The organism is Moritella sp., assembly GCF_013215705.1.
Lineage (GTDB): Bacteria > Pseudomonadota > Gammaproteobacteria > Enterobacterales > Moritellaceae > Moritella.
The window spans coordinates 1-57,671 of the sequence record NZ_JABSQR010000031.1; the positions used below are offsets into that span (position 1 = coordinate 1).

Sequence of the window (57,671 nt, forward strand, 5' to 3'; positions counted from 1 at the left end):
AACATAATAGAATCCTCTAAATCAAAAGCTCATCCATAAGTGTAGATGGGCGAAGGAGGTGTGGATTCCATACATCAGCTTAGAGTTTCTACTCATTTCATAATATACTCATATCGGCTTGCCATAGATTTTATCATGCAAAATTTACCAACTGAGTTGATCATATTTATGTATCAAGAAAACGGTTCGATAGAATGATTTTATATAGTGTTATTGGTATTTTCGTCTGCCGCTAACACTTTGTTAACACTTAGATTACAGTAATTTTTGTGTTTTTATAACACATTGTAATTTAAGATATTACAGTGGTGACAACAGATAATTGGAACAGAGCAAAATTGCAAAACTAAAAAAATAATGTACAGAACGGTTCGATTCCCGAGAAATAGGAAATAAAATAATTTCGAATATAATCTTATTCTTCAACAGATTAATTGCCCTTTGTAATGGTGAATTAATTTGGAAAAAATTGAGACGTACTACTATTTATTGTTCATGATTATATCGCGACCGGTTTGCAGCAGATTACTGAAAAGCCGAATGATATTGATGGTTGCTGCCATGGAATATTAAGCGTAGCTAGGTGTCATTGCCCAAACGCTTACTCTACACTGAGTGATGGATTGTAGGTGTACAGTTATACCTGTAAACTAGTTATGTAAGGAATCTATTTTCATTAGGCGGTTTTGATGGTATTTAATAAAAATTGGGAAGATTATTTTGACGAAAATGACTATGATGATCATAAGATTGCCTCTAGTGAACGGGAGTATCTTAGACAATTGAACTCTTCTATTAACTGGATTTATATTGGATTAATGACAAATGAAAAAGGCATAGCAAAGGTTGGGTTAACTACGGGGAAGTTAGGGACGAGAGCCAGTAGTAGTCAAAATCCATATTATACTTTATTGTGCGCTTTCAAAGTTAAAGACGGAGTAACTTCTAACAAAATTCATGAAATCGAAAGTGCTACGATTAAAATGCTCGAGAATGAGTACTCACGTATTGATCATAAGTCTTCTGATAGACCGTCAGAGTGGTTTAAGGCCGATCCTTCAGAAATGAGAGGATTGGTGGATGATTTTCTTGGCCGACACTATTCACCTTATATGCATTGCTATCATGATTCTCATGAAGTAGTAATTAGCACCTGGGTGAATAATAAATATCTTCATGGTAACACTAAGCAATCTTATTATACTCGTGATTTAAGTAATCTTTCGGTTAACTCTCAATGTCTGATGCCTGGTGGTTGTGGTAATTGTGATTGTGATTTTTGGGATTGATTTTGAAAATATAGGTTTATCAGTGTGTGAGCTATTTCTCTTATAATAGACACTGAGTTTAGCATATCTTCTGGCAGGTTTTTACCCAACGGTAAGCCCGCACAAAACGCTTTCTGCCCGCCTCCTTTTGTTCGCAAATATCATCAGACTTCACCGCTTAACCACGCACTTACGTAGCTAGCGGCAACTACACCTATAACTGTCCTTAATATCTATATAGCAGTACCATTAAAGGCAACTGGTGACTGCTAAGGACAAAGTTATTGTACCTCTCTGTACCACATACGTTGGACCTTATTTTCCACTGGCAAGTGGTAACTTATGAACAAAACAAATCACACAAAGCAATCAGTATTATTAGCAAAATCTTTCAACAATGCGTGGACTACGCTTTATAAAAAAATTGAGAGTGACAACATACCTTTTGATTTTATAACTATGGTATGTAGTTGTATTTAATATTAATTTACAATGTTCCGCATGTAAAGCCAGGAGAGGGTACAGACTTTATGGCTCATTGGTTTAACACTCAAAATGCAGCATTAAATGATATACCTTCAATAATTTAAAAATCAAAAGATGGATTGCTTAAAATAAAAAGCTACTTAGAGTCAACTTTAAAATAGCTCACATTGAAGTGATTCTAGATCTGTACTCTTTATTGGTACAGTGAATTTAGCCATTTTCGTCGAAGTTTCCAATACAAAACCTTATCTGAATAACTATAAATAGAATAAGTGTTCTAACAAGGTTTTGTCCAATTGTGAGTTACAGTGTCCTGTTTTTACTTGTGGACACCAAGGGACTCTGTCGTACCATAACTACCAAGCGACTCTGTCGTTTTTATAATTACCAAGGGAAATTGACGGATCGAATTTTTAAGTAATCCTCTGAGTATCACCGTGTACTTTTCAGAGGTTACTAAGGATGATCGTGATGAATTCCCAATCCCAGCTCATTGTTGATGTGATTACTAAGGTTGCTGAAGGTAAAATTAGCATTCTTAATGCCTCAAAATTACTCAATAAGTCCAGTCGAACCATTGAACGTTATCTCCGTCGATATAAAAAAAATGGCATTCGTTTTGTTGTCCATGGCAATACTGGTAAAACGCCAACCAACAAGATCCCCGACTCATTAAAAAGACAAGTTCAGTCACTTATTAAAGATAAATATTATGATTTCAACATGTTGCACCTCATTGATATCTTAATGGTGAGAGACGGAATTCAAGTGAAGCGTGAAACGCTTCGCTCTTGGGCTCATGCTATTCACCATGTGAAACGGGCTAAGCATCGTCGTTCAAAAGTGAGAAGAAGGCGTGAACGTATGGAATCATCGGGATTAATACTGCAAATGGATGGTAGTCCACACCTGTGGTTCGGTCAGAAGAAGTCTTGCTTGATCGCCATTATCGACGATGCAACCAGTGATATCCATGCTGAGTTTTTTCCGTCCGAGACTACCGATGGCTGCATGAAAGTAATGAAGGCTTATATCGAGAAGCGAGGGCTGTTTAAGACGCTTTACGTTGATAGAGCAGGCATCTTTGGTGGGCCGAAGCGTTGTAACTTCTCACAAATGCAAAGGGCATGTGAAGAGCTCGGGATCGAGATCATCTTTGCCAACTCGCCTCAAGGTAAAGGTCCGGTTGAACGTGCATTCGATACCTTTCAAGATCGCTTGGTGCCAGAGCTCCGCCTGGCAGAAATAACGGACATGGACAGCGCTAATCATTATCTGCAAAATACATTTATTCCAGATTATTGGTTGAAACAACTCACTGTCCATGCAAAGAATATCCATTCGGAATTTAGACCAGTCCCAGCGTACATCAACCTTGATGCTGTCTGCGTTCAGAAGGAATACAGAAAAATCCGTCGTGATCATACCTTCAGTTACAACAACACCATGTACATAATAGATTCCCCCTTAAGGCATTCAATCGTGAGCCATAAAGTAGAAATACGGAAACAGTTGGGTGGCGGCTTTGCCGCTTATTTTGCCGATCGTAAGCTCACCATCGCTGAAATAAAGGAACCATGCAAACTCACGGAATATGGAGAGGAAGTACATAGGAAGCTTGATACCCTCAAGCTTGCTGAAGAGCTTGGCAACCTATCTGAAGCAGCTCGGATCAGCGGTTGCTCAAGGGAAAGCATCTACAATAATCGACGCTTACTTGAAACTCAGGGGCCTCTGGCGCTCAAAAGGATGTATGGTATCCCTCGTAATACCAATCGTATCGACCAAGATGTTGAAGATAAAGTCATCGAGCTGACATTAGAAAAACCTCACCTGATCCAAATCCCTATCAGTAGTGAAATGATGAAAAGGCACGACATATCAATCAGTCACTCGACAATCAGAAACATCTGGGTAAGAGAAAAACTGAATACTAAGGTGTTACGGATCGAGCGTGCAGAAGCATTAGCGAAAACCCCATAGTGAAAATGAGGGGGTGGACTAAACTTAACAGTGTAAATGACAAAGTCCCACGGTAATTACTCCGTCACACTCCCTCGGTAATCACAGTGTCCTGTTTTTACTTGTAGTCAAGTCGTCTCATCGACAGCGTCAGATCGTGTCTGAGCTAGTACAGGTTAGGCAATAACATTAAAATTTATGGAATATAATCACTATTCCTAAATTGGTATCTCAAACTCATTAATTTGTAAGTAATTATAATACCCTTTTAGGGTGAATAATTTCATTCACTACAAGTTAAAGGTGACAAGATGTCTTTTGATACGAGATTACGCGCTATTATTCAAGAAGAGCGATATAGTAACCAACAACTCGCTAATGCGTTAAGTTTTAATCTATCCGCAACAGCGAACTATGTTACTGGACAAAAGGAACCATGCTGCCAATTTTTAATGAAATTTAGCCGACATGACTATTTAAAAAAATACACAATATGGCTATTAACCGGAAATATTGAGCCACGTTCAGGTCAAGTTTGTCCGGTTTTCTCAACTCAAGAGCCATGCGTTTAAATCAAAAGGAGGTGAACTCAACTACAATAAAAACGTTAGCAATACAATTTTACCCTAGGGAGGACAACTAGATGTCTATTAAATCTATTCCTAACGGGTATGAGGTCGATTGTCGTCCGCAAGGACGAAGTGGTAAACGATACAGAAAGAAGTTTAAAACGAAAGGCGAAGCGCAACAGTATGAACGCTGGTTATTATCAACTCAGAACCAAAAAGGCTGGGTAGAGAAATCAGCAGACAAACGGCCGTTACGCGATTTAATTGATCTTTGGTATCACTACCATGGTCAACAGTTAAAACGCCCTGAAAAGGAGCTAAAACACCTGTTATCCATCGATAAAGATTTAGGGTACCCAAGAGCTGACCAAGTAACAAAACAACGCTTCATGCAATTCCGAGCCGACAAGATGGCTAAAGGAAATAAAGCAACTACGATTAACCGGAGCCAAGTTAGACTAAGTGGCGTTTTTACCGTACTGATAGATGCTGGTGAGTATCATAACGAACACCCATTAAAAGGGATTAGCAAACTAAAGTTGCGAGCATCTGAAATGGGCTTTCTGAATAAGATAGAAATAACTCAATTATTGAATAACCTAAGTGGCGATGAACTTCACGTAGCTAAGTTATGTTTATCTACCGGCGCGCGTTGGAGTAAAGCAGCAGAACTACGGGGAAATGATATTATTCATGGGCGAGTTACATTCAATGATACCAAAAATGGTAAAAACAGAACTGTACCTATAACGCCAGAATTAATGAATGAGATCTACAATGGGAAAACAGGTCGGTTGTTTAATGGTTCATACATGGAGTTTTATGATGTGCTGAAAGCCCAGGGCTTTGATTTACCTAAAGGTCAGGCAACGCATGTTTTACGACATACTTTTGCGAGTCATTTTATGATGAACGGGGGCAATATTTTAACGTTGCAAAAAATCCTAGGTCATTCAACGATTATGCAAACAATGACTTATGCTCACCTTGCTCCGGATTATTTGAATGAAGCAATTACGCTAAACCCAATGTCCACATTGTGACCAAACTCGTAGTATATGATACATATCGTAGTATCAATCTAAACAGTTAAAGCTATGTTTTAAATAGAAAAACCACCTTAGAGCAGCTTACAAGAAGTCGCCAGAAGGTGGTTTATTATAATTAAAACAGATATTAACCTAATTTAGCACGTAATGCCGAGCCAATATCAGCTAATGAACGTACAGTTGATACACCTGCATCTTCGAGTGCTGCAAATTTCTCATCCGCAGTACCTTTACCGCCAGCGATTATTGCGCCAGCATGGCCCATACGCTTACCTGCTGGCGCTGTAACACCGGCAATGTAAGAGACAACAGGTTTAGTTACATTCGCTTTAATATAAGCTGCTGCTTCTTCTTCTGCGGTACCACCAATTTCACCAATCATAACGATTGCTTCAGTTTGCGGATCATTTTCGAATAATTCAAGTATGTCAATAAAGTTTGTACCGGGGATCGGATCACCACCGATACCAACACATGTGGATTGACCGTAACCTTCATCCGTTGTTTGTTTTACTGCTTCGTACGTAAGCGTACCAGAGCGTGAAACAATACCAATTTTACCCGGTTTGTGAATGTGGCCAGGCATAATACCAATCTTACTTTCACCAGGAGTGATAACACCTGGACAGTTAGGGCCGATCATACGCACATTTTGTTGATCAAGTTTAACTTTAACTTCGATCATATCAACAGTCGGAATACCTTCTGTAATACAAACGATAAGTTCGATACCAGCATCAATCGCTTCTAAAATCGCATCTTTACAGAATGGAGCAGGTACATAAATAACAGAAGCTGTTGCGCCTGTTGTTTCTACTGCATCACGTACTGTGTTAAATACAGGTAAGCCTAAATGTGTAGTGCCACCTTTACCAGGAGAAACACCACCAACCATTTGTGTTCCGTAATCAACAGCTTGCTCTGAGTGGAAAGTACCTTGACCACCCGTGAAACCTTGACAGATCACCTTCGTATCTTTATTAATTAAAATGCTCATTTATTTGCCCTCCGCTGCTGCAACAACTTGCTGCGCGGCATCCGTTAGGCTAGATGCTGCAATAATATTTAAGTCAGATTTAGCTAAAACTTCACGGCCTAATTCTGCATTGTTACCTTCAAGACGGACAACAACTGGCACTTTTACACCCACTTCTTGTACTGCTCCGATAATACCTTCGGCGATCATATCACAACGCACGATACCACCGAAAATGTTAACAAGTACGGCTTTAACATTGTCATCAGAAAGAATGATTTTGAATGCTTCAGCAACACGTTCTTTTGTTGCGCCGCCGCCTACGTCAAGGAAGTTAGCTGGTTTGCCGCCATGGATGTTAACAATATCCATCGTGCCCATCGCTAGACCAGCGCCGTTTACCATGCAACCGATACTACCGTCTAATGCAACATAGTTTAACTCAAATTTAGCAGCGTGAGCTTCACGTGCGTCTTCTTGAGTAATATCTTGCATTGCACGTAGTTTAGGTTGGCGATAAAGTGCGTTTGAATCGATAGTAATTTTACCATCTAAACAAACAAGATCACCGGCACCAGTAACGATAAGTGGGTTAATTTCAAGTAGCGCCATATCGCAATCAGTGAACATTTTAGCTAGACCCATAAAGATCTGTGTAAACTGTTTGATTTGAGCGCCTTGTAAACCAAGTTTGAATCCAAGTTCACGCGCTTGGAAAGGTTGTGCTCCAACAAGCGGATCAATCGTTGCTTTGTGAATTAACTCAGGAGTTTGTTCAGCAACCGTCTCAATATCAACGCCACCTTCAGTTGATGCCATAAATACAACTTTACGAGAACCACGGTCGATAACAGCACCAAGGTAAAGTTCATTAGCGATATCACCTGCAGCTTCAACAAGAATTTGTGAAACCGGTTGGCCTTTCGCATCGGTTTGATAAGTAACTATGTTTTTACCTAACCAATGCTCAGCGAATGCGGTAATTTCTTCTTTGGAAGTTACAAGCTTAACACCACCTGCTTTACCACGCCCACCGGCGTGAACTTGACACTTAACAACCCATTTATCGCCGCCAATTTTATCAGCGAAAGCTGCAGCTTCATGAGGTACGTTTGTTGCGTAACCTTCAGGAACTGGCAAACCATATTCAGCAAAAAGTTGTTTTGCCTGATACTCATGCAGATTCATGCTCGTATATCCATGTTAATAGCCACAAGGGCTTGTCCCGAGAACTTACGCCTCAAGATAAGGCGTAAGCAATTAAATACTTAAACTAAACATTACTAAACATTACTAAACTAAAAATTACACATCTAAAAGAAGACGAGTTGGGTCTTCTAATAATTCTTTGATTGTTACTAAGAATCCTACAGACTCTTTACCATCAACGATACGGTGATCGTAAGAAAGAGCCAGATACATCATTGGCAGAATGACAACTTGACCATCGACAGCCATTGGACGATCTTGGATTTTATGCATACCCAAGATTGCGCTTTGTGGCGGATTGATGATTGGTGTTGACATTAATGAACCAAATACACCACCGTTAGTTACCGTGAAGTTACCACCAGTAAGGTCTTCAATTGACAATTTACCATCACGACCTTTAAGCGCTAAATGACGAATGTTCTTCTCGATATCAGCAAGGCTCATCGTGTCACAATCACGTAGTACTGGCGTAACCAGACCACGAGGTGTTGAAATAGCGATACTTACATCAAAGTAGTTATGATAAACAATATCAGTACCATCAAGTGACGCATTCACTTCTGGATAACGTTTTAACGCTTCAACAACCGCTTTCACGTAGAAAGACATGAACCCTAAACGAATACCATGACGCTCTTCAAATATATCTTTATACTGCTTACGAATATCCATGATAGGTTTCATGTTAACTTCGTTAAACGTGGTCAGCATTGCCGTTGAGTTTTTAGCTTCTAATAGACGTTCAGCAATACGCTTACGTAAACGCGTCATAGGAACACGTTTTTCGCTACGACCAGGTTGAAGTTCAACTGGAGCAACAACAGGTGCAGCTGCTTTTGCAACTGGCGCGGCAACAGGAGCTGCTAATGCTTTTTCGACATCTTCTTTTATGATCTGCCCATTTTTTCCAGTACCAGTAATCTTAGAAGCATCTAAACCTTTTTCTGCAATAAGACGACGTACAGCAGGGCTTGCATCGACACTTTCCTCATTCACTTCTGCTGGTTTATCTTTTGTTTCTTCGCCAGCGACAGCGCCGACTTTCAGCTTACCAATCACTTGCTGACCAAGAACGGTTGCACCGTCATCTTCAATAATTTCAACAAGCACACCCGCTTCAACAGCCGGCACTTCTAAAATAACTTTGTCAGTTTCAATCTCTACAATAATATCATCGCGCTCAACAGTATCGCCAGGGCGTTTATGCCATATTGCAATAGCTGCATCTGCTACAGATTCTGGCAGTACAGGTACCAAAATTTCAATTGTCATTTTCATAATTCCTTTAATAAACTATTTCTGTGCAACAGTTAAAGCATCTTCAATAAGTGCTAGCTGTTGTTTTGTATGTACAGACATGTAACCGACTGCAGGAGATGCTGATGCAGCTCGCCCAGCATAACTTAACTTCGCGCCTTGCGGGATTGCGCCCCAGAAATTATGCTGACTTGAATACCAAGCACCCTGATTCTGAGGTTCTTCTTGACACCAAACAAACTGGTCTACGTGTTGATATTCTGCAAATACAGCTGCAATTTCCGCATGTGGGAAAGGATAAAGCTGTTCAATACGTACAATAGCAACATCCGTCTGACCCGATTTACGACGCGTTTCCAATAAATCGAAATATACTTTACCACTACACATCACCACACGTTTAACTTGTGCTGAGTCGAGCGTATCAATTTCACCAATTATATTTTGGAACGTGCCATCTGCTAATTCAGATAAACTAGAAATAGCTAATGGGTGACGTAATAACGATTTAGGTGTCATCACGATCAATGGACGACGCATTGGGCGTACTGTTTGACGACGCAGCATATGATAAACCTGCGCAGGAGTACTAGGTACACACACTTGCCAGTTGTGCTCAGCACACATTTGCATATAACGTTCTAAACGTGCAGATGAATGCTCAGGACCTTGCCCTTCATAGCCATGTGGTAACAATACTGTTAAGCCACACATACGACCCCACTTCTGTTCACCAGAAGAAAGGAATTGATCAAATACAACTTGTGCGCCATTGGCGAAATCACCAAACTGTGCTTCCCAAATAGTTAAACCACTTGGTTCAGTCGTCGCATAACCATATTCAAACGCTAATACCGCGGCTTCAGACAATACTGAATCGTGAATAGTTAGCTCACCTTGTTCAGGTTTTAAGTTAGCTAATGGTGTGTAGGTACTTGCGTCATCTTGATTGTGTACAACGGCATGGCGATGGAAGAAAGTACCACGACCAACATCTTGTCCAGTGAGACGAACTTTGTAGTTGTCGTCAAGTAATGTTGCATATGCAAGCGTTTCAGCAAAACCCCAATCACATGGTTTCTCGCCTTTTGCCATTAAAATACGGTCTGAATAGATCTTTTGAACACGAGATTGGATCTTGTGCCCTTCTGGTACAGCCGTCATTTTCAATGCAAGGTCAGATAATTTATCTTGAGGCACTTGTGACTGATAAGGCATATCCCATTCGTGTTTTAAGTATGGGTTCCAATCAACTGAGTGCTTTTGCATTGGGCGCCATTCTTTAACAACACATTCACCATGATCAAGTTGATCACGATATTCGTTAATATAGCCTGTTGCTTCAGCAGCATCAATAACGCCTTCATTTACAAGTTGATCTGCATATATTTTACGTGGCGTTGGGTGTTTTTTAATTTTCTTATACATTAATGGCTGTGTTGCACTTGGTTCATCAGCTTCATTATGGCCGTGGCGACGATAACAAACTAAATCAATCACAACATCACGCTTAAATGTATTACGGAAATCAAGTGCGATTTGTGTTACCAATACAACAGCTTCAGGGTCATCTGCATTAACATGGAAGATGGGAGCCTGAACCATTTTTGCGATATCCGTACAGTATTCTGTAGAACGCATATCTTTCGGGTTTGATGTTGTAAAACCAACTTGGTTATTGACAACAATTCGAATTGTACCACCAATGCCATAAGCACGTGTTTGCGACATATTGAATGTCTCAGCAACAACACCTTGACCAGTAATTGCAGAATCACCATGAATTGTAATTGCCAGTACATCATCACCGTTAGTGCTACCATAACGTTCTTGACGTGCACGAACAGAACCCATGACTACTGGGTTAACAATTTCTAAATGCGATGGATTAAAAGCAAGTGCTAAATGTACATTACCGCCTGGCGTACTAAAATCAGAACTGAAGCCCTGATGATATTTAACATCACCCGCACCCCATGCGTCACCGTGTTTACCAGCAAATTCATCAAACAGGTCATTCGGTTTTTTACCAAGCACATTCACCAGCATATTCAGTCTGCCGCGATGCGCCATACCAATAACGGTTTCTTTGATACCTTGTTCACCACTACGACGAATTAATTCTTTCATCATTGGAATCAGTGCATCACCGCCCTCAAGCGAGAAACGTTTTGCACCAGGGAACTTAGCACCAAGGTATTTTTCCAGACCTTCAGCTGCGGTTAAGTTATCTAAAAATCGTAATTTATCTTCTTTTTCAAACTCAGGCGTGCTTTCAACTGATTCTAAACGGCTTTGGATCCAACGTTTTTCTTCAGTAGAAACAATATGCATATACTCAGCTGCAATTGAACCACAATAGGTTTTTTGTAACGAAGTATAAAGCGCACTAAGTTTCATGCTTTCTTGGCCAATTGCATATGAACCAACATTAAAACTGGCATCAAAATCAGCATCAGAAAGGTTGTGATATGCAGGGTCTAGATCTTGTACACGATCACGTTTCCAAAGACCTAATGGATCTAAGTTAGCATGTTGATGACCTCGAAAACGGAAAGCATTGATTAACTGTAATACTTTAACCTGTTTCGCATCATTATGTGGGTCGCTTACTTGAGCAGCATATCGAGAGGTATCTTTCGCTAGGCGAATGAAATAATCCTTTACAGGACCATGTGGAACTTCTTTAGTATTATCAACTTTAGGTAGCTCTAAAAATACAGTTTGCCATTCTTCGCTAACTGTATCTGGATCTGCCAAAAATTGCTCATATAGATCTTCAATGTATGTCTGGTTCGCACCGGCTAGATGAGAGGATTCTAACCAGGCTTTCATGACGTTATTCTGCATTCTCTGCCCTTTTCACTTTAAATGTCCACCGCGCCAGAGATGGTAGCAAAGATTTTAAATTACTTGGCCATTCCCAACGGAATGACCATTGTAACTAAAAACTAACAAAAAATATTGCTACACCGCACGTTGTAGTAACATAGATTTAATATTACCGATTGCTTTTGTAGGATTTAGACCTTTAGGACACACGTTTACACAGTTCATAATACCATGACAACGGAATACACTAAACGCATCGTCTAATTCTGATAAACGTTGCTCCGTTGCTGTGTCACGACTATCGATTAAGAAACGATAAGCCGCTAATAAGCCTGCAGGACCAACGAACTTGTCAGGGTTCCACCAGAATGATGGGCATGACGTTGAACAACATGCACATAAGATACACTCATACAGGCCATCTAACTTCTCACGTTCTTCAGGAGACTGAAGGTATTCGCGAGCTGGTGGGATAGCACTGTCGTCTGTAATTAAAAACGGTTTGATACGTGCATAGTTATCATAGAACTGCGTCATATCAATCACGAGATCTCGGACCACTGGCAAACCAGGTAACGGTCGAATTACAATCGTTTTGTTCATGTTCAGATCAGATAGAGGTGTGATACACGCGAGGCCATTTTTGCCATTCATGTTAACACCATCAGATCCACATACACCTTCACGACAAGAACGACGGAAAGCTAATGTCGCATCTTTTTCTTTTAACAAGATAAGTGCATCAAGCACCATCATGTCTGAACCTTCAGGAATTTCTAGGCTCATTTCTTGCATTTTTGGCTTGCTATCAACATCAGGGTTATAGCGGTAAATTGAAAATTTAACTTGCATCTTGATCCCTTATGTTTAGTAAACGCGTGGTTTCGGCACAAAGTGCTTCAACTGTTCGTCAGTTAACAAATTCGGTGAAAGATTCACTTCACGCGTTGCCATTTCTTCATTTTCAGGCAAGTACAGTGAATGGCATAACCAATTCTCATCATCACGATCTGGATAATCAAAACGACTGTGCGCACCACGGCTTTCTTTACGGAAATTAGCCGCATGAGCGGTTGCAAATGCAGTTTCCATCAGATTATCAAGCTCTAGACATTCGATACGCTGTGTATTGAACTCTGTTGAGTTGTCATCTAAACGTGCATTTTGTAAACGCTTACGTATGGCTCTTAGTTGCTCAAGGCCTTCGGCCATTGACTCACCTTCGCGGAATACGGAGAAGTTAAGTTGCATACATTGTTGTAGATCTTTACGGATTTGAACAGGATCTTCACCGTCTTTGTTGCTTTCCCAGCGATTTAAACGCTCAAGAGATGCATCGATGTTAGCGTCTGTCGCTTCTGTCGGCTCAGGAATTGTATCAAGTACTTTACCTAAGTAGTTACCGGCAGCACGCCCAAATACAACCAGATCAAGCAGTGAGTTACCACCTAAGCGGTTGGCACCATGCACAGATACGCAAGCGATTTCACCAACAGCAAATAGACCTGCAACAACTTCCATGCTGCCATCTTCTTTACGTGTTAATACTTCACCGTTAATATTTGCAGGTAAACCACCCATCATATAGTGACAAGTCGGAATAACAGGAATAGGTTCTTTAACTGGGTCTACGTGGGCAAATGTACGTGATAACTCACAGATACCCGGTAAACGAGATTCAAGTACGTCTTCACCTAAGTGATCAAGTTTAAGTTTTAGGTGCGGACCCCAAGGACCATCACACGCACGACCTTCACGGATTTCAGTCATCATTGAACGAGCAACAACGTCTCGACTGGCAAGATCTTTCGCGTTTGGCGCATAACGTTCCATGAAACGTTCGCCGTCTTTATTTAGAAGGTAACCACCTTCCCCACGACAACCTTCAGTTACAAGTACACCAGCGCCAGCAATACCCGTTGGATGGAACTGCCACATTTCCATGTCTTGTACTGGAATACCTGCACGAATAGCCATACCAATACCGTCACCAGTATTAATGTGTGCATTCGTTGTTGAAGAATAGATACGACCAGCGCCACCCGTTGCAAATACCGTTGCTTTGGTTTTGAAGTAGCAGATTTCGCCCGTTTCAATATCAATTGCAGTACAACCAGTGATGATACCTTCGTCATTTTTAACGAGGTCTAACGCATACCACTCAGAAAACACTTTGGTTTCGTTTTTAATATTTTGCTGATACAGCAAATGTAATAACGCATGACCAGTACGGTCAGCAGCAGCTGCTGTACGAGCCGCCTGTGCGCCGCCATATTCTAATGACTGGCCACCAAATGGACGTTGGTAAATAGTACCATCTTCAAAACGAGAGAATGGCAGACCCATGTGCTCAAGTTCTAAAATTGCTTCTGGGCCTGTTTTACACATAAATTCGATAGCGTCTTGGTCACCGATATAATCAGAACCTTTAACAGTATCGTACATGTGCCATGTCCAATCATCTTCATGTGAATTACCTAAAGCAACGGTAATGCCACCTTGAGCAGATACGGTATGTGAACGAGTTGGAAAAACTTTAGATAAAAGTGCACAACTTTTACCTGACTTAGATATTGATAGCGCAGCACGCATACCAGCACCACCGGCACCAATTACTACTGCGTCAAATTCGCGAACTGGAATACTCACTTATAACCCCCAAAGAGTAACAAAACCAACAAGCGCATAAATAAATGCGGTGGTCGTTAAAATAAACTGTAATGCACCACGTAAACCGGTTGGTTTAACATAGTCAGTTAATACCTGCCATACACCAATCCACGCATGGATGACGATTGCGATAAGGGTAAGAAGAGTGAATACTTTATTGCCAGTACTTGCAAAGAAATCAGACCATACTTGATAAGTAAGATCATTAAATGCAACGAAACCAACAAAATAAAATGTATAAAGTGCCATGATGATAGCAGTTGCACGGATCATGATAAAATCATGAGTACCACTACGGCCATAGCTTGCTGCGTTAGTTACCATACCATTATCCCCGCTAGGATTGATAAAACAACGGTTGCAACAAAAGATACTTTCGCACTTAATGCACCCGATTCAAGTTCTTCGAAATAACCCATGTCCATCAATAAATGACGGATACCACCAGCAATATGATATGCAAGTGCGGTTAGGATTCCCCAAAGAATGAATGTACCAAAGAAACCAGACACTATTTCTTGTGCATTTTGGAAACCTTGTTCTGAAGATATTGATTCTGTCAGTAACCACAATAGAATACCCACTGCAAAGAACATTATTACACCTGATATTCGGTGTAGGATAGATGCGATTGCGGCGATTGGCATGCTAATAGTCTGCAGATCTAAATTTACAGGTCTTTGCTTTTTCACGATATTGCTCACTCAGCTCCATTGAGCATAGTTATTATTATATTGACACAGATCACAGAATTGTATTATTTCCATAACAAATTCCTTTCAAATGAAAGCCCTTGTTTGTTTCTTGTTCAAATCGCAAATAAAACAATAATTATAAGCACTTACATAAAAAGAACAAAATTAAAACAAGGACTCTTGATCCGGCAATAAGTATACCTATATCACAATTTATTTACAATTATAAAAACCCTTGTAGCAACATTTACCTTAAAATTGAAACATAGCTTAACCTTTTAGTGCTTTTTCATTGATTATTTTGTAACAAAATTGACATTAGTAATTATTAAAGGTAGCTTTAGCTTCGAATTTCATGAAGAAATCTAATTATAAATAAGCAAAGGAGACGTGCTATGGCTAATCTAAAGGCCACGTTAAACCTACCCGGCCAAGAGCCAGTTGAACTTCCGATTTTATCTGGTACAGCTGGTCACGATGTTATCGACATTCGTACCCTAGGTAGTAAAGGATATTTCACCCATGATCCCGGTTTTATGGCAACGTCATCGTGCGAGTCTAAAATCACTTATATTGACGGTGAAGAAGGTATCCTACTACATCGCGGTTACGCTATTGATGACTTAGCATTTAATGCAGATTATTTAGAAGTTTGTTATATTATTCTTTATGGTGATGCACCATCTAAAGAACAATATGAACAATTCAAAGCGACAGTACATAAACACACCATGGTGCATGAGCAATTTGCATCTTTCTTCAAAGGTTTCCGCCGTGACTCTCATCCAATGGCGATCCTTTGTGGTGTTTCAGGCGCACTTGCAGCCTTTTATCATGATTCGCTAGATGTGACTAATCAACGTCACCGAGAAATTTCGGCATTCCGTTTATTGTCTAAAATGCCGACAATTGCTGCAATGTGTTACAAATATTCAATTGGGCAACCTTTTGTATACCCTGACAACAGCCTTTCATACGCAGGTAACTTCCTTAAAATGATGTTTTCTGTACCGTGTGAAGAATATGTCGTTAATCCGGTGATAGAAAAAGCCATGGACCGTATCTTTACGCTACATGCAGATCATGAACAAAATGCATCTACATCTACAGTTCGACTAGCTGGTTCGTCAGGTGCTAACCCATTTGCATGTATCGCAGCGGGTATTGCATCACTATGGGGTCCTGCTCACGGTGGTGCAAATGAAGCTTGTCTAGCAATGCTTGAAGAGATCGGTAGCGTTGAGCGTATTCCTGAGTTTATCGCTCGTGCGAAAGACAAAGAAGACCCGTTCCGTCTAATGGGCTTTGGTCATCGTGTTTACAAGAATAAAGATCCACGTGCGACAGTGATGCGTAAGAGCTGTCACGAAGTGCTAAAAGAGCTAAGCATTAGTGATCCGCTATTAGATGTAGCGATGGAACTTGAGCGTATTGCGCTTGAAGACCCTTACTTCATCGAGAAGAAACTCTATCCAAATGTAGATTTCTATTCAGGTATTACATTACGTGCTATTGGTATCCCTATTTCTATGTTCACGGTTATTTTTGCATTGGGGCGTACTGTAGGTTGGATTGCGCACTGGAACGAAATGTTAAGTCAACCTGGACAGAAAATTGGTCGTCCTCGTCAGTTATATACTGGTGAAGCACACCGTCCATTTAAAAAGCTTGACGATAGAGATTAGCTACTAGACTTAGTTACAAACCTAAAGACGAGTTAAAAAAAGGCTTCTGATTTATATCAGAAGCCTTTTTTATCTCCACACAATAGTTTGAACAATAGCTGTTGGGCTCTAAGTCAGCACCATTAATCGGCTAATCAACTGTATTATTGACGGCTAAACTGTGTTTGCAGTGTTTCCGTTAATTGTGCGCTCATCATCGCTCTGAGTGATGCAGGTTTAACTAATTTACGTAATAAACCGACTTTAGCGGCACCAGCCTTATCAGCAATCCCCGCCTCTGTTGTCGCCGTAATAAGAATCGCCGGTATCGCAGGGTTTATTTCTCTTAACGCTGAGATTAATGCTAAACCATCCTCACCATTATCTAATTGATAGTCCACCAACAAGATATCGAAATCACACTGTTTAAATAATGCCTTCGCACTGGCGATTGAATGAGCGCCATAAACCTCACAGTCCCAACTGCTCATGAGTTCTAACATGCCCTCCAAAATAGCTGGGTTGTTGTCGATGCAAAGCACCGCGGTTCCAGTAAGGTCCGTTGGTACCATAATGGGCGTAGAATTATCTTGTTGTAGTGCCGTCGCTTCACAGAGTTGTAGACTAAATCGACAACCTCTGCCTTCAATTGAATCAAGACTCAGTTGATGCTGTAATAATACCGCTAAGCTATTACAAATACTAAGACCGAGTCCTAATCCATCATTCGAGCCATTATTGTCTTTTAATTGGCTAAATTGCTCGAACACTCGGGTTTGGTCTTTTGCCGCAATACCTGGGCCATTATCTAATAATTGAATGCTTAACTGACCATTTTTACGGCGACAACCGAGCAATACTCGTCCAGGACTGGCATAGCGAAATGCGTTACCAATTAAATTTTGTAAAATGCGACGTAGCAGGTGTTTATCGGTATTAACCCAATGCTTTGTCGGCATAATAGTAAAGGTAACGCCATGTTGTTTAGCGGCGGCTGAAAACTCATTCGCGAGCTGAGTAAATAAATCATTTAACGCAAATGTCTCTATATGTGGCTTGATGCTGCCACTCTCTATACGTGCAACCTCTGCTAGGTTAACAATCATTTCATTAGCGACTTTAAGTGATAGATCGATACTACTCACTTGTCGTTGTTGATTTTCATTTAAGGTCGACTGACTGGCAAGTGCCGATGTAAACAAACGTGCAGCTTCAAGTGGTTGTAACAAATCATGACTGCACACTTGTAAATAATGACTTTTCTTACTCAGCGCCTCATCGGCAATCACCCTCGCCTTCGCTAGCTCTTTATTGGCTTTCTCGAGTTTTTTAGTTCGCTCTGCGACACGGGTTTCTAGATCTTGATTAGCTTCTTTTAATACTTGTTCCGCTTGCCTGAATGCAGTGATATCTGAAAAGACCATTAGAAACCCGCCGTCCGGTAATGGATTCCCTTCGATGCGGATGACCTTGCCATCTTCGCGTAACCGTTCCGAGTTATGCGACTGTCTTAAACGCAGAAAATTGATGCGTTTTTTTACATGCGCTTCAATATCACCCGCACCACACAAACCGCGTTCAGCATTAAATCGAATTAATGATTCAATCGGGCAGCCGACACGGAGAATACTCTCAGGATAATTAAACAATACTGCGTACTGTTTATTCCAGGCAACAAGTTCGAGTTCGTCGTTAACAATTGAGATCCCATCTCTGGTGTTTTCAATCGCGCTTTTTAGCTGGTTCTGACTAAACTCTTGTCGATGACTAGATGCGTTACCGACTAAGGTTGCCAGTTCATCCAAAGCGAAATCATGACCATCTAAAGCAGAATTAAGCACCAAGCGAGCAGACGATGAGCCCATCACACTCGATAATACTTTTTCTGTATGCTCCAGGGCATATTCAGACTTTTCCTTGGCGGTATAGCTTAACGTAATAGCGACCTGCTCAAAAGCTTGGAAACTTTTGGATGCTTTATCTTCACCCACAAATTGCGCGGTCAATAACAACAATTCATCTACCGATATGGCCTGCCGTTTCGACTTAGCTTTGCGCTTGCTTTCCACTAATGGTTGCGGTAACTGCCGCTTTAAAAATAACGCCCCTTGTATTCGTTCTTGAATACTGGATCTCGTCACTAATGATATAAGGATCATCACGACAACATTAACCGACAGGCAGAGCAAGTTGATCGCTGTTGAACTTGCAAATATAGTCGCTACTAGTGGTCCTTGATAGAAACCCAGTTGCGGTAAAAAATTAAGCAGTGTCCACAATGAAAAGCCGATAGTAATCCCGGTAAACACACCTTTCAATGTAGCTCGACGCCAATAAAAAGCGGCAACTAATGCCGGTGTAAGCTGTGCCAAGGCGCCTAATGCCGTAGCCCCTAAACTTGCTAATGCTGTAGGTGGAATAAATAGGAAGACCAGATAGCTGAGTAAACTAACAAACAACACTAATATTTTGCGAATGTTCAGCAATTTTAATCTAAACGCATCGTATTGTGTGGGGTGTTTATTCTTTTTAAATAGGAACGGAAATACGATTTCATTACTCAACATGGTACTCAGTGCAATGGTTGATACGATCACCATCGAGCTTGCTGCAGAAATCGCCCCTAAAAATGCAAATAACGTCAGCCATGTTTGATCTTGATACCAAGGCAGCACCAATACATACATATCCGCTGGAACGCTGTTACCCAATAGCAAATAACCCGCTAAGCCAAGTGGTGCGGAAAAAAACGCAAATACCAGCAGGTATAATGGAAAAATACGGCGACTCAACCAGGCATCTTGCTCATCACGTAGTTCTACAATCATGACGTGGAATTGCCGCGGTAACACAAAAAATGCGGCCATCACAATAATGATCATACCAAACATGGCACTTAGATCGGGAAATTGTAATGCACTGGCTAACTCAGTATTGGCACTCGCTTGTTGCCAAATATCCTGGGGTGAATCGAAGACAAAATAGCAAATGAAAATACCGACACTGGCAAAAGCGATAATTTTCACGAGGGCTTCAAACGCAATCGCCAGCATAATGCCGGGATGACGCTCTGTCACATCAATACTGCGTATACCAAACAACATACTAAAACCAGCCAGAACACAACTAGTGACTAAACCAAGCTGCCAAGACATAAAGACTTGTTCGATTTGTAATTGTTGGAAGGAATAAACAATCGCTTTAATTTGTAAGGCGATATATGGCATAGTGCCAAATAGCGATACCATAGTCACCAGAATAGCCAAGGCATGTGACTTACCAAAACGAGCCGCAAGTAAATCGGCGATAGAGGTTAAATTAAAATTAATACTGGTTTGAATGATGCGTTGTAGAAAAGGCCATGCGAAAAAAAGTAACAGTATTGGACCCAAATAAATAGGTAAATACGAATAAACACTGGTTGCAGCTTGTCCTGTGGTGCCTAGAAAACTCCACGAGGTACAATACACAGAAACAGCAAAGGCATAAATAAGCGCTTGCCGTTTCCCTTGGATCAGATGACGATATTTATCGCCTAAAAAAGCAATTAAAAATAATAACGCGATATAAAAAAAACTTAATAGCATCAACTGCCAATTTGCGAACATACTGTGACCTATCGAACTACAACTGAATTAATTTGTTCAAGAACAGAGAAAGCGCTATACCCTAGCCACTGCAAGTGGACAAATAGAAAACCAAAAGAGAGGATATTCAAAGCATAAAGCACCTTGGGTATATACAGAACAACTAGAGCAAAGTTTCAAACTCGCTAATGTAATCACCGCCTTTAATAGAGGCAATCAACCTTAACTTATAACTTGCCGAAGTATTCGCTAATTCACGCAGTGGCGTTTGTGTTTGCCAATAATAATTACTCTGTACCTGCGTCAAAGGATATGCTGTCGAGGTATTGTCTTCATTAACCAAAAATAGCACAGCTTCATCAAGCGGGAACGTCGAATTGACGACCGTTGAACCATTTTTATCAAACACATTAACTTTAAAATCACCACTTGTCAGCACACAGCCACCCGCCAGAACCTCACAAGAAGATTCAGGTATTAATGTGATGAGTTTGTTTTTATCGGCATCGTTTTCAATAAAATAATCAGACGCAATATAACCAAAGACGGCTAATAACGGGGCAACAAGTACTGCCACTTTTGTATGTTTATTCATATCCCTATTCCTTTAAGCTATCACTGTATTCCGGTACATCGAGCTGCCCTAACATCATTGCAGCTTGTGTTCTATTACGCACATTTAATTTTCGAAAAATGGCGCTAGCATGAGCTTTAACGGTTGCTTCAGCCACACACAATTTATCGCCGATTTGCTTGTTAAGCAGTCCTTCAGAAAACATCATTAATATGCGGTATTCTTGTGCAGTCAACTTAGCTATCGCCACGTCTGCAGTTGCGCTAACGTCTTGTTTAGGCTTTTCAAATGTGCCAGGCACCCATAATTTTCCTGCAAGTACACTGCTAATAGCCGAAATGATGACCGGTACAGATTCTGATTTAGGTACAAAACCAGACGCACCGTGTTGCATCGCTTTAGCAATGATAGTTTCATCACTGTAAGCAGAAATAACCACTACGGGAACATCAGGATTTTGTTTTCTGATACGAATTAAATGATCAAATCCATGTGCACCGGGAATATTAAGATCCAGTAATAATAAATCAGCATCCGCATTGGCAAGAAGACAATCACTAATGCTTTCGACTGTTTCGGCTTCAAACCATTGTGTGGTTTTAAATTGTTCTTTTAAGGCAATTAATAATGCTTGTCTAAAAAGTGGGTGATCATCGGCAATGATGATTTTTTCTGGCATTACGTGCATATTCATCCATGTATGACTACAAATAATTAACCCCTACTATACATGACAGAGTGTTACCGAACTGTGACGAACTTAACTTGCTCAGATCGAGCTATGCGGCTTAACTAACTGAAAGCGGTTGTAATTAATGACTTTAGTTTGGTATGACCTTTTAGTTCAGAATGTTGCACTTTTGCCATAAACAGTTCAGCGGTGGCGATTGCATCGTTTAACGCATTATGGGCTGAATAACGTGGTAGCCCATATTCTGCACGTAAATTAGTCAGGTGTAACCTAGATGGCGCATAAGCTTGACTACATCTATCATGCCTTTTTTTGGCCAATGCCAAGGTATCAATAACGGGAAATATCGGCGCCATACCATACAATTTGATGCAGGCTTGCTCAAAAAAGGTTGTTTCGATCTGAGCATAATGCACCAGCATAGTTTTTCCAGCCAATGCCACTAATAAATCCTCGACGACACTTGCCAACGGTCGCCCGCTGGCTTTTTCTTTATCTGTTATATTATGTATAGTGACATTGTCACCTTCAAGTTCGCAATGTGCCGCCACAATTTGATGATAACAACTGTCTAAATGAATTTCATTTCCCGCCAGTTCAACATAACCGATACTCAAAATATTATTCTGCTTAGCATTGAGCCCCGTCGTTTCAAAATCAACGGCTAAAATATCACTGTTCATTACAGGCTGTTCAAGATTGATAATCGGCACACTTAAGTATTGCTTTAATGGCCCTTCAGGCGCTTTCGTTAATAGTCGTTTGCGCTGTGCTTCGAGACTAAAAAAATATTGTATAAGATTCATAACACGCCCTTATTACTTGATTTATCCTGTTACGCTATGTCCAACTAAACCATCTGTCGATAACTCTGCATCGCTTTAATCACCTTAAAGGCATCTTTCAAATGTTCTCGTTCTAGCCGAGATATTTCTTTGGGTAACAAGTAACTATCCGCTGCGTCACCATTAGCTAGTTGCTTGGCCTGATGCTCAGCGCGTAGCATGCCTAACAATTCAAATGCATCAATTAAATTCGCCGATTCAGTGCGACTCAATGAGGGTGTTCCCGCCGCTAACCTTAAGCGCATGATGGTATTTACGTCTTCAATACCTTCAGCTAGTGCATAAATTCGCGCTAGATTAATAATGGGTGCTAAGCCATTATGCTTAAGATCGAGTCCTTTTATATTTTTACCATCTTGGATCAGCACAAAGTCACGGAAAAAACCTAGTGGGGGTTTCTGCAATAACGCATTCCGAGATAAGTGTGCTTGAAATAAGGTGTTTTCTTGTGTTTTCTGCAACATACTTCGGCGTACATCCTGCAGCAATGCACTATCCCCATAGACAGTAGCGAGATCAAAAAACACACTACTATTTAATAGCGCCTGCGGATCTGGTTGTGTAACCCAATCAGTAAAGTAGCCTTGCCATATCCGTTTTTTCTGTCGCCATTCTGGGTTAGTCGCCATAATGTTACCCGGGCAATAAATATAACCACAGGCAGCTAACCCGTCACACACAAAATGGGCAAACGATTCAAACCAAGCTTCTTGCTCTGGTGTGGCGCAGTCAGCAATGATTAACGCATTATCTTGATCTGAAGAAACCAACTGCTCTTGCCGCGCTTGTGAGCCTGCACATAACCAAGCATATCCAACAGGTGCTTTACCTAATTGTTGTTCCGCTAGTTCAATCAAACGTATGGTAAATGCCATTGTTAATGCACTTATATTTTTACCTAAATAATCGGCGCTGGCCCCCAGTTTGGCCATACTCACTTGCAGTTTCGGTAACATCAAACTCAGTTCAACTAAGGCGTCAACAGAGCTGGCTTTATGGATCACTGAACTTAAATTAACCGCATGATGACCTTCTTGGTTCATTAAATCCGTCGCGGTCAACATGCCAACCAATGCCCCATGTTTAGTCACAGGCAGATGGTGTATGCGCTGACTTATCATTAAAGCCAACGCGTCATGACCACAAAGCTTAATATCGATTGTCGTCATATTAGCAGTCATAATCTCTGTCACCGAGCATTGGCTACTGAGCCCGTCAGCTACACACCGCCGCCGAATGTCTTTATCTGTGACTATTCCTGTCGGTTCTGTCTCCCCCATGATGATAAGGCAAGACACCGCTTTTTTTGTCATATACTTTGCAGCATCTTGAATACTTGCTTGCATTGATATCGTGATCGCAGGGCTATTGTAATAATCAGTTATCGGCGCATTGGTTAAACTTGAGGCGATGAGTGCAGACTCGTTTATCGCCACCATCTTATGCTGTAATCGCTGTGGTGCGGTTTGCAATAAAAACTGCACCACATTTGGTTGCTCAACAAGTAACGCCTCCAATTCATTAAAATCAATCGCATAGAGCAAGCAATCTTCTTCAACACGTAAACTTATTTGTAACGATTCGGCATCAATCTGACATAACACACTACATAAATCACCTTCAGAAAACTTACCTTGCAACTCATCACTGTCATTGTAATAAGCAAGTACCCCTTTTTTAACGATATACAGCATGACTTGATCGTTATCATGCGAACCTAAAATAGTGTCATTACGGTAATAACCAATGGAAGCGCGTTTGGCAATAAGGTGGCAATCCCGATCATTTAGTAAATTAAAAGGCGGTATGGCTTTAATAAAATCAACAACATCATTTAACGCGGCATTCATATGTTCACCCTGGCCTGCTAATCACCGGTATTGGTTCGTTACTTACTTAATATTCGAATATATACCCAAGTTACTTCAAGATGCTATATCAGAGGCGAGCAGGGATATCAGAACAAGGCGCAATATGCAGATAATGGTTATTCCATTTTCAAATATTTTAACGCAGTGCGCGTTATTCCTGCTCGCCTCCCGTAGGGCAAGCCGAAAGAATGAATCTTCGGCGTTATGAAGTCTTGATTTAGAATAACTAAATTCTCGACTTCATGCCTTGAATATCCTCTTCTTTCGGTTTGCTGATTGTGCATCTTGAAGTAGCTTGGGTATAAGTGTTCAGTTTTAACTCATCTACCTCTAAAACGTCAACGCCGAAAATAATATATAGACGAAAGTTGTATAGGGTTATTTTTTAAAGATTGCTAGATTTACAACATGCTAGTGCGAGCACCAACAATTTGTCATTCAAGTTAAGGACAACTTATTAAGGTGATCAATCACTATCTAATATTACTTATTAAGATTTAATCGTTTTTTTTGGGAGAAAGGATATGGAACAAGAAAACGCCTATTGGCAATCCAATATACGGCTCATATTAACCTGTTTAGTAATTTGGTTTGTGGTGTCGTTTGGTTGTGGCATTTTATTCGTCGAGCAATTGAATGAATTTAGACTCGGTGGATACAAGCTTGGTTTCTGGTTCGCACAACAAGGTTCTATTTATACCTTCGTTGGTTTGGTTTTTTGGTATGCCGTACAGATGAATAAGCTGGACAAAAAACATAATGTTGAGGAAGAATAAATGAGCGAATTAAAACTCTATACCTATATCGCCGTATTTGGTTCATTTGCCATTTATTTTGCTATCGCCTGGTTTGCTCGCGCTAAAACAACCAGTGATTTCTATGCTGCCGGTGGTGGTATTACGCCATTACAAAATGGCATGGCGATCGGCGCCGATTGGATGAGTGCTGCGTCATTCTTATCAATGGCAGGTCTTATCGCCTTCATGGGTTACGGCGGTTCCGTCTTCTTAATGGGTTGGACAGGTGGTTTTGTACTGCTTGCGACCCTACTTGCTCCCTACATGCGTAAACATGGTAAATTTACCGTTCCCGAGTTCATTGCCGACCGTTATGACTCCAAAACGGCTCGTGTCGTGGCGATTGTCTGTTTAATTGTAGCGTCAGTCACTTATATCATTGGCCAAATGAAGGGTGTTGGTGTTGCTTTCTCTCGCTTCTTAGAAGTTGATTACGACCTAGGTTTAGGCATAGGAATGATAGTGGTATGGGTTTATGCCGTACTTGGTGGTATGAAAGGGATCACATATACGCAAATCGCGCAATATTGTGTCCTTATCTTTGCTTATACCATTCCAGCGGTATTTATTTCATTACAACTCACCGGTAATCCCATTCCTCAACTTGGTTTAGGCAGTACCCTTGCTGATGGTAGTGGTGTGTATCTACTCGATAAAATCGACATGGTTGTTACCGACCTTGGGTTTAAAGAATATACCACTGATAACATGGGCGGCACATTAAATATGTTCGCTTACACCATGTCACTGATGATCGGTACAGCCGGTTTACCCCATGTTATTATGCGCTTCTTTACCGTACCAACAGTGAAAGATGCACGTGCTTCAGCAGGTTATGCATTAGTATTCATCGCGTTACTTTATACTGTAGCACCTGCGGTAGGTGCAATGGCACGTTTCAATCTAATGAATACGATTGAGCCAAGCGCTGGACAACCGCTCGAATATGAGAAACGTCCACAATGGTTTAAAGACTGGGAAAAAACTGGTTTATTGAAATTTGAAGATAAAAATGGCGATGGTAAAATCCAATATGTTGCAGACCCAGTCAAAAATGAAATGGTTAAAATTGACCGCGACATTATGGTTCTGGCAAATCCTGCTATTGCAAATTTACCCAACTGGGTGATAGCACTGGTTGCTGCGGGTGGCTTAGCGGCTGCACTATCGACAGCTGCGGGTCTATTATTGGCTATTTCATCGGCCATATCACACGATTTGATGAAAGGCATATTAATCCCGAATTTATCCGAAAAAAGTGAGCTAAAAGCCAGTCGTATTGTCATGACAATTGCCGTCATTATCGCCGGTTACCTCGGGCTTAATCCGCCTGGATTTGCCGCGGGAACCGTTGCCCTCGCCTTTGGTCTAGCGGGTTCATCTCTGTTTCCAGCGCTCATGATGGGTATCTTCTCGAAGAAAATTAATGGCCAAGCCGCTGTTGCTGGTATGTGTTCAGGTCTAGGTGTCACTATGCTGTATGTATTCCAGCATAAAGGCATTATGTTCATCCCCGGTACCTCATTCCTCGGCGGTATGGAACAAAACTGGTTCCTTGGCATTTCACCAAATGCATTTGGTGTGGTTGGTGCAATAGTTAACTTCTCAGTTGCTTTCATTGTCACCAAAGTAACTGGTGATGCACCATTACATATTCAACAACTGGTTGATAATCTGCGCTACCCTCGTGGTGCTGGTGCAGCGTCTGATCATTAAACTCTAACATAATAAAATTAACGTAATAAAAATGCCGTTCACATGTGAACGGCATTTTTGTATTTACACTGTTTAATTCCAGCTATAGTTATCTACAAACCGATAGAGTTATCCACAAATAACAATAAAACCAGTTAGCTACAAGACGATTATACGATTATAACTTACTGTGCACTCACAATATTACGTACAACATCAAGGTCTTCTGGTGTATCAACACCTGCAGCGGGTGCTTCAAGCGCTTCTTCAACATGGATTTTCTCACCATGCCAAAGTACACGTAACTGTTCTAATGATTCAATCTGTTCAAGTTCAGTTTCTGCCCATTGAACGTAATCACGAATAAAACCAGCACGGTAAGCGTAGATACCAATATGACGTTGATAAACTGGCTTAATCTCTGTCACTGGCGCATGCAAAAAGTTATCTCGATGATAGGGAATCGGCGCACGACTGAAATACAGAGCATAACCTTGCTTATCCGTCACTACTTTAACCGCATTCGGATTAAAAACTTCTTCGACATCGGTAATAGCAACAGACAAGGTCGCCATACGCGCTTCGCTTTGTTTTCCTAGGTTAGTCGCTACTTGCTCAATAATACGTGGCGGTATAAGTGGCTCATCACCTTGAACATTGACAATAATATCATCATCATTAAAGCCTAACTTACTGCATACTTCAGCTAAACGTTCGGTACCAGAGTTATGCGCAGGTGACGTCATACACACTTCATAACCCAATGCTGTTACCGCTTGTTCAATACGCACATCATCAGTAGCAACAACAACACGTGAAGCACCACTTTGCAAAGCTTGCTCTGCAACGCGTTGGATCATTGTTTTACCACATATATCAACTAGCGGCTTACCCGGTAAGCGACTTGATTGATAACGTGATGGGATGATGACGATAAAACTCATTTAGCTAACTCTTCTGAGGTTAACTGACGTGCTTTAACTTCAATTAATACTGGAATACCTTCCGTGATTGGGTAAGCAAGACGATCGGCATTACAGATAAGTTCGTTATTGCTTTTGTCAAAATGTAATTTACCTTTACATACAGGACAAGCAATAATTTCAAGTAAGTTATGATCCAGAGTCATGGGTTAATTCCTTTAATTTTAATAATAACTGCGGTAAAAAATCGCTATCTAAACTTGCGTTTACCGGTAAATAATACCAATTATCCTGAGCAAAAACTTGACACTTTACAGCATCTTTTTCGGTCATAATAACGGTTCGCCCTGCTGCAAACTGTTCAATTTCAGCGGCAGTAAAAGCATGATGATCAGGAAATGAAAGATGTTCTTCAATCACATAATCGTGCTGTGCTAATGTAGTATAAAACCGCTGCGGATTACCGATACCGGCAATTGCAACCATCGATATAGATTTATCCGCTACCGCCACTGCATTATTGGTTACTCTACGTAATGGCGCAGCCACTAATAACATATTGAGCTCACCAGCCAAACCGTTACCACCATTACAGATCACAAAATCAGCCGTAGCTAAACGCCAAGGACCTTCGCGTAACGGCCCCATCGGTAATAGATGTCCATTACCAAGCCGGCGTTTTCCATCGATGACAATTAATTCGATGTCTCGTTGCATGGCATAATGTTGTAAACCGTCATCAGTAATAATAATGTCCACATCAAAATGTGCTAATAAATGTGCAGCAGCATCGGTACGTACAGGACTAATAACTAATGGACATTGTGTACGTTGCTGCAACATGAATGGTTCATCACCACTATGCGTAACAGGTGAATCCGAATTAACAATATAGGGATATTGTGGCGCTTTCGAGCCATAACCCCGACTAATAATACCTGGTTTATATCCAGCAGCCGTCAATTGCTCACTCAAATATACAACCAGCGGCGTCTTCCCCGTACCACCAACCGTAATATTACCAACCACAATCGTCGGTACACTTGGTTTTATACTGGCTTTAATGCCCGATTTAAATAGCGCACGACGACAGCCAGTTATCGCTGCAAAAGTAATACTAAGCGGTGCCAGTAACCATTTTGACCAATGGTTACCATACCAAATATCCTCTTCTATTTTCACGTATAGACCTATTTGCCGCCAAGTTGTAAGCGATGAAGTTGAGCATAATGCTCACCTTTAGCAAGTAACTCGGTATGTGTACCACTTTCAACAATCTCGCCTGCTTCAATAACCAAAATACGATCTGCCGCTTCAATTGTTGATAGACGATGTGCAATCACTAATGATGTTCTATCTTTCTGCAATGTTTCAAGTGCTTGCTGTACTTTATGTTCTGATTCAGCGTCCAATGCGGAAGTCGCTTCATCAAGAATTAAAATAGGTGCATCTTGTAATAACGCACGAGCAATAGCAATACGCTGACGTTGCCCACCCGATAGCATTGAACCATTTTCACCGACAACCGTATCAAAGCCATTATCAAACGCTTCAATAAACTCTAACGCATTGGCTTTGGTGGCCGCGGCAATAATTTCTTCACGCGTCACTTCATTCATACGACCATAGGCAATATTCGCCGCAATGGTATCATTAAATAAATGCACGTGTTGTGAAACCAGTGCAATCTGACTACGTAACGATTTCAATTCATAATCGTGAATGGCGATATCATCAATACTGATCTGGCCTTTTTCAATTTCGTAAAAACGCGTGATCAAGCTGGCCAATGTAGATTTACCGCTACCAGAACGGCCGACTAATGCAATCATCTCACCAGGCTGCGCGGTAAAATTCATATTTTCAATTAATCGCTTGGCTGCTGTCGGATAAGTAAAATCAACATTGGTGAATGAGATCTTACCTTTAACACGTTCCGGTTTATGCGTACCCTTATTCTTCTCGATATCAAGGTCAAGAATATCAAATAAACTATTACACGCAGCAATGGCTTTTTGTATTTCTGAGTTCACATTGGTAATATCACGTAATGGACGTAATAACGCCATCATTGAACCAACGATTGCTACAAATTTACCCGGCGTCAATTCTGCACGAATAGAATCAAACGAGGCAAGATATAACACCACCCCCAACGCAAATGACGCCACGATCTGTACCAGTGCATTACTGGCAGCCCTTGTCGTCGCCATCTTCATTTGCTGTTGGCGAATATGATTAGTCACAGTACCAAAACGTACACGCTCGGTTTCATGACCAGCAAACATCAATACATCTTTCTGGCCATGTAACATTTGTTGTGCCGTTGAAGATACATTACCCATCGCTTGTTGCAAGCGACGACTGATAACCCGGAAACGACGGCTTACCACATTAACAATGATGCCAACCACAGGTGCAATAAAGAGTAATACTATTGATAACTGCCAGCTTTGGTAGAACATCCAAATTAACAAACCAAGAATAAATGCACCACTACGAAATATATTAACCATTGATTTAGATGCCGCACCCGATACTTGGGTCGAATCATAAATAATCTTTGATACTAATTCACCCGATGGCGTTTTATCAAAGAAGCTCACCGGTAAATGCATCAAATGATCAAATAACTCACGTTGCAGGCGCATAACAACAGTATTACCCACCTTTGCCATGCAATAGCTTGAAGCAAATGAAGCTAAACCACGTAAACAAACCATACCCACAACAAAGAGTGGCATCCATTTTAAAAATTCTGATGTTTCGGCATTAAAGCCTTCATCGACAAGGGGTTGTAAAATATTTAATAACGTCGCATCGACCATACCATAACCAAGCATGGCTATCACACCAAGAAATAAGGTTGTTTTTAAATCGAGAACATAAGTTAAAAATCGCTTAACCGTTTGCCAAGCTGTACGCTGTTGATCCATGAAAACCGTCTTGTTATTGAGATAGACGGACATTTTAAACCTAGGTGAGCTAAAACGCCAAACTTTAAAGCATAGATCCAACGAATAACTGTTTTTTTAACCAGTTTAATGAAAAAGGGCTAACCCAAATGGATTAACCCTTTTAATGACAGCAATTTAGTTAATAATGCATCATGTTATGCTGCGTTACTTTTTTCTTCTTCCAATTTAGCCAGTTCCGGTGACGCGACAACTTGTGCATTGCCACCAATTTTTAACAACCAGGCTAGTGCAGGCAAGAAACACAATGCCCCAAGCATATTCCAAATAAACATGAAAGTGAGCATCAAGCCCATATCCGCTTGAAATTTAATTGGTGATAATACCCAAGTACATACACCAATTGCTAAAGTAACACCGGTAAACGCAACCGCTTTACCTGTACTTGATAATGCATATTTATAAGCATCTTGTAAGTTATCACCCATTTTCAAACGGGCAGATAATTGGCTGTAAATATAGATACCATAATCCACACCAATACCCACGCCAAGCGCAATCACAGGTAAGGTAGCCACTTTAACACCTATGCCTAATGTCGCCATTAATGCTTGCCCTAAAATGGAGGTCAGTGCTAATGGTAAAATTATACATATCAAAGTTTTAACCGAGCGGAAGGTAAGGAAACATAATAATGCCACAACACCATAAACCCACATCAACATTTGGTATTGGGCTTTTTCAATCACACTATTGGTTGCCGCTTCAATACCCGCATTACCAGCCGCAAGCGCAAAATTAACACCTTCAGTTTTATTCGCTGCTGTATAAGCGGTGATATCCGAAATCACAGTTTCGAGTGTATTCGCTTTATGGTCATCAAGATAAATAATCAGTGGTAACATACTGCAGGTATTATTCATAAACGCAGCAGGCGCACGCCCTACAGCAGCATTTAGCACCAATTGATTTGGGCTTAAACCTTGCCATTTAGGATTACCTTCATTCATACCGACAATGGCTTTTTTAGCAATTGTCGCCACTGATAATGTTGATTGTACCCCAGGAATACCTTCAATATGTGCTTGCAACTGATTCACCGCATTTAATGTATGGTAACTACTACATTGCTCCGCAGGTGTTTCAACCATCAATACCATAATATCGGTACTCGCTTGGTAATTATTTACCACATAAGCATTATCTAGATTATAGCGACTGTCAGCACGTAACTCTGGTGCACCCGCATCCAAATCGCCAATTTTTAACGATTGGCCTTGGTATAAACCGACAGCAAGACAAACCACACCAAATATCAGCACCGACTTAGCCCATTTCGCATCTGCAAAACGACTAAATACAGTCACGATTAACGGCGTTTTAGATTGTTCGGCTACCAGGTATTTAATGCCAGCGGGAGATACCCCCGTCCAAGACATCAAAATAGGCAGTAGTATCAAGTTAGTTAACAAGATCACCGCGACACCAACACTAGCCGCCGTGGCTAAGTCCTGAATCACTTGAATTTCGATCACGTTTAAAGTAATAAAACCAAGTCCATCACTTAATAGTGCAATCAAACCAGGAATTGCTAACGCTCTAAAGCCAAGACGCGTAGCCTGTTCCGATTTATTGCCTGCCGCCATATGCTGGCCAATCGCACTAATTAACTGCACACCATGGCTTACGGCAATCGCAAACACTAGAAATGGCACTAACATAGAGTAAGGATCAAGTCCCTGCCCCATTAAATTAAGCAGACCTAATTGCCAAATAACCGCGACTAGCGCACAAGTCACAGTAACAATCGTACTTCTTAAACAACGACTATATAAATACAGTAATGCAAAAGTAATGACGATGGCAGTTAAGAAAAAGATAACCACTTCAGCGGCGCCAGCAATTAAATCGCCCACCACTTTAGCAAAACCAGTTATGTGAACCTTCACGCCATTCACTTCATACTTACTGCGAATTTCTTCTAGTGTGATAGACAGCTGATTGTAATCTAATGGTTTACCTGTATCGGGGTTTATGCTCATTAACGGCAATATGAATACTGCTGATTTAAAGTTATCACCGACTAAATAACCCACTTGACCAGATAACATCACATTGCGACGTAATCGGTCTAGGGTACGCTGACTACCGTCATAATCACTCGGGATCACTGTGCCACCGACAAACCCGTCTTCAGTAACTTCAGCCCACGTTACATTTGCCGTCCAAATTGATTTCATCCCCGAACGGTCCACACCAGAGATAAAAAATAATTCATCATTCAATGTTCGCATCTGTTCTTGAAATTCGGCATTAAAAATATCACCATTCTGGTTTTCAATAACCACACGCACGCTATTGCCTAAACTGGCTAACTCTTGCTTATAATTTAAGTAGTTTTGAACATATTCATGCTGCACTGGGATCATTTTTTCAAATGACGCACTGGGTCTCACTAAACTCGCGTTATACGCCAAAAAAGCGGTAAGCAATACGATCACTGCAAACACAATATATTTAAAACCAAATAACTGTTTCTCGATCCAAATAGTAAGCTTTTCCATATTACTTCAGACCTCCCTGACCTAATTTACTTTTGCTACTGGTTTGCCAACCACGTAATCCTGTCGTGATCACATTATCATCGACAATTTTAACTGACGTGATATCAATACGTTGATTACTTTTTGAAATGTTTTCGAAGGTATTGCCGTTATAGACTAGCTTTAATCCACCAGCACCAACTAATAACAGTTCTTTGTTATTGAGCCAATCTGCAGAAAAAATATGATTAGTCACCCCGGTATCGAGGTGCTGCCAAGTCTCGCCTTGGTCTTGTGAAGCAAACATATTGCCTCGTAATCCATAACTATAAAGCGACGGACCGTTAACTTCGATACCAAATAAAGAACCAAGATAATCGATGTTTAATGAACGCCAGCTCTGGCCTTGATCTGAGGTTGCCATGCCCAAACCAGATTCACCGACGATATAAATATTATTGTTATCATCTATGGTTAACGAATTAAGGTGAAACCCTTCTGGATTAGGTACTTGAAAACCTATATATTGCCAATTATCACCACCATCTTTAGTCTCCAACATCGCGCCATAAGCACCAATAACAAGACCATAGTCTGCCGCGTTGAAGAGCACATCAAAAAACGCAATTTCAATACCCGAAGTAGCCGTTAAATCTTCTAATTTATACGACGCATCATCGAGTTGCATTTCAAGTTCATCAAGACTATCTTCATCGAACCCGGCACTCTGAGCCTGTTCAAACTCAGCCGTTAATAAAGTAACTTGAACCGCTAAACTGGTTTTAAGCAAACTGGTTAATTGGATACCATCAAACACCTTACTCCAATTATAGCCACCATCTATTGTTTTTAATATGACGCCTTGATGACCGACTGCCCAAGCCACTTTATCATCAATAAACTCCACTGCCGTAATTGTTGTTTGCACGGGTACGTTCGCCTGAATCCAAGCTGAATCAGCATTCTCGCGCACTAAAATACGACCATATTCACCGACCATAACCTGACGCTGCTGGAAATGGTCAATCTCTAAGAACAAACTTTTCTCTACAAGGTTATTCATTTCTGCAGCAACCTGTAACACATTGTTGTTGACATAGCTGGTTGCTTTATTTGTCGCTTGTTCTTCACTGGCACTATGCACTAGTAATGGTACTGGTAAACTTAATGCACATAACAGCGCAAGCAATTTTTTATCCATACTTGGCATTTTTATCACCCTAATCCCTTAAGTTTACGAAGGTCTTCTCACTAAGACCTAAATTTTGTCATCAAATGGCAATCCATTTACCACTTGGTATAAGTAATTCTATCGTGCGCAATAACGGCTATTTATGAATGACAATGTTCTCCTCGATACACGCCGGGAGTCACGCCTTTCCAACGTTTAAAAGCACGAGAAAAATTAGCCACATTAGAAAAACCTAACAGGTAGCTTATTTCCCCCAGTGATAAACGATTTTGATTTAAGTGCTGTTCAGCCGTTGTTTGGCGAATATTTTCAACTAAATCTTTATAACTTGTACCGGAATCATTCAGCTTACGCTGTAAACTACGTTGACTAAAGTTCAATTTTTCTGCCACAAAATCAATATTGGGTACGCCCGTCGCCATCAAGGATACAACTTCTGAACGCACTTGGCTGACCACATTATTACAATCAAGGCTGGCAAGATAATCATCCGCCGCTTTATCATTAAGCAAAATAAGATCAGGTGCAAAATTTGGTAGTCGTTTTAATAACAGTTTACGATCCATCACTAACATAGGTTGACTTGAGTTAAATTCAACCGTACAGCCGGTATGGGCTTCAAATTGTTCAACACAACATGCATCAGCGGTAGTATACATTTTGACTGGAGCAAAGCCCGGATTAGAAAGATCACGGCATATTTTGATGATAGATAGCAACATCGTTAGTTCGAGTTGCGAGCCAATACGATTGATATTATCGGCAGACACATTGAGGTTTAGCCCAAGGTAACAGTACTGTTCATCTTCTGTTAAATTAATCCGACAGGTACTACTGAGCACCCGATCATAATGCACTAAACGGATAAATGCGTCTTGTAATGATGATGATGCTTGCAGTGCATAGCCTAACGCATGAAATGTGGTAGCGACGATGCATTGACTCACTTTTATCGGTAAAAGTGGATCATCCGTCAGTGTGACAGATTGTTCGAAGAGTTTATTACATAGGCTAACAGGGACACGACTGCCTACGTTGGTTATTTCATCAATGCAAACATCTGATTTTGATAGCAGTTCGAAAGGTTCTATGCCTTTCCACAATAGCGCCTTATATAAGGCAACTAACCAGCCACCAATAACATCTCCTTGACCATCCATTGCCTACACTCCTTTGCTTATATTCCTGTCACTTAATTAATAATGGCTTAAAAATAGGACATACATCTTGATTAAACCAGAAGGCATAGAACAAATATTTCACATGAGTAACACATTGGCAACATATTTGATACAAAAGTAGGAGCTTCGCATCATAATAATTCAAACGTTTAATTGAATGATCATAAAGTATTAAAATATAATTAGATTTAATACCGTTATTTACATTAAATAACTAAAGGATTTCGCTAAATACATCTGCCGCTTCAATGTCAAGAATACCAGAACGGTTCACTGTTATTTTATGACGTTGATAAACAACTTTAGCGCTGTCATCGTGCAAACCAACAACGACATTAACTTGATAACGTCTTTCAATCTGCTCTTTGCTTATTTTACCGTCATTTTCTGCATATACAGCGCCTGTACCGCGTTCTAGAAAACGGATCAAAGGTCTAACACTAAAATAAATCTGTTCTTGAATACGATCATAACCCGCTTGGAAACCTTTATGACTTACCTTCGTATCTAATCGATAGTGTAACAAAATTGATTCTTGCTTATTCTGTGGTCGACGACGATACAAAACGTCACGCACAACCGCAGGTAATTTACTCTGGTTAATATAATCAAGCCATACGCGTTGCTTTGAGATAACTTGCTTATTTGATGTATCAATAAGCAACCGTGACCACTTTGGTCGACCTTTACGGATCCAACGCCATAACGTATTGTTGAATTCATCTTTAAAGATCTCCCTGAAGCCATAAATAACCGACAACACGGCAATCAACGCATAGGTCAGTCCTTTTAACTCACCTTGAGCAAAAAGTATGAGCGTTAATACGATCACCATCACCAAAGACGTGGCGGCACCTTTAACAATTTTTTTCTGATGTTTGCCCAACTGTTGCGTTTCTTCTTTAAAAATCACGCCATGCTCGATCAATCGACGTAACAAACGCATTTTATTGGCGATTCGATTTGGGTCTAATACGGTATTTGCAGAATTATAACCATGTTCTAAGCGATACTTAGCTTCACCTCGACAAAAACCAATGACTTCCGCACGTTCATCAAGAAAATCATTGCTCTTTTTACGCTTGGACAAGGCCTTATAACAGCACTGCTCGCTAAACCACGAAAGATAGTTGTCAACGTTATTAAAGTAGGCTCTTAGTTTTTCATCGGCAGGTGCATTACGGCGAAATTTTTTGATAATTGATTTAGCGACATCAATTAATTCGATCAAGGCTAAATAAAATAATTGCGGCTCAATTTGCTGCTGAATATTGCGGATGTCTTTTTCAAAGGCTTTAGCAAATTGATACGCAAACAAATTCAAATTAACACGATACTCATCAGGAGAACGTTTCATTCGACTGGCAAAACGACTTTGCACTAATGGCAGGTGTAAACCCTCTGAATAATACGCCCGCTTACCTTGAATTCCACGGTAAAAATAATCTTCTTCCGTTAACGTTTGCGGATTAATGCCCATCTCGTTAGGTAACAAAATATACACGTCTACACGACGATAGCCACCTTGTGGTATAAGGTGGTTAAGTTTAAATGATAATTTATCTTCTTGTTTTAAAACAATCTTAGCCACGCCTTATCTGTCCTTTAATTATTACACGTACTCCCTGCATCACATCATAAATACCCACGAGTAAATATAGTCTGAGTACCTCGGTATTATTTGTGACTAAGTATATTATCCTTTACAACGACAAATAAGAAGTTAAATCCAGATAGTTAGCTGAATTTTCATTTTTATCTTCTATTGATGAAAAATAAGGCATTTCACCCATTAATGGGGCTGATAATGCCACCGTTAATGTATCGATCATTTCATCATAATTAGCAATATCCGCGGTGAGACTGTTGGCAATCCAACCAACAAAATTTGCGTCTGAATGCAAGATCGCTTGTGCTGATAATATCGCATGGTTCAGACAACCTAATTTAACCCCTACTACAAGAATAACATCTAACTTATTTTCAGCTACCCAGGATGAAAATAAGTTCCGGTTATCAATAGGAAGGTGCCAGCCACCAGCGCCCTCGATCACCGTAACGTCGATGTCATCTGGCACTTGATTAACTGACGCGTCCACTAACGCCAAATCAATAGACTCACCCCGTTTAAATGCAGCGATATGTGGTGCAATCGGTTCTTGATAAGCAATAGGATTAACAATTTGATAAGCTAATTGATGCGAGGCATGCTGTTGTAATAACAGTGCATCTCCATTCCGCAATCCCGTCGATGTTAATTCACACCCCGCAGCAATTGGCTTCAAACCAACCGTTTTTAAACCTAAATTATTCGCGTAGTCCAGCACGGCACAACTAATCACGGTTTTACCGACATCAGTATCAGTACCGGTAATAAATATTTTTTTTGTCTTATTTGTCATCAATAACCTTATTCTTTGTCTTAAGTTCAAATATTACGTGTCTTAAGTTCAACTGTCTTAACGTTTACGCAGTAAGCAATAAGCGAGTTTATAGCTAAGTGGTAACAACCCTTGATGGCCACGTAATGTTTCGTAGTTGGCTTTAAATGCTCTTAGCTCACCTTGAGTCGTCGGTTTTGAATTTTTATCATGTACATGATTAGCACCAATGCCTTTAAGGCTGTGCATGACCTCTTTGACACTGGAGTAATACATAGTTTGTATTTCAACGTGGAAGGTTTCGACACTTAAACCTGATTTTAATAACGCCGCTTTAATTTTTCCTTCAGACAGAAAACGATTTACATGGCGATGTGCGTTAACCGTTGACCATGATAGTGTTAATTCATTAAGGCTACCCGCGACTAAGGTGCTAAATAGCATTAAGCCCCCTGGTTTTAAGCAACGCGATACTTCAATTAACGGCACCGTTAAGTCGTCACACCACTGCAATGCCAGATTAGAAACACACAAATCAATACTATTCGACGGTAATGGTAACGCTTCCGCATCACCATTCAACCAATAAGTCGGTGTCGTTAATTGATAATGTGCTTGAGCGTGATCAAGCATGCCTAAGGACAAATCAACAGCAATTAACTGCTGACTACACTTTGCTAATACGGGTAATAATGCGCCGCTGCCACAACCAAGATCGACAGTCGTTTTATAAGCGTTTTCATTAACACTATGGGGTAAATATTGTAATAAATTATCACTGGACAAGCGCTGTAATATTGCGTGTTGATCATAACTTGCCGCAGCTTTACTAAAACAACGAGCGACCGCATTTTTGTCAATCATGAAGCACCGCCACTATTTATATCTAACGCTTCCTGCAACCGAGTCAGTAATAAATCAATATCGTCAACACAATGATTAGCAGATAACGTAATACGTAAACGTGATGTACCTTGCGGTACCGTCGGCGGGCGAATCGCTTTAACCAATAAACCTTTACCCGCAAGGTACTGACTTATTTTTAGCGTCTTAATCGCGTCGCCAATAATAAGTGGTTGAATAGCGCTATCAGATGGCATTAAGGTAATGTTACGTAATAAACATTGTTGCTTAAAATAACAAATTAGTTGATTTAAATGCACAACTCGCCATGTTTCTGTCATCATGATCGTTAACGCTTTATCTATACATAGCGCCATTGCAGCCGGCATTGCAGTCGAATAAATATAAGGTTTCGAAAAGTTAACTAAATATTCGATAACGTCTTTAGAAGCAGCTACAAATGCCCCTGATACCCCCACAGCTTTACCAAATGTCGCCATATATAAATCAACATCACTGGCTAATAAGTCGTGCTGTTTAAGGCTATGCTGTCCCTGCGGTAAGATCCCAAAACCATGTGCATCATCGACCAACAACCAGCTGTCATGGGCTTTGCATTGCTGACTAATCGCATGTAGATCTGACATATCACCGTCCATGCTAAACACACTTTCTGTAACGACCAGTGAGTTGGCATGCTTAGGGCGATAATGGGTTAGGATTTGAGCCAGGTGTCCACTGTCATTATGCTTAAACCGTTTCATGGTTGCTGGTGAATAAACCCCCGCTTCAATTAATGAAGCATGGTTGAGCTTATCCTGGATCAGCAAATCATTTTTATTTAACAAGGCTTTGATTAACGCTTGGTTGGCACTGTAGCCAGAGTTAAATAATAAACTTGATTCATAACCCGTTATGTCCGCTAACTTTTCTTCTAGTGCAGCATGAGCATGGGTATAACCCGTTACTAGCGCGGATCCACCGCTACCAACGCCATGTTCGCTTGCGCCACGCTGCCATGCAGCAATAACATCGGGGTGTTTAGAAAGCCCTAAATAATCATTAGCGGAGAAATTAATCGCCTCATTACTTACCGCCCGCGTGCGTAACAGAGATTGTGTTTGCTGCTGGCGTAATGCTTGTGTAATGAATTCAAAAGCCATTAATGTGCAACACTCGTCGTATCAGCATGCTTTGTATCAACCGTTGTCGCGTCATAAAACAGTGACGGTGACGCCTGCTCTGCTATTTCATCGAGTAACTGCGCTGATTGTGCTTCATCACTGGCTTCACGGATACGTGCAGGATGCAATCCAAGTTTCTTAAATAAACGCTTATCACTGTCTTCATCCGGATTGTCCGTCGTTAACAATTTACAACCATAAAAGATTGAATTAGCACCAGCCATAAAGCAAAGTGTTTGCGTTTGTTCGCTCATTGTCTCACGACCAGCAGATAAACGGACATACGATTTAGGCATTAATATACGAGCCGTAGCAATGGTACGTACAAACTCTAATTCGTCTAAATCGGGTGTATCTTCAAGCGGTGTTCCTGCCACTTTAACTAACATGTTAATTGGCACACTTTCAGGGTGATGCGCTAAGTTAGCCAGTGATTTAAGTAGCCCAATTCGATCAAGTTGTTGCTCACCCATGCCAACAATACCGCCCGAGCATACTTTCATGCCAGCTTCACGCACATGATCTAAGGTATCTAAACGGTCTTGATAAGTACGCGTGGTAATAATCTGTTCGTAGTATTCTTCTGACGTATCTAAGTTATGGTTGTAATAGTCTAAGCCCGCAGCAGAAAGAGATTGCGCTTGTTCGGGCGCTAACATGCCTAACGTCATGCAAGTTTCCAGTCCCATGGCTTTAACGCCTTTAACCATATCAATTAAATACGGCATATCACGCTTATGTGGATTTTTCCAAGCCGCTCCCATACAAAAACGACTGGCACCATTCTCTTTCGCTTCGACAGCACGTTTAAGCACTGTTTCTACTTGCATCAAGCGTTCTTTCTCAATACCCGTTGTATAGCGTGCGCTTTGTGGGCAGTACTTACAATCCTCAGGACAAGCACCTGTCTTGATTGATAACAGCGTACTGATTTGCACACTGTTTGGATCAAAATTCTGACGATGCACCGTTTGAGCCTGAAACATCAAATCATTAAACGGTTGGTTAAATAGTGCTTCAATCTCATCAATTTTCCAGTCATGGCGAACGCTGTTAGTCATCTAAAATCCTTTATTTGAATTTGTGCTTAAACTCGATTAGTCTATCCAGCATAGCCGCAAGGTCAACCAAATGCTAAAATAAAGGTTTACAATGACTCAAAAAACACACAGTGAATCAATGAAGTTCGACCAGCAACACATCTGGCACCCTTACACATCAATGACAAAACCATTACCTTGCTATCACGTTGATAGTGCTGAAGGTGTTTATCTAACATTGAATGACGGTACCCGACTAATCGATGGCATGTCTTCTTGGTGGGCATCCATTCACGGCTACAACGTCCCTGCGCTCAATCAAGCAATGCAGCGACAAGCCAGTAAAATGTCCCATGTCATGTTTGGTGGTATCACCCATCAGCCAGCTATCAATCTGTGCCAAAAATTAGTTGATATCACGCCCGACGGTCTAGAGTGTGTGTTCCTCGCAGATTCAGGCTCAGTCAGTGTCGAAGTGGCAATGAAAATGGCGATTCAATATTGGCACCATCAACAACCTACCAAGAAGAAGTTTGTCACCATACGTAATGGTTATCACGGTGATACTTTTGGGGCGATGTCGGTATGCGATCCTGATAATGGCATGCACGAATTATTCACAGGGTTTTTAGCACCACAATTTTTTATTGATGCACCGCGCATCAAATTTAACCAGCAATGGCAGCAAAGTGCCATGCAAGGTTTAGAGCAAACCTTAATTAAAAATCACCAGCACATAGCGGCATTTATATTAGAACCGATTGTGCAAGGCGCCGGTGGTATGAAGTTTTATCACCCAGAGTTTTTACGCCAAGCAAAATTACTGTGTGAACGTTTTGAAGTGTTATTGATCGCAGATGAGATAGCGACTGGTTTTGGTCGAACCGGAAAATTATTTGCTTGTGAGCATGCAGGTATCACACCTGACATCATGTGTTTGGGTAAAGGCATCACAGGCGGTTACATGACACTGGCTGCGACATTAACAACCCGACACGTGGCAGAGACTATCAGCAACGGGCCAAGCGGTGTTTTAATGCACGGGCCTACATTTATGGGTAACCCCCTAGCCTGTGCAGTCGCCAATGCTAGTATTGATTTATTAATGACAAGTGACTGGCAACAACAAGTCGCGCGCATTGAAAAACAACTGCAACAGGCAATACTGCCTTTGGTTGATCATGACAATGTCAGCGATGCGCGTGTACTTGGCAGTATTGGTGTCATTGAAACCAAGCAATCTATCGATCTCACTAAAGCCCAAGTATTGTTTGTTGAATTGGGCGTATGGATCCGGCCTTTTGGAAAACTGCTGTATATCATGCCTCCTTATATTATTACAGAGACAGAATTGGACACATTATGCAATGTGATCAAACAAGTACTTGATGCCGACATTTGGGCTAAATAACACTATTTTGGGTTCATAACCAAAGTCAATTTAGCTGTATCTTAGTTTACTTGCGGTGACATCAACATAGCCTTTGCGAAACTCTTTGCTAAACTTTTTGCTAAGTTAAGGTTTCCACGTCTACAATTGTGACATGGAAACTTAATAACAATTAATGTAACAAGCTTAATGCCTAGTTTGTTACACTAATTACCTTAGTTAATGGAGTCATCTATGCTCAACAATTTATTGATTTTCGGTTTAACTGTCATTAGCTTGTCGGCGCTCTCATATATTATATATATTAAAATAATTGCACCGCTTACAAGTATCACGGGTTATATTCAGGAAGCCAAATTTGAGCATGACATCATCAATAAACTTGAACATGCAACAGATACGCATGGCTTATCCGAACGCTATAATTTAATGCTCGATAACAACATCAGTGAATCGAGTTATTTCGATAAATTAGAACAGAGCTTAAAACAGCGTAACGCGAGTCAAACAAATAGCCCCTCAATCAAACCGAGCCGTAGCATGCTAAATCAACTAAGTTTGCTGCAACAAAAGAAAAAGCAAATAAATTACCATTAGAATCCTTAATTATTTGCCAATATTGGTGTTAATTTACTAAATAATAAGCAAACAAAATGATTTTTCATTGTTTTTACTTGTATCCTACAACTGCAAAGGTAATATAACCTTACTTAAATAATCATCATTCGCTCAGCAAGAGCTTTTTATGCTGGAGAGCAATAATCCTATGACGCATACGTCAGTTAAAGATATTTTTGCCGGTAAATTCCCGGTAGGCAGCACAGTTACAACGAAAGGCTGGATCCGCACACGCCGTGATTCTAAAGCTGGTATCTCTTTTCTAGCTGTTTACGATGGTTCGTGTTTCGATCCTATCCAAGCAGTTGTAAGCAAAGATTTACCGAACTACTCAGACGACGTATTAAGTCTTACTGCAGGTTGTTCAGTTGAAATTACAGGTACAGTAGTTGAATCACCTGGTAAAGGTCAAGCATTCGAAATCCAAGCAACAGAAGTTATTGTGCTTGGTTTAGTAGAAGACCCAGATACTTACCCTATGTCAGCAAAACGCCACAGCATCGAATACCTTCGTGAACACGCTCACCTTCGTGGCCGTACTAACGTAATGGGTGCGGTTATGCGTGTTCGTAACTGTTTATCACAAGCTATTCACCGCTTTTACCATGAAAATGGTTATAACTGGTTAAGCACGCCAATTATCACAGCAAGTGACTGTGAAGGTGCGGGCGAAATGTTCCGTGTAAGCACACTGGATATGAATAACCTGCCTTTAACGGATAAAGGCGAAGTTGATTACAACCAAGATTTCTTCGGTAAAGAAGCATTCTTAACTGTATCGGGTCAATTAAATGCTGAAACTTATGCTTGTGCAATAGGTAAAGTATATACATTCGGCCCAACTTTCCGTGCAGAAAACTCAAACACAACGCGTCACCTTGCAGAATTCTGGATGGTTGAACCTGAGATTGCATTTGCTGATTTAGACGATGCTGCAAAATTAGCTGAAGATATGCTTAAGTATTGCTTTAAAGCTGTACTAGAAGAGCGCATGGATGATATGCAATTCTTTGCACAACGTATCGATAAAGACGCTATTACTCGCTTAGAAAGTTTTGTAGATTCTGACTTTGCTCAAATTGATTATACTGACGCAATTAAGATCTTAGAAGAATGTGGTGAAGAATTCGAATTCCCAGTTTCTTGGGGCATCGATATGTCTTCTGAGCACGAACGTTACCTTGCTGAAGTACACTTCAAAGCACCTGTTGTTGTTAAAAACTACCCGAAAGATATCAAATCATTCTACATGCGTATGAATGATGACGGTAAAACAGTTGCAGCAATGGACGTACTTGCACCAGGCATCGGTGAAATCATCGGTGGTAGCCAACGTGAAGAACGTTTAGATATGCTTGATAAGCGTATGGAAGAAATGGGCCTAAACAAAGAAGATTACTGGTGGTACCGTGATCTACGCCGTTTTGGTACAGTGCCACATTCTGGTTTCGGTCTAGGTTTCGAACGTTTAGTGTCTTATGTAACTGGTATGCAAAATATCCGTGACGTAATTCCTTACCCACGTGCGCCACGTACAGCGGAATTCTAATTTAAGTGTATTGTTAGTTTTTAAAATAGAAAGCTAACCACTTAAAACAAAAAGGCTGGTGAGATAATTTTTTATCTTACCAGCCTTTTTTTTGACTGTTATTTATGGTCAGGCATAAATAAGTCATCGATTAGTTAACCGTCATGGCGATTAACCTTCGATATTAATCAAGTTCATCACCATCAATTTACGGATCACGCTTACGTACATAACATTGATTTTAGCAATCTTAGTTACATCCGTTAAAGAGTGGCCTTCTTTTAATAATTCAATTGTTTGTAATACTTGTTCTTTGTTCATAATAGCCTCTATATGCTGCTTCACTTGGTTTATACAGCAATAATAAAGGTTTTTATGAGATGCAATATATCATATTCGAAAAATATGCCGAATATGATATATTTCATTGAATTATTTATATGTTTTTATAGAAACCATTGTGAAATATTTGTAACCAGTCTATTTAAGATGTTTTTTTATGAAGTCGATAATTTGAATCAACGCAGCCTTACTTTCAGGAAGTTGTTCAAACAAGGGGAAAACATGCGGCATTTGTCGCCATATTTGTAAATGGGCATCAACACCCTTAGCCTGCATAAATTCAGCCAATCGGGTAGAGTCATCACGCATTAGTTCGGTACTACCGACATGGAACATAAAAGGAGGGAAACCGGTGAAATCACCAAATAACGGTGAAATCTCGTCATTGTGTAGATCGGTATTATCTCCACCTAAATACCAATTTCGGCAATGTAACATAACTTCTAGGCTAAACAGTGCATCACTATAACGGTTTTCCACCGAAGACATGCCACTTTGCGTCATGTCTGCTACGGGTGATAATAACACGCAGCAACTCGGCATTGGTAAGCCATTACGTTTAGCGCGTAACAATAGCGATAAAGCAATATTACCACCAGCAGAGTCCCCCGCTACGATGATATCTTCAGGTAAAGTACCTGCATCTAATAATGATAGGTAAATGTCATAACAGCAATCCAGCGCTGCAGGAAAAGGCTGTTCAGGTGCCAGTGGATAATCGGGAATAATGGCGTGTAGATCGAGTGGCTCAGCTAAACGCGCTATAAAATTGTTATGTATTGCTGGGGTTTTAAAAACGAAGGCACCGCCATGTACATATAATAATTTTTTCTTCGTATTTGAAAATTTAAGCTGTATTTCATCACACAAAGTACCAGCACGCACTGATTGCGAGTGTTGAATATTAGCGCTAGTGCCAAATACAAATTTATCTAGCGCGAGCATCTGAAAACGCAATTTATTCACGTCTTTGGTATTTTCAATCGAGCGTTTCACTGTTTGCTTCAAAAATAAATTCAGCGCTTTGGCTTGCCAACTAATCAAAATAACCTCGAACAATATTTATACGTATAACAAAAAACTAACCATACCAGTTAGACGTTCCCTTCTAAGCCACCACTTTTATTTTAGCGTGAAGAGATTAGTACTGAATGCTGCTTGGCATTATCAAGAATTTCATTTGATAGGATCTCACAAGCCGTTTCTACATGACGTGAGAGTATATCTAAATCAGGCAGTTCATTTTTACAACCCACCAAGCCGAAAAATACGTCGTTGTGATAACTATACAAGGTAATGTTGAGTGCCGTGCCTGCAGAGAGTACTGATACAGGATACACTTCGGTTAACTTCGCACCAGCAAGGTAAGCAAATTCTTGCTGACCACGCACATTCGAAACAATCACAGAACCCAATGGCGGCAAAAACTTAGAAATACCTAACCATTCAGAGATCGACGCGCTTGCTTGGATCAATAATGAAAAATTAACCACCGACTCTGCCGGTAGACTAAACAAATCTTTTTTAACGCTGCTGGTACGCTTAAAAATTGTTTCTAAATGGTCTAATGCATCGGCATCAACATTGCCGAGTTCAACCCCTGTTAACGCATTTCTACGTCCATTTCCGATTCTAACGGGCACCTGAGCAACTAATGGTTTACGTAATAAAATACCTTTTTCTTTCAAATAACGATTTAGGCCAATATCAACACAACATAAAATCACGTCATTTAATGTTACGCCCGTTATCTTGCTGATCGAGCGCATTTTTTCGAACGGTAAACGGCCAAAAGAAACAATACGCGAGCGTGTTGCAGGTACCGAAAATGGTGTTCGAGGGGCGCAAAATGGTAACGCAGGCCCTTGATTTCGTAGGTTGAGGAATTTTAATCCCATCCGCATACTTAACCGAACAATACCTGGAATCGATTTAAGCTGTTTGAGTCCACTCATATAAGTCGATAACGCGCTTTCAATAACCCCCGCAGACTCTTTATAACCAGGACGGAATGATGGGATCTGCCAAAATGGGCGATAATCATTTACCGATTGATCACTTTGTAAATATCCTGACAACCAACTATTTGCCATCTTACCATCTGCCATCGCATAATGAATTTTAGTAAAGATAGCGAAGCGACCGTCAGATAAACCCTCAATCAAATACACTTCCCATAACGGACGCGTTCTATCGATTAAGTGTGAATGTAAACGTTCAACTAAATCACGTAGTTGTTCATCAGTACCATCACCGGGTAACATTGACATACGAATATGATAATTAAAATTAAACTTACTATCGTGTACCCAGTAGTATAGGCCACCCATACTTTTTTTAAGTTTAAAGTTAAAAGGGGTAGCTACAGCGGGATCCATGATTAACTTTTGAAATAGATCGCGGGCAAAGTTGCCTTCATAGTCCTTTGGCGGTTCAAAAATTTGCAACCCCGAAAAATGCTTGGGACTTGCTGTACTCTCACTTAATAAAAATGAGGTTTCAACCAATGATAATTGTTCCATAATATCGAGCCTTAATCGTACTTTATCTATACGAACATGCTGCCTTTGGCAACAGTTCATCCAGTGTTTCTTCAATGCTTTGCTTTAATACAAAGCTCACTGGAAACAGCAGGATCCCTAATTTTAATTTGATTCTGATACTTTCCGCATCCGCATGTAAGTACCCTCTGGTATGTGCATGCTGAATATGAAGTTTATCACCTCGCCATTCTAATTTAAGGTTATACTCTTCAGCTATATCAAGCATTAATTCGTCTGCCAAACGAATTATTTGATGATGCGGTAAGCTATGATCGCGAATGATTTCAATACTGCCCATAATTAACTCCACTCGATAGTGACAACTTGACGAGTTTTAAATCTAATGGACGATATTATAGGGAAAATAACTAGAAAGCGCTTACTAAACCACTAAGCGCTATGCAGGAAGAAAACTAAACATAAAGAGGTATGGATTACGTGTTTTCATCATCAACATCTTGATTACTATTAATTAATAGCACTAACCAAAATCCTGTTGAAGTAAAAATAGCATGCTTCCACCAAGACAGTGACGCTTCATTTAAATGTGATAATTGCGAGGCGATACTCCAAAACAATGCCGAGCGTAAACGGCCACTGGTGTACTTGTTAACTAACAATGTGGCAATCAACACTAAAGCGCGGCGTAATTGTGGACTCGACACTTTCACACCACACACTTCATGCACGAAATGTTCACAATTGTTCTTCAACAAATGATAACGCTTTTTATCTGCGATCAGTTGTTCCGCATTTTCAACGATATTTTCGGCTGGTAAACTACCAGGCAAGAAACCATGATCGATAATGTCTTTATCATCAGAAAAATCTTGTAGACTAACTAAACCACGACCAGAACGCGCTCTGGAATTTTCAAAAACCTGACCACACCCATCCGAGATGCCCACATGATAGTAAAGTGGGAATTGTACACTGAGTAAATGTCCTTTTGGATATGGTGTCGTCATCTTATGTCCTCAGTTCTTATTGAATGCTAATTCCAAATTCAGTCGTGTTAATTATCTATACGGGTAACAAAGCTGTCGATATTAAGTTGGCGTATTTTTTTACACGCTACATCGGGTGTGCCTAAATATAAAAAACCCACAATTTCATCTTTTTCTTCAAGTTCAAGCTTTTGTTTTATATGACTATCATAAGCAAACCAACCGGTTCGCCAAATACCATTAAAACCTTGTGCTTGCGCCGCCATTTGCATGGCCATTACCACACAACCTGCCGACATTAATTGCTCAGACTCAGGGATCTTGGGGTGATCTTCAATTCTAGCAATAACAGTAATAATTTGCGGTGCGCGAAACGGCGCATTTGCCGCCTTTAATACATCTTTTTCTGACTTGCCAAGATTAAATGCCGCATCTTGAAAATAGTGCGACAAAGTGTTTAAACCTTCACCTTCGGTGATAATAAAACGCCAAGGGCTTAATCCACCGTGATCAGGTGCACGTAATCCAGCATGAATAATATTATCTAATGCTTCACCACTTGGGGCTGGTGCGATAAGCTGATTACAAGAATGGCGATTTATTAATAAGTCAATTGCGTCCATTATTTACTACTTTGAACAATGAGTGATAATTAAAGTATTCAATGTAGGTGATAAAATATCAAGTGATTAATTTATTAAGATCAAAAAAGCCCATACATGGTATGGGCTACTTTTCATAATAACAGTCATCATTATTGTCGCAATAATAGTAACTTTTATTGTCTTATATTTGTATTAAACGAGTATTAAATTAGTATTAGCGTCGCGTTAAATCGTCGCTGCTAATTCAGCACCTTGACGGATCGCACGTTTTGCATCAAGTTCACCCGCTTCAAAAGCACCACCAATCAAATGCGTTGTCACTTTCTCAGATTGTAACTGCTCGAACAACTCTCTAAATGGTTCTTGCCCTGCACATAAGATCACATTATCAACGTCTAGCACTTTTTTAACGCCATCAACGGTAATGTGTAAGCCTTGATCATCAATAAGATCATAAGAAGCACCTTTGATCATCTCGACATTCTTCTTCTGCAATGTTGCTCGATGTACCCAGCCGCTGGTTTTACCTAGACCAGCACCGACTTTAGTGTCCTTACGTTGCAATAAGAATACTTCACGCGCTGGTGCGGTGTTTTTAGCCGGCGTTAGACCACCAACAGTTTGGCTATCATCTGTAACGCCCCACTCACTCAACCACTGCTTAGTATTGGTCGATAGTGACGCACCTTCTTCTTCAACCAAATACTCTGAAACATCAAAGCCAATGCCTCCAGCTCCAATAACAGCAACACGTTTACCAACTGGTTTGTGGTCACGTAATACTTCAATATAGCTGAGGACTTTTTCATGTTTAATGCCAGGAATGGCCGGTGTTCTCGGTTTAATGCCCGTAGCTACAACAACATCATCATAGCCTTTGCCTGTTAGTGTCTTAACCGTCACTAGCTGATTTAAGTGTAAGTTAATACCAAGCACTTCGATTTGTTTCGCATAATAACGCAGTGTTTCGTAAAACTCTTCTTTGCCCGGTATTTGTTTTGCATAGTTAAACTGACCACCAATTTCTGAACGGCTATCAAAAATATCAATTTTGTGACCACGTTCCGCAGCATAACAAGCGAAGGCTAAACCTGCAGGGCCAGCGCCAACAACCGCAATACTTTTTGATTTAGTCACAGTTTCAAACTTCAGTTCCGTTTCAAAACACGCTTGTGGATTAACCAGACAAGATGCACGTTTCGCTTTAAACACATGGTCTAAACAGGCCTGGTTACAGGCGATACAAGTATTGATCTCATCGGCTTTACCCGCTATCGCTTTCGCTACAAAGTTAGGATCGGCCAACATTGGACGCGCCATCGACACCATATCCGCTTGCCCTGAAGATAGGATCTGTTCTGCAACCTCAGGTGTATTAATACGGTTAGTTGTCACTAAAGGAATACTGACGTGATCCTTCATTTTTTCGGTTACCCAGCTAAATGCACCACGCGGTACACTGGTTACAATTGTTGGTATACGCGCTTCATGCCAGCCGATACCCGTATTAATGATAGTCACGCCGACTTTTTCAAGCTCTTTGGCTAATTCAACCGCTTCTTCGAACGTACTACCGTCTTCAACAAGATCTAACATTGATAGGCGGAAAATAATAATAAAGTCATTACCGACACGCTGACGGATTGCTTTTACAATTTCAATCGGAAAACGCATACGATTTTGATAACTACCACCCCATTCATCGGTACGCTTGTTACTGCGACGACAAATGAACTGGTTAATGAGATAACCCTCAGACCCCATCACCTCGACACCATCATAACCAGCAAATTTAGCCAAGTCTGCTGTTTTAGCAAAATCCGAAATAGTACAGCGAATAGAACGCCTTGACATCGCTCTTGGGGTAAACGGGTTAATCGGTGATTTCTTCTTACTCGCACTCACGCTAAATGGATGATAGGCATAACGACCGGCATGCAGTATTTGCAGCGCGATCTTACTGCCATTATCATGTACAGCTTTTGTCACTATTTGGTGCTTCTTCGCTTGCCATTTATAAGACAACTGCATCCCGTGTGGCATAAGACGTCCACGTAGGTTAGGCGAAATACCACCAGTAACAATTAAACCAACGCCGCCTTTGGCACGCTCGGCATAAAATGCAGCCAGTTTTTCAAATCCATTTTTTTCTTCTTCTAAGCCAGTATGCATCGAGCCCATTAAAACTCGGTTTTTCAATGTTGTAAAACCCAGATCTAACGGCGCCAACATATTTGGATAATTGCTTGCAGACATAACTCCACTCCCAGTGGTTACACAATTGCTACTTGATTGCTATTTATTTGCTATTTGTTTGATACGTGCTTGTTATCTATTTATGATTTAGAGTAATTAATTTAATCGTTCATTTCAAACGCTATTTTAATCAATATAGCGTACAAGTGTAGTTATAAATTAATGATTTCGTTGGATTTCAACACTTAACAATACATTTTGTCGTGTTTACACTAAGCTTAATTTGTCATTATTTATTATTTATGAGAACTAGATCCGCTACGTAGTGTCACATTTTCGTATTTTAAGTGCTTTAATCTAAACTAGATTTATGGCTTAATATACAAAATAACGTCTATACCATTGTGTTTACTAGGAATATAATAATGAGAAAATTATTCTCACTACTCGGATTCATTCTTTCTAAAATAGGTCGTTCGATTACATTCACTCGTAATTTAATCTTGAACCTGTTTTTCATTTCTTTTATAGCAATTATTATTATTGCTTTGCAGCAGCAAACAGAAACGCCTGTCGCATTCGCAGACAACACCGCGTTGGTTCTCAACTTAAACGGTGTCTTGGTTGATCAGCCTAAATTCGTTGATCCATTCGATCAAGTTATTGGTGAGCTAGTTGACGCTAACAATGTCGTCAATGAGATTGCAATTTCAGACGTCGTTAACGTCATTAACAGTGCTAAATCTGATGATGCAATTAGCGCACTTATCTTAGATCTCGCCCAGCTAAAACCGGCAAATTTGACTAAATTAACGGATATTGCTGATGCATTAGTTGAATTCAAAAAAAGTAACAAACCAATTTATGCTTACGGTGATTACTTTAGCCAAGGGCAATACTTACTGGCTTCATTTGCTGATGAGATTCTATTAAACCCTGCAGGCGGCGTTTTACTGCAAGGTTACGGTAGCTACAGTCTTTATTTCAAAGATGCCATTGATAAACTAAATCTGTCTTCGCATGTATTCCGGGTTGGTACTTATAAGTCATTTGTTGAACCCTTTACCCGTAGTGATATGTCAGCGGAAAGCAAAGAAGCCAAATTAAACTGGTTAAATCAACTTTGGGATACCTACACCAGTATTGTTGCTAACAATCGGTTAATTAACGCTGACGACGTCGCGCCTAAAGCGGATGTCTTTATTAAGCAACTGCAATCAGTCAATGGCAATATTGCGCAATATGCTTTAAAAAAAAAACTGGTAGACAAGTTATTAACGCGTGAACAAATCACTGAATACCTAGCTAAAAAGCTCAACAGCGAATCAGATTCATTTGCAAAAATTGAATTCTTAGATTACCTTGCCCAACAGCCCACCCAGTTTGAACAGCAAGGCTTTGCGAGCAAACCTGGTGTCGGCATCATTTTTGCCAATGGTCAGATCCTGGATGGTAATCAACCTCCCGGTGCGATTGGCGGTAAATCTCTGACTAAGCTGTTACAGCAAGCGAAAGACGATGAACAAATCAAAGCCTTAGTTTTACGCATCGATAGTCCAGGTGGAAGCGCGTTTGCCTCAGAGCAAATTCGAACGGCATTATTAGAACTCAAAAAATCGGGTAAACCCGTTATTGTGTCGATGGGCAGCGTGGCCGCATCTGGTGGTTATTGGATTGCCTCTGCTGCAGATGAAATTTGGGCGAAACCAACCACGATCACAGGTTCAATAGGTATCTTTGGTCTATTTGCTACCACAGAAAAACTACTCGCTAAAATGGGTATTTACAGTGATGGTGTCGGTACCACGGATTACACTGGACTGTCTGTTAATCGAGAACTGCCTGAGCACATGGCAACAATCATTCAAATGACGGTTGAAAATGGTTACAGCAACTTCTTAACTGTCGTTTCCGAAGGTCGAGACATGACAATAGAAGAAGTGGATAAGATTGCGCAAGGCCGTGTTTGGACTGGTCGCGATGCGCTTAACCTGGGCCTTATTGATAACCTTGGCAACCTTGATGACGCAATTGCTTCTGCAGCAGCAAAAGTAGATGTTTCAAGTGATTCATTAATTTTGATTCAAACACCCCGTAGTGAGCGCGATAGATTACTGTCAATGTTCACTCAATCGGTTGCAATGCAAGTACTAACCGAGCTCAACATCAGCCCGAATGGTAATGTGGCGACTTGGTTAGCAACAATAAGCCAGCAAGCTGCACAACTAAATAACTACTCAGATCCCCAAGGCCTGTATGTAGAATGTTTGGTCTGTGACATTAGATAACTAGATAACCAGCCTTAATCAGTCTTCTAGTCGAGCGGTAAACACGTCAATTTACCGCTCAATTCAAATTTCTGTCTTAATAACCCTATTTTATTGCAGTTTTATTAAGCAATCTAGTATCAAGCTATTCCATTAATCGATTTCAGCACTATAATCCTCCTTAAAAACGCACAGGGAATTTATTAATGGCTAAGAAATCAATCTACATCGCATATACTGGTGGCACGATCGGTATGCAACATTCAGAGCACGGTTATGTACCGATGGAAGGATTCATGACGGATTGCTTAGCGCGTCTACCAGAATTCCACCGCGAAGAAATGCCTGATTTCACTCTCCACGAATACTCGCCGTTAATCGACTCTTCTAACATGTCACCTTCTGATTGGCAGCAGATCGCAGAAGATATCCAAAGCAATTATGACGACTACGATGGCTTTGTGATCTTACATGGTACTGATACCATGGCGTACACAGCATCAGCATTATCATTTATATTAGAAGACCTTGGTAAACCCGTTATTGTTACCGGTTCACAGATCCCACTTGCTGAGATCCGCTCAGATGGTCAAAGCAACTTACTGAACTCGCTTTACCTTGCTGCTAACTATCCTGTACACGAAGTCTGCTTATTCTTTAATAACCAGCTATTACGTGGCAACAGGACCACCAAAGTGCATGCCGATGGTTTTAGCGCATTTGCGACACCAAACTGCGAAACACTATTAAAAGTGGGTATTAACATTGAAGTCATGTTAGGTGATGTAAAACCTATTACTGAAAAAACACTGACCGTGAGTAACATTACACCACAGCCCATTGCGATCGTGACACTTTACCCTGGTATTTCAACAGAAGTTATCTTCAACATTCTATTACAACCCGTTAAAGCGTTAATCTTGCTAAGTTATGGCGTAGGTAATGCCCCACAAAGTGAAGAGCTATTGAATGCGCTTGAAGCCGCTAACCAGCGTGGTATCGTGGTGGTGAATCTTACCCAGTGCATTAAAGGTAAAGTTAACATGGGCGGTTATGCGACAGGCGATGCCCTCGCGCAAGTTGGTGTTATCTCGGGTTATGATATGACGACAGAAGCCGCATTAACTAAGTTGCACTATCTCATCAGTAAAGAGCTACCAAGCGAAGAAATCAAGGTACTGATGCAACAAAATATTCGTGGTGAGTTAAGCTATTAAGCTAGCTAGCATACGTTTTAGATAAATATCACCGATACAAAAACGGGAAAGACAGCGATTGTCTTTCCCGTTTTTTTTATCGTTAAATTATCACTAAGCTACAACAGCATCACTTGCAGTTGCATGCGATGTTTTATGCTTCGTTAATACATAGCCAACCATAATCACCAAACCTTGGAACAACATCACTGCAGTCACGGTATAAAGGCCATGTTCAGAGAATGCCGAGACGATACTACTTGCTAAGAAACAAAACATCGTCTGTAAGAAGTTAAGTAGACCAGCCGCAGTTGCACTGCAATTTTTAAAATCAGCAAGTGCAGCATTAATCACCAATGGATAAATCGCACCATTAGCCACAGCTAAGAAACAGAATGGGATCAGAATAGGCCAAATAGTGGTTGGTGATGTCGCAAACGCAATCACGAACATAGTTACCACAGTGGTGATAAACAAGGTAATTAACCAAGGCAATAATTGCTTCGCACTAAAGCGGGTTAACAAGCTACGACAACCATAACCACCAACAAGAAAAGCCACTGTCTGCGGTAAATAACTCAGACCTATATCCGCGCCGGAATAGCCCATAGCAGTCATAATGAATGGTGAACCAGTTAAATAGGCGAAGAATGCAGCGGAACACGCCGCAAATATCAACATGTTACCCATGAATATTTTTGATTTAATGATCTGCTTATAATCACGTACCAATTGCGTCGATATTTTTTCTTGTTTTTTATCGAGTGGTGCACTTTCTTGTTGGCGACTTGTTGCAAAAACCAACGCTAAGCCAATCACCACCAATACGACAAAAATACTGCGCCAGCCGAAGTACTCTTCAAGGCCAGCACCCAATAATGGTGCTAACGCTGGAGACAAAGCCACTAATGGCATAATAGTCGCAAAAATACGCTCAGACGCTTTACCTTGATAACGGTCGATAACCACAGCCTGCCAAATAACGGTACCGCAACACGCGCCTAACGCTTGACCGAATCGGGCGAATAAAAACAACTCAATACTGTTCGACACTGAGATCACAACCGTTGATAGCACAAAGATAGTCATGCCCACGAACAGCATCTTTTTACGGCCAACACGGTCCGACAATGGGCCATAAACCAACTGACCTAACGCCATACCCAATAAAAAGATACTCAATGACAAGCCAATTAATGTTTGCGAAGTACCAAACTCAGCGCGGATTGTTTCGAATGCAGGTAAATACATATCTGTTGCGAGAAAACCCAACATACTTAATCCAGAAAACCAGATCATAGTGCTCATTGGGATTTTATTTTTCGTATTATTTTCAATATTGTTCATTGCTTAAACTACATAATATTAATGATGATGTTGTTAGTTTAATACTGGCGATCTAGTTTGAGAAACGCTAATATTTCACTATTGCTTTCAAAAAATTTGATGTGTATGTTTTCCCAACAAGATCTGCAAGTTATCGACGCTGTTGCACGACGCGGAAGTTTCACCGCAGCGGCAGATGAGTTATGTAAAGTACCCAGCGCAATTAGCTATACGGTACGCAATATTGAAGAACGGTTAGCCGTTAATTTATTTATTCGTCTACATCGCAAAGTAAAGCTAACGCCTGCAGGCGAATACTTTGTCACTGAATCACGTAAATTACTCAAGCAAATGGCGCACATGAAGTTTCAAACCCAACGCGTGGCGAACGGCTGGAACCAAAGTGTGTCGCTTGCCCTCGATAATGTGGTGTATGAAGGTCGAATAAATACCATGGTTGGTGACTTTTACAATGCATTTCCTGATGTCGAACTTTTGCTTACCATGGAAGTATATAATGGTGTCTGGGATGCATTGGTTGATTCACGTGCCGATATTGCTATTGGTGCAACCGCGTCCATCCCAGTGAGTGGTGGCTTTGATTATCGTGCTATGGGCGAGTTAAAATGGACATTTGTGATCAGTCCTAATCACCCACTCGCAAATGCAGAGCACGCCATAAGTAACGAAGAACTAGCCAAATATCCAGTTATTTGTTTAGAAGATACCGCACGTAAACTGCCTAAACGCACAACTTGGTTACTGAAAAATCAACGTCGCTTGGTGGTGCCAAACTGGCACAGTGCAACCCAACTACTCAAAGGGGGTTTAGGCATTGCTATCATGCCCGCCCACATGGCGAATAAACTATTAATGACAGGTGAACTAATCGAAAAAGAACTTATCACGACCTTACCCGTAAGTGATTGTTGTTTAGCCTGGAATACCAAGCGCATGAGCCCCGCAGTTCAATGGTTGCTAGATTATTTAGGTGATAGTGACCAATTACATCAGCAATGGTTGGAATAATAGCTGTTATGCTCGCCACTGATATCCTATAATCAATTCTATTGATTGTATTTAAAAGGGTTTATCTTGCTAATGGCTGCTACATTTTCAAATTTTAAACAAAAGTTCTCCAGTGCTCCACGTTACCAACGTTTTTTAAGTTATGCGCTGGTTGCCTATTTAATGTATGCCTTATTGCTCGGGTTACTGGTTCCTTACCTAGCGAAAAGCATGGCACCTGAGAAAATCAGTGCATTACTTGGTCGCCCAGTACAAATACAAGATGTTGCCATTAATCCTTTTACCCTCAAGTTTGAAATTAAAGGCTTTGAAATTCAAACACAGGAACAACAAGATTTTGTTGGCATTGGACGCTTAACCCTGCAAATAAATCTATGGAAGAGTTTATTTAATGGCAGTATTAATCTTGAAACCATAGAAGTTGATCAAGCCTTTGCAAACATTGAAAGATTAGACGCAACTCAGTTTAACTTCTCTGATATTCCAGCGTATATAGCAGCACAAGCGGTACCATCAGCAACACCCGAACCGATTATCGAAGACACAAATGAAAGCAGTGAATTACCGCATATTCAAATTGCCAACATGAGTATCACGAATACCAAATTCAACTTTAAAGACCAGCCAACGGGTGCAGTATTAAATTATCCAGCAATCAATATTCGCTTAACTAAATTCAATAGCCTCGCAAAGCTGGTTAATCCAAAGCAACCTAATACACCGAGACCTTCTTACAACAGTTTTAATCTGAGTATTGAAGGTGCCGACGATAGCGCAGTGAC

47 protein-coding genes (1 of these 47 running past the window's edge) are annotated in these 57,671 nt (G+C 40.6%); 14 read left to right on the forward strand and 33 right to left on the reverse strand.

The genetic code is table 11. The features are described from left to right. Positions 1-689 precede the first annotated feature (689 nt). The 4 genes from HRT96_RS17930 to HRT96_RS17945 all read left to right on the forward strand — a co-directional run bounded on the left by HRT96_RS17930 (position 690) and on the right by HRT96_RS17945 (position 5,328). A complete protein-coding gene (locus HRT96_RS17930) occupies positions 690-1,289 on the forward strand; it encodes a GIY-YIG nuclease family protein (protein WP_293159445.1) in 600 nt (199 codons plus the stop codon). 927 nt (positions 1,290-2,216) lie between these two features. Next, positions 2,217-3,737, forward strand: a complete 1,521-nt coding sequence (locus tag HRT96_RS17935; RefSeq protein ID WP_293159447.1) for an ISNCY family transposase — start codon at positions 2,217-2,219, stop codon at positions 3,735-3,737. Positions 3,738-4,027: 290 nt separating this feature from the next. Further along, the gene (locus tag HRT96_RS17940) at positions 4,028-4,288 is read left to right on the forward strand and encodes a hypothetical protein (RefSeq protein WP_293159449.1); all 261 of its coding nucleotides are present in this window, start codon (positions 4,028-4,030) and stop codon (positions 4,286-4,288) included. A 71-nt stretch (positions 4,289-4,359) separates the two neighbouring features. Next, positions 4,360-5,328 (forward strand): tyrosine-type recombinase/integrase, encoded by a 969-nt coding sequence (locus tag HRT96_RS17945; protein ID WP_293159451.1) that lies wholly within the window; start codon positions 4,360-4,362, stop codon positions 5,326-5,328. A gap of 133 nt (positions 5,329-5,461) precedes the next feature. On the opposite strand, the gene sucD is transcribed toward HRT96_RS17945, so the two are convergent. From sucD to sdhC, 8 genes are all read right to left on the reverse strand, one after another. Continuing rightward, complete coding sequence (sucD, locus tag HRT96_RS17950) at positions 5,462-6,331, reverse strand: succinate--CoA ligase subunit alpha (protein WP_293159453.1); 870 nt, start codon at positions 6,329-6,331, stop codon at positions 5,462-5,464. Further along, complete coding sequence (gene sucC / locus HRT96_RS17955) at positions 6,332-7,498, reverse strand: ADP-forming succinate--CoA ligase subunit beta (RefSeq protein ID WP_293159455.1); 1,167 nt, start codon at positions 7,496-7,498, stop codon at positions 6,332-6,334. 117 nt (positions 7,499-7,615) lie between these two features. After that, positions 7,616-8,794: a 2-oxoglutarate dehydrogenase complex dihydrolipoyllysine-residue succinyltransferase gene (gene odhB, locus HRT96_RS17960; protein WP_293159457.1), complete on the reverse strand. Its 1,179-nt coding sequence runs from the start codon at positions 8,792-8,794 to the stop codon at positions 7,616-7,618. Positions 8,795-8,815: 21 nt separating this feature from the next. After that, the gene (gene sucA / locus HRT96_RS17965; RefSeq protein WP_293159459.1) at positions 8,816-11,629 is read right to left on the reverse strand and encodes a 2-oxoglutarate dehydrogenase E1 component; all 2,814 of its coding nucleotides are present in this window, start codon (positions 11,627-11,629) and stop codon (positions 8,816-8,818) included. A gap of 117 nt (positions 11,630-11,746) precedes the next feature. Continuing rightward, positions 11,747-12,463 carry a succinate dehydrogenase iron-sulfur subunit gene (locus HRT96_RS17970; RefSeq protein WP_293159461.1) on the reverse strand — a complete coding sequence of 239 codons (717 nt, stop codon included), beginning with the start codon at positions 12,461-12,463 and terminating at the stop codon, positions 11,747-11,749. A gap of 15 nt (positions 12,464-12,478) precedes the next feature. After that, the gene (gene sdhA / locus HRT96_RS17975) at positions 12,479-14,260 is read right to left on the reverse strand and encodes a succinate dehydrogenase flavoprotein subunit (protein WP_293159463.1); all 1,782 of its coding nucleotides are present in this window, start codon (positions 14,258-14,260) and stop codon (positions 12,479-12,481) included. Beyond that, positions 14,261-14,605 carry a succinate dehydrogenase, hydrophobic membrane anchor protein gene (gene sdhD, locus HRT96_RS17980; RefSeq protein WP_293159465.1) on the reverse strand — a complete coding sequence of 115 codons (345 nt, stop codon included), beginning with the start codon at positions 14,603-14,605 and terminating at the stop codon, positions 14,261-14,263. After that, positions 14,599-14,985 carry a succinate dehydrogenase cytochrome b556 subunit gene (gene sdhC / locus HRT96_RS17985; protein ID WP_366051705.1) on the reverse strand — a complete coding sequence of 129 codons (387 nt, stop codon included), beginning with the start codon at positions 14,983-14,985 and terminating at the stop codon, positions 14,599-14,601. The genes sdhD and sdhC overlap by 7 nt, the downstream gene beginning before the upstream one ends. Positions 14,986-15,371: 386 nt before the next feature. Here sdhC and HRT96_RS17990 point away from each other — a divergent pair, with 386 nt between their 5' ends. Continuing rightward, positions 15,372-16,661: a citrate synthase gene (locus HRT96_RS17990; RefSeq protein WP_293159467.1), complete on the forward strand. Its 1,290-nt coding sequence runs from the start codon at positions 15,372-15,374 to the stop codon at positions 16,659-16,661. 143 nt (positions 16,662-16,804) lie between these two features. Here HRT96_RS17990 and HRT96_RS17995 read toward each other — a convergent pair whose 3' ends face one another. The 5 genes from HRT96_RS17995 to HRT96_RS18015 form a co-directional block, all read right to left on the reverse strand. After that, positions 16,805-20,248 carry a PAS-domain containing protein gene (locus tag HRT96_RS17995; protein WP_293159469.1) on the reverse strand — a complete coding sequence of 1,148 codons (3,444 nt, stop codon included), beginning with the start codon at positions 20,246-20,248 and terminating at the stop codon, positions 16,805-16,807. A gap of 142 nt (positions 20,249-20,390) precedes the next feature. Further along, positions 20,391-20,822 (reverse strand): hypothetical protein, encoded by a 432-nt coding sequence (locus HRT96_RS18000; protein WP_293159471.1) that lies wholly within the window; start codon positions 20,820-20,822, stop codon positions 20,391-20,393. Between the two features lie 4 nt (positions 20,823-20,826). Continuing rightward, complete coding sequence (locus HRT96_RS18005) at positions 20,827-21,489, reverse strand: response regulator transcription factor (RefSeq protein WP_293159472.1); 663 nt, start codon at positions 21,487-21,489, stop codon at positions 20,827-20,829. Positions 21,490-21,593: 104 nt separating this feature from the next. After that, the gene (locus tag HRT96_RS18010; protein WP_293159473.1) at positions 21,594-22,298 is read right to left on the reverse strand and encodes an exonuclease domain-containing protein; all 705 of its coding nucleotides are present in this window, start codon (positions 22,296-22,298) and stop codon (positions 21,594-21,596) included. A 44-nt stretch (positions 22,299-22,342) separates the two neighbouring features. Continuing rightward, positions 22,343-24,187 carry a DUF294 nucleotidyltransferase-like domain-containing protein gene (locus HRT96_RS18015; protein WP_293159475.1) on the reverse strand — a complete coding sequence of 615 codons (1,845 nt, stop codon included), beginning with the start codon at positions 24,185-24,187 and terminating at the stop codon, positions 22,343-22,345. A 545-nt stretch (positions 24,188-24,732) separates the two neighbouring features. Here HRT96_RS18015 and HRT96_RS18020 point away from each other — a divergent pair. Together HRT96_RS18020 and HRT96_RS18025 are read left to right on the forward strand one after the other, a co-directional pair. Beyond that, a complete protein-coding gene (locus HRT96_RS18020) occupies positions 24,733-24,984 on the forward strand; it encodes a DUF4212 domain-containing protein (protein ID WP_198435438.1) in 252 nt (83 codons plus the stop codon). Next, a complete protein-coding gene (locus HRT96_RS18025; RefSeq protein WP_293159478.1) occupies positions 24,985-26,721 on the forward strand; it encodes a sodium:solute symporter family protein in 1,737 nt (578 codons plus the stop codon). It abuts the gene before it with no gap. 164 nt (positions 26,722-26,885) lie between these two features. Here HRT96_RS18025 and kdsB read toward each other — a convergent pair whose 3' ends face one another. The 12 genes from kdsB to bioB form a co-directional block, all read right to left on the reverse strand. Further along, entirely contained in the window at positions 26,886-27,644 is a 759-nt protein-coding gene (kdsB, locus tag HRT96_RS18030; RefSeq protein ID WP_293159480.1) for a 3-deoxy-manno-octulosonate cytidylyltransferase, read from the reverse strand. Beyond that, positions 27,641-27,829, reverse strand: coding sequence for a Trm112 family protein (locus HRT96_RS18035; protein ID WP_112713185.1), 189 nt, complete (start codon positions 27,827-27,829; stop codon positions 27,641-27,643). The genes kdsB and HRT96_RS18035 overlap by 4 nt, the downstream gene beginning before the upstream one ends. After that, positions 27,813-28,805 (reverse strand): tetraacyldisaccharide 4'-kinase, encoded by a 993-nt coding sequence (gene lpxK / locus HRT96_RS18040; RefSeq protein ID WP_293159485.1) that lies wholly within the window; start codon positions 28,803-28,805, stop codon positions 27,813-27,815. Before lpxK ends, HRT96_RS18035 begins: the two co-directional genes overlap by 17 nt. An 8-nt stretch (positions 28,806-28,813) precedes the next feature. Beyond that, positions 28,814-30,592 (reverse strand): lipid A export permease/ATP-binding protein MsbA, encoded by a 1,779-nt coding sequence (msbA, locus tag HRT96_RS18045; protein ID WP_293159487.1) that lies wholly within the window; start codon positions 30,590-30,592, stop codon positions 28,814-28,816. Positions 30,593-30,735: 143 nt separating this feature from the next. Next, complete coding sequence (locus tag HRT96_RS18050) at positions 30,736-33,102, reverse strand: MMPL family transporter (protein WP_293159489.1); 2,367 nt, start codon at positions 33,100-33,102, stop codon at positions 30,736-30,738. 1 nt (position 33,103) lies between these two features. Further along, entirely contained in the window at positions 33,104-34,291 is a 1,188-nt protein-coding gene (locus HRT96_RS18055; protein ID WP_293159491.1) for a YCF48-related protein, read from the reverse strand. A 122-nt stretch (positions 34,292-34,413) separates the two neighbouring features. Continuing rightward, complete coding sequence (locus tag HRT96_RS18060; RefSeq protein ID WP_293159493.1) at positions 34,414-35,433, reverse strand: AraC family transcriptional regulator; 1,020 nt, start codon at positions 35,431-35,433, stop codon at positions 34,414-34,416. A 235-nt stretch (positions 35,434-35,668) separates the two neighbouring features. Continuing rightward, positions 35,669-37,045, reverse strand: coding sequence for a hypothetical protein (locus tag HRT96_RS18065; RefSeq protein WP_293159495.1), 1,377 nt, complete (start codon positions 37,043-37,045; stop codon positions 35,669-35,671). Positions 37,046-37,157: 112 nt separating this feature from the next. Continuing rightward, positions 37,158-37,856, reverse strand: a complete 699-nt coding sequence (gene bioD, locus HRT96_RS18070) for a dethiobiotin synthase (RefSeq protein WP_293159497.1) — start codon at positions 37,854-37,856, stop codon at positions 37,158-37,160. A gap of 57 nt (positions 37,857-37,913) precedes the next feature. Continuing rightward, positions 37,914-38,699, reverse strand: coding sequence for a malonyl-ACP O-methyltransferase BioC (bioC, locus tag HRT96_RS18075; RefSeq protein ID WP_293159499.1), 786 nt, complete (start codon positions 38,697-38,699; stop codon positions 37,914-37,916). Continuing rightward, positions 38,696-39,841: an 8-amino-7-oxononanoate synthase gene (locus tag HRT96_RS18080; protein WP_293159500.1), complete on the reverse strand. Its 1,146-nt coding sequence runs from the start codon at positions 39,839-39,841 to the stop codon at positions 38,696-38,698. The genes bioC and HRT96_RS18080 overlap by 4 nt, the downstream gene beginning before the upstream one ends. Next, positions 39,841-40,923, reverse strand: a complete 1,083-nt coding sequence (gene bioB, locus HRT96_RS18085) for a biotin synthase BioB (RefSeq protein WP_293159502.1) — start codon at positions 40,921-40,923, stop codon at positions 39,841-39,843. The genes HRT96_RS18080 and bioB overlap by 1 nt, the downstream gene beginning before the upstream one ends. Positions 40,924-41,014: 91 nt before the next feature. Here bioB and bioA point away from each other — a divergent pair, with 91 nt between their 5' ends. The 3 genes from bioA (at position 41,015) to asnS (ending at position 44,459) form a co-directional block, all read left to right on the forward strand. Further along, positions 41,015-42,313 (forward strand): adenosylmethionine--8-amino-7-oxononanoate transaminase, encoded by a 1,299-nt coding sequence (gene bioA / locus HRT96_RS18090; RefSeq protein WP_293159504.1) that lies wholly within the window; start codon positions 41,015-41,017, stop codon positions 42,311-42,313. A gap of 213 nt (positions 42,314-42,526) precedes the next feature. Then, positions 42,527-42,889 (forward strand): hypothetical protein, encoded by a 363-nt coding sequence (locus HRT96_RS18095; protein ID WP_293159506.1) that lies wholly within the window; start codon positions 42,527-42,529, stop codon positions 42,887-42,889. A 169-nt stretch (positions 42,890-43,058) separates the two neighbouring features. Beyond that, entirely contained in the window at positions 43,059-44,459 is a 1,401-nt protein-coding gene (gene asnS / locus HRT96_RS18100) for an asparagine--tRNA ligase (protein WP_293159508.1), read from the forward strand. Between the two features lie 150 nt (positions 44,460-44,609). Here the strand turns inward: asnS and HRT96_RS18105 are convergent, their stop codons facing one another. The 7 genes from HRT96_RS18105 to HRT96_RS18135 all read right to left on the reverse strand — a co-directional run bounded on the left by HRT96_RS18105 (position 44,610) and on the right by HRT96_RS18135 (position 51,131). After that, positions 44,610-44,759: a hypothetical protein gene (locus tag HRT96_RS18105; RefSeq protein WP_198138613.1), complete on the reverse strand. Its 150-nt coding sequence runs from the start codon at positions 44,757-44,759 to the stop codon at positions 44,610-44,612. 159 nt (positions 44,760-44,918) lie between these two features. After that, complete coding sequence (locus HRT96_RS18110; protein WP_293159510.1) at positions 44,919-45,824, reverse strand: alpha/beta hydrolase; 906 nt, start codon at positions 45,822-45,824, stop codon at positions 44,919-44,921. 83 nt (positions 45,825-45,907) lie between these two features. Further along, on the reverse strand, positions 45,908-47,302 hold the full coding sequence (locus HRT96_RS18115; protein WP_293159512.1) for a wax ester/triacylglycerol synthase domain-containing protein: 1,395 nt from the start codon (positions 47,300-47,302) through the stop codon (positions 45,908-45,910). A 22-nt stretch (positions 47,303-47,324) separates the two neighbouring features. Then, positions 47,325-47,621, reverse strand: coding sequence for a polyhydroxyalkanoic acid system family protein (locus HRT96_RS18120; RefSeq protein ID WP_293159514.1), 297 nt, complete (start codon positions 47,619-47,621; stop codon positions 47,325-47,327). Positions 47,622-47,757: 136 nt separating this feature from the next. After that, positions 47,758-48,291, reverse strand: coding sequence for a lecithin retinol acyltransferase family protein (locus HRT96_RS18125; RefSeq protein ID WP_293159516.1), 534 nt, complete (start codon positions 48,289-48,291; stop codon positions 47,758-47,760). Positions 48,292-48,338: 47 nt separating this feature from the next. Further along, the gene (locus tag HRT96_RS18130) at positions 48,339-48,893 is read right to left on the reverse strand and encodes an NAD(P)H nitroreductase (RefSeq protein WP_293159518.1); all 555 of its coding nucleotides are present in this window, start codon (positions 48,891-48,893) and stop codon (positions 48,339-48,341) included. 207 nt (positions 48,894-49,100) lie between these two features. Then, positions 49,101-51,131: an NADPH-dependent 2,4-dienoyl-CoA reductase gene (locus tag HRT96_RS18135; protein WP_293159520.1), complete on the reverse strand. Its 2,031-nt coding sequence runs from the start codon at positions 51,129-51,131 to the stop codon at positions 49,101-49,103. A gap of 365 nt (positions 51,132-51,496) precedes the next feature. Here HRT96_RS18135 and sppA point away from each other — a divergent pair, with 365 nt between their 5' ends. Further along, a complete protein-coding gene (gene sppA / locus HRT96_RS18140; protein WP_293159522.1) occupies positions 51,497-53,359 on the forward strand; it encodes a signal peptide peptidase SppA in 1,863 nt (620 codons plus the stop codon). 185 nt (positions 53,360-53,544) lie between these two features. Then, positions 53,545-54,555 (forward strand): asparaginase, encoded by a 1,011-nt coding sequence (gene ansA, locus HRT96_RS18145; protein WP_293159524.1) that lies wholly within the window; start codon positions 53,545-53,547, stop codon positions 54,553-54,555. Between the two features lie 93 nt (positions 54,556-54,648). Here the strand turns inward: ansA and punC are convergent, their stop codons facing one another. After that, positions 54,649-55,881: a purine nucleoside transporter PunC gene (punC, locus tag HRT96_RS18150; RefSeq protein WP_293159526.1), complete on the reverse strand. Its 1,233-nt coding sequence runs from the start codon at positions 55,879-55,881 to the stop codon at positions 54,649-54,651. Between the two features lie 105 nt (positions 55,882-55,986). On the opposite strand from punC, the gene punR reads away from it, so the two are divergent. Next, a complete protein-coding gene (punR, locus tag HRT96_RS18155; protein WP_293159528.1) occupies positions 55,987-56,889 on the forward strand; it encodes a DNA-binding transcriptional activator PunR in 903 nt (300 codons plus the stop codon). A gap of 72 nt (positions 56,890-56,961) precedes the next feature. Next, positions 56,962-57,671: the 5' portion of a DUF748 domain-containing protein gene (locus HRT96_RS18160; protein ID WP_293159530.1), read on the forward strand. 2,341 nt of this gene lie beyond the right edge of the window; 710 of the gene's 3,051 nt are visible here — the first part of the coding sequence; it begins with the start codon at positions 56,962-56,964; its stop codon lies beyond the right edge, outside the window.

Excerpts from the sequence above, each read along its gene's own strand:
- HRT96_RS18005 (WP_293159472.1), bottom strand. The coding sequence starts at position 21,489 with ATGCACGTAATGCCAGAAAAAATCATCATTGCCGATGATCACCCACTT.
- bioB (WP_293159502.1), bottom strand. The coding sequence starts at position 40,923 with ATGACTAACAGCGTTCGCCATGACTGGAAAATTGATGAGATTGAAGCA.
- asnS (WP_293159508.1), top strand. The coding sequence starts at position 43,059 with ATGACGCATACGTCAGTTAAAGATATTTTTGCCGGTAAATTCCCGGTA.
- HRT96_RS18055 (WP_293159491.1), bottom strand. The coding sequence starts at position 34,291 with ATGCCAAGTATGGATAAAAAATTGCTTGCGCTGTTATGTGCATTAAGT.
- HRT96_RS17935 (WP_293159447.1), top strand. The coding sequence starts at position 2,217 with ATGATCGTGATGAATTCCCAATCCCAGCTCATTGTTGATGTGATTACT.
- HRT96_RS18135 (WP_293159520.1), bottom strand. The coding sequence starts at position 51,131 with ATGTCTGCAAGCAATTATCCAAATATGTTGGCGCCGTTAGATCTGGGT.
- kdsB (WP_293159480.1), bottom strand. The coding sequence starts at position 27,644 with ATGAGTTTTATCGTCATCATCCCATCACGTTATCAATCAAGTCGCTTA.
- HRT96_RS18000 (WP_293159471.1), bottom strand. The coding sequence starts at position 20,822 with ATGAATAAACATACAAAAGTGGCAGTACTTGTTGCCCCGTTATTAGCC.
- sucD (WP_293159453.1), bottom strand. The coding sequence starts at position 6,331 with ATGAGCATTTTAATTAATAAAGATACGAAGGTGATCTGTCAAGGTTTC.
- HRT96_RS17995 (WP_293159469.1), bottom strand. The coding sequence starts at position 20,248 with ATGTTCGCAAATTGGCAGTTGATGCTATTAAGTTTTTTTTATATCGCG.
- bioD (WP_293159497.1), bottom strand. The coding sequence starts at position 37,856 with ATGACAAATAAGACAAAAAAAATATTTATTACCGGTACTGATACTGAT.
- HRT96_RS18130 (WP_293159518.1), bottom strand. The coding sequence starts at position 48,893 with ATGGACGCAATTGACTTATTAATAAATCGCCATTCTTGTAATCAGCTT.
- HRT96_RS18060 (WP_293159493.1), bottom strand. The coding sequence starts at position 35,433 with ATGGATGGTCAAGGAGATGTTATTGGTGGCTGGTTAGTTGCCTTATAT.
- HRT96_RS18015 (WP_293159475.1), bottom strand. The coding sequence starts at position 24,187 with ATGAATGCCGCGTTAAATGATGTTGTTGATTTTATTAAAGCCATACCG.
- HRT96_RS18105 (WP_198138613.1), bottom strand. The coding sequence starts at position 44,759 with ATGAACAAAGAACAAGTATTACAAACAATTGAATTATTAAAAGAAGGC.
- HRT96_RS17940 (WP_293159449.1), top strand. The coding sequence starts at position 4,028 with ATGTCTTTTGATACGAGATTACGCGCTATTATTCAAGAAGAGCGATAT.
- sdhD (WP_293159465.1), bottom strand. The coding sequence starts at position 14,605 with ATGGTAACTAACGCAGCAAGCTATGGCCGTAGTGGTACTCATGATTTT.
- HRT96_RS17930 (WP_293159445.1), top strand. The coding sequence starts at position 690 with ATGGTATTTAATAAAAATTGGGAAGATTATTTTGACGAAAATGACTAT.
- bioC (WP_293159499.1), bottom strand. The coding sequence starts at position 38,699 with ATGATTGACAAAAATGCGGTCGCTCGTTGTTTTAGTAAAGCTGCGGCA.
- HRT96_RS18020 (WP_198435438.1), top strand. The coding sequence starts at position 24,733 with ATGGAACAAGAAAACGCCTATTGGCAATCCAATATACGGCTCATATTA.
- odhB (WP_293159457.1), bottom strand. The coding sequence starts at position 8,794 with ATGACAATTGAAATTTTGGTACCTGTACTGCCAGAATCTGTAGCAGAT.
- punC (WP_293159526.1), bottom strand. The coding sequence starts at position 55,881 with ATGAACAATATTGAAAATAATACGAAAAATAAAATCCCAATGAGCACT.
- HRT96_RS17970 (WP_293159461.1), bottom strand. The coding sequence starts at position 12,463 with ATGCAAGTTAAATTTTCAATTTACCGCTATAACCCTGATGTTGATAGC.
- sucA (WP_293159459.1), bottom strand. The coding sequence starts at position 11,629 with ATGCAGAATAACGTCATGAAAGCCTGGTTAGAATCCTCTCATCTAGCC.
- HRT96_RS18025 (WP_293159478.1), top strand. The coding sequence starts at position 24,985 with ATGAGCGAATTAAAACTCTATACCTATATCGCCGTATTTGGTTCATTT.
- HRT96_RS18010 (WP_293159473.1), bottom strand. The coding sequence starts at position 22,298 with ATGAATCTTATACAATATTTTTTTAGTCTCGAAGCACAGCGCAAACGA.
- msbA (WP_293159487.1), bottom strand. The coding sequence starts at position 30,592 with ATGTCCGTCTATCTCAATAACAAGACGGTTTTCATGGATCAACAGCGT.
- HRT96_RS18120 (WP_293159514.1), bottom strand. The coding sequence starts at position 47,621 with ATGGGCAGTATTGAAATCATTCGCGATCATAGCTTACCGCATCATCAA.
- punR (WP_293159528.1), top strand. The coding sequence starts at position 55,987 with ATGTTTTCCCAACAAGATCTGCAAGTTATCGACGCTGTTGCACGACGC.
- HRT96_RS17945 (WP_293159451.1), top strand. The coding sequence starts at position 4,360 with ATGTCTATTAAATCTATTCCTAACGGGTATGAGGTCGATTGTCGTCCG.
- bioA (WP_293159504.1), top strand. The coding sequence starts at position 41,015 with ATGACTCAAAAAACACACAGTGAATCAATGAAGTTCGACCAGCAACAC.
- ansA (WP_293159524.1), top strand. The coding sequence starts at position 53,545 with ATGGCTAAGAAATCAATCTACATCGCATATACTGGTGGCACGATCGGT.
- HRT96_RS18050 (WP_293159489.1), bottom strand. The coding sequence starts at position 33,102 with ATGGAAAAGCTTACTATTTGGATCGAGAAACAGTTATTTGGTTTTAAA.
- sucC (WP_293159455.1), bottom strand. The coding sequence starts at position 7,498 with ATGAATCTGCATGAGTATCAGGCAAAACAACTTTTTGCTGAATATGGT.
- sppA (WP_293159522.1), top strand. The coding sequence starts at position 51,497 with ATGAGAAAATTATTCTCACTACTCGGATTCATTCTTTCTAAAATAGGT.
- HRT96_RS18080 (WP_293159500.1), bottom strand. The coding sequence starts at position 39,841 with ATGGCTTTTGAATTCATTACACAAGCATTACGCCAGCAGCAAACACAA.
- HRT96_RS18095 (WP_293159506.1), top strand. The coding sequence starts at position 42,527 with ATGCTCAACAATTTATTGATTTTCGGTTTAACTGTCATTAGCTTGTCG.
- HRT96_RS18115 (WP_293159512.1), bottom strand. The coding sequence starts at position 47,302 with ATGGAACAATTATCATTGGTTGAAACCTCATTTTTATTAAGTGAGAGT.
- HRT96_RS17990 (WP_293159467.1), top strand. The coding sequence starts at position 15,372 with ATGGCTAATCTAAAGGCCACGTTAAACCTACCCGGCCAAGAGCCAGTT.
- HRT96_RS18125 (WP_293159516.1), bottom strand. The coding sequence starts at position 48,291 with ATGACGACACCATATCCAAAAGGACATTTACTCAGTGTACAATTCCCA.
- HRT96_RS18035 (WP_112713185.1), bottom strand. The coding sequence starts at position 27,829 with ATGACTCTGGATCATAACTTACTTGAAATTATTGCTTGTCCTGTATGT.